The organism is Streptomyces sp. NPDC005811, assembly GCF_040630405.1.
Classification (GTDB): domain Bacteria; phylum Actinomycetota; class Actinomycetes; order Streptomycetales; family Streptomycetaceae; genus Streptomyces.
Map to the genome: position 1 here is coordinate 1 of NZ_JBEXXK010000033.1, position 56,721 is coordinate 56,721.

The window sequence follows — 56,721 nt, forward strand, 5'->3', positions numbered from 1 at the left end:
CGGCGCCCGCCCCGCGGGCGGGGCGGCCGGGGGGGCGGCGGCCGGCGGGGGGGGGGATGAGTACGCGGGCCGCGCCAGTTCGTGGGGGGAAGAAGGCGGGCCGGGGAGCGCAGGATTCTCCACGGCCCACCGGGTGATGGGTCCGGCCGGTGCCTCAGTGGCGGCGGTACGACGGACGCTGCATCCGGCGCCACCACATCAGCGCACCGCCGATGAGGAGGATGCCCGCGGCGCCGGCGCCCGCGGACGCGGCGATCAGCGGGGTGTTCTGCGAGGTGGTGGTGAGGCCGTCGCCGAGGGCGCTCTTGGTGTCGGCGCCGCTCTTCACGGTCTTGCCGCGCGACCCGGCGGTCGGCAGGGCGATGTACGGGAAGTAGTTCTCGAACTTCTTGTCGTTCTTGTCGACCGCGTCACCGAGGTCGTTCTTGGAGCCGACCAGCTCACCCTCGACGACCTGGAGCGAGGCGTCGATCACGTCGTCGGTGAGGCGGCGTCCGTTCGGGAAGCCCGCGTTGTCGCCGTCGAGCACGCCGAGCCGCTTGGGGCTCTTCGCCGGCTGGATGGAGGTGTTGAGGCGCAGTTCCTCGGACGGCGTCACGTACGGCGGCTGGTTGAGGCCCTTGACGCCCTTGAGGAACACGTCGACGAGGTCGTTGCGGGGCTCGGCCGGCGCCTTGATCTTGAAGATCGCCTCGATGAGCTTCGGCAGCTCGGGGTTGGTGACGTTCTTCAGGAACTGGCCGTCGTCCTTGGGCTTGGACGCGTTGAACTTGTCCTTGTCCTTGATCGGGTTGACGACCTCGTTGACCAGCGGGCTGCCGAGGCGCGAGACCTGCTCGTAGTAGCCCTGCGCGTTCTCGCGCTGGATCGTCGACCACATGCCGACGATCGGCTGCTTCTTCGACTCGGTGATCAGGTCGTTCGGCACCTGGAGGGCGATGGTGTTGACGTTGTAGCCCTTGAGGGTGTCCCGGCCGACCTCGGAGAGGTCACCGCCGTACAGCAGGTCGAACACGCGCAGGTCGGCGAAGAACGGGTCGTCGGCCTGTCCCGCGAACGTCTTGGAGCCGTTGGACACCTTGTAGATCGCCTGGTCGCGCAGCTTGGAGTACTTCGGCATCGAGGCCTTGCCCACGTTGGACGGCGCCACCGGCACATCGTCCGCGAGCTTGGTCTCGTGCTCGACCTTGCCGTCCTTCTCCTTGATCAGGGTCAGGTCGTAGGTCTGGGTGACGTTCAGGTCGGGGTCGTACAGGCTGTCGACCACACCGGTGTTGTAGAGGAACGACTTCCTGTTCTTCACGTTCGTCTTGAACGTGTAGCGGAAGACCAGGTCCTCCTTCGCGTCACCGTTGTTGTCGATGCGGATGTCGTACTGCGCGTCCTCGGCGAACTGGTAGAAGTTCGGACCGCCACCGGGCTCCTCGAACGGGATCACGTTCGCGATGATCGTCGTCGTGTCCGGGTGGTCCGGGCTGACGAACGCGTAGAAGTCGGTGTTGTCGTACTGCGGGGTCCCCGAGATGAGGGGAGCCTCACGGTGGCTGGAGGCGTTCGCCGTTCCGGGGGCCAGAACGGCGACGCCGGCGGCGGTGAGCCCCCCGGCGGCGAGCGCCCCACAAATGAGAGTCGCGACGCCCTTGCGCCCCGAGCCGCTGTTGGAGATAGCTGCAGTCATGCCGTCCTGCCGTCCGTCCTCTGTGCCAACTTGCCTGACGGACAGTGATACGGACCGGACGGCCGATCGGATTGGTCGAAAACAAAAAACTTTTTTTCGCTGCTCGACCCGCGTTTCGGCCGCTCGGATCCGTACCCCATCCGGAGGTGTGTCCGTTGCGAATGCCTGGTGTGACGGGACGGCCCGGGTGTGGCCGCGGAGAGGGGGACCGGATGGAGGCCGACGAGCTGCTGGTGCTCGTCGCAGGCGGGGATCACCGAGCATTCGAGCAGTTGTACGGGCTGGTGTCCGGGCCGGTGTTCGGACTCGTACGCCGGGTCGTGCGCGACCCGGCTCAGTCCGAGGAGGTCGCCCAGGAGGTGCTCCTGGAGGCCTGGCGCTCCGCCGCCCGCTACGACCCCGGCCGGGGCAGCGCGCTGTCCTGGATCCTCACGCTCGCCCACCGGCGCGCCGTCGACCGGGTGCGCAGCGCCCGCGCCGCCTCCGACCGCGAGCAGCGCGAGGGCCGGCGCTACCACGACCCGGCCTTCGACCAGGTGGCGGAGGAGGTGGAGGCAGGTCTGGAGCGCCAGTTGGTGCGCCGCTGCCTGGACCGGCTGACCAATCTCCAGCGGCAGTCCGTCACCCTCGCCTACTACGACGGCTACACGTACCGTGAGGTCGCCGAGCGGCTGAAGCTGCCGCTCGGCACAGTGAAGACCCGGATGCGCGACGGACTCACGCGGCTGAGGGACTGTCTGGGAGGCGCCGCGTGAGTGTGTTCGGAAAACTGTTCGGCCGGGGTGATCTGCACTCGCTGGCCGCGCCCTATGCCCTGGACGCCCTGGAGCAGGACGAGCGCCGCCGTTTCGAGAAGCATCTCGCCACGTGTGACCGCTGCGCCGCCGAGGTGCGCGAGCTGGCCGAGGACGCCGTCCGGCTCGCCTGGTCCCAGTCGGCGCGGCCGCCGGCCGCGATGCGCGACCGGGTGCTGGCCGCCGTACGCGCCACCCCGCAGGAGCCGGGGCGTGCGCCGGAGCGGGCGTACGAGCCTCAACTGCCCCCACATGTCTGGGGCACGCGGCCGGCGCCGGGACGCTCCCGTGCGCCCCGCGCGCGCCGACCGGTGTTCGTGCCGTTCGCCACGGCCACCGCCGCCGCGGCGCTCGTCGTCGCCTCGCTCTTCGCGGTCCAGGCGAACCGCACCCAGGACCAGCTGACCGCGGAGCGCGCCCAGGCACGTGAGATCGCCCACGTTCTGGCAGCTCCGGACGCCCGGGCGAACACGGGCAGGGACGCGAAGGGCCGCAGTATCGGAGTAATCGCTTCCGCATCCGAGGGTGAGGCGATCATCACCTTGAGCGGATACGGGCAGCCGGCCGGCGGGCAGGTGCATCAGCTCTGGCTCATGCGCCCCAATGTGCAACCGCGCTCCCTGGGGCTCTTCGACGGCGACACGCCCTTGGTCGCGACCGGTCTCGACAAGACCTCGACATCACTCGCTGTGACTGTGGAGCCCGACGGGGGCTCAGCTCAGCCCACCAGCCAGCCGATTGTCCAACTCACCCTGAAATCGGTTGGATTCGGAGAGTGATCGAAGAGGGTACGTCAACCCCCTTGCGGGGAAGGTGATTCCTGAGAGCTCGATACACGCGTGCCCGGACGGAGCGATAGGGTTACCCTGCCCGGGCCGGGTGGACTCGTACGGGTGGGGAGTGACATGGAACAGATAACGATGCGCAGCAGGGCGAGGGTCCCTGCGATCACCTGCGGGAGCAGCGCGACCAAAGCGCGGCTCGACCGCCATCTCTCGGTGCTGGCGGGCCCCGCCATACCGCAACGGGAGGCGGCCGAGGCGACCTCGCTCATGCTCGAACTGACCGCACGCGAACCCGCTCACGCACGCAACAGGACGGCCCGCGTCTCGCTGTTCGCACCCCTGCGACGGCTGCGCCGCTCCCTGTTCGGCGGACACAAGCACTGAGCCCCGCGCTCAGCGGACCACACCGTCCCGGCGCAGCGCTGCGATCTTCTCGTCCGTCATCCCCGCGGCACGCAGCAGCGTTTCGGTGTGCTCCCCGAGCGCGGGCACGTCCCCTCTCCCCGCCTCCGACCCGCCCGGCAGTGTGATCGGAGGCAGCGGCACCCGCAACGGCCCGACCGGCGAACCCACCTCCCGCCACCGCTCCCGCGTCGGTCAGGCGCGGGGGCGGGCGTAGCGCCGTACCGCGAGCGGTGCGAACGCCGCGATCAGCAGCGCGCACCAGAGCAGCGACCCGGCGACCGGATGCGCCACCGGCCAGGCGGCGCCCTCGGGCACGGGAGCGTTGCCGAACAGGTCCCGCAGGGCCGTGGTCACCGCGCTGAGCGGGTTCCACTCGGCGAGCGTGCGCAGCCAGCCCGGCAGATTGTCCGTCGGGATGTAGGCGTTCGACAGCAGCGGCAGCATGAACGTGGCGCTGCCGAGCTGGCCGGCCGCCTCCTCGCTGCGGGAGAGCAGCCCGAGGTAGATCCCGGCCCAGGTGCAGGCGAACCGGAACAGCAGCAGCAGCCCCACCGCGCCGACGGCCCCCGCCGCGGACCCCTCCACGCGCCAGCCGACCGCGAGCCCCACCAGCAGGAAGGGCACCGTCCCCACCGCGGTGACCAGCACATCGGCCGCCGCCTGCCCCAGCGGCACCGCGGCCCGGCTGATCGGCAGGGTGCGGAGCCGGTCCGTCACACCCCGGTGGACGTCCTGCGCCGCCTGGAACATCCCGGTCATGATCCCGTTGGCGGCGGTCGCCACCAGCAGGCCCGGCACCAGGAAGGAGCGGTACGCGGCGCCCGGCATCGCCAGCGCGCTGCCGAAGACGTACCCGAAGAACAGCAGCATCGTGATCGGCATGGTCTGGGTGAGGATCACGAGCGCCGGGTTGTTGCGCACCCGCAGCAGCTGCCGTCCCAGCATGGCCGTGCCGTCGTACGCCAGTGCGCTCATGCCGCCTGCTCCTTGCCGCCGAGGTCAACGAGGTCGCCGAGGTCACCGCTGTCGTCGATGTCGCTCCGTTCGCCGGTCAGGCGCAGGAACACGTCGTCGAGGGTGGGTGGTTTCAGGCTGGCGTCGAGCAACGGCACGCCCGCCGTGTCGAGTTCGCGGACCAGCCGGGGGAGGGTGAGCGTGCCGTCGCGGGTGACCGCGCCGACGGCGCCCCGGTCGTGGTCGAAGGACGGTTCGGCGCCGGTGAGCCGGTCGAGGACGGCGGCGGCCCGCGCCAGCTCCCCCCGGTCGGCGACGACCACCTCGGCGTAGGAGCCGACGAGCGCCTTGAGGTGGGCGGGGGAGCCGGTCTCGGCCACCCGGCCGCGCTCCATCAGCGCGATGTCGTCCGCGAGCCGGTCCGCCTCCTCCAGGTACTGGGTGGTCAGCAGGACCGTGGTGCCGTCCCGCTTCAGCTCGCGCACGGCGTCCCAGATGTCGTTGCGGGAGGCCGGGTCGAGGCCCGTCGTCGGCTCGTCCAGGAACAGCACCTCCGGACGGCGGATCAGACTCGCGGCGAGGTCGAGCCGGCGGCGCATCCCGCCGGAGTAGGCCGAGGCGGCGCGGTCGGCGGCCTCGGCGAGGCCGAAGCGGGCGAGGAGGTCGTCGGCGCGCGCGGCCGGGCCGCGCACCCGGTGCAGCCGGGCGAAGAGGCGCAGGTTCTGGCGGCCGGTGAGGTCCCCGTCGACCGACGCGTACTGCCCCGTGACGCCGATCGCGCGGCGTACGGCCGCCGCCTCCCGGACCAGGTCGCGGCCGGCGACCCGGGCCGACCCCGCGTCCGGGCGCAGCAGCGTGGTCAGCAGCCGTACCGCGGTCGTCTTGCCCGCCCCGTTCGGCCCGAGGATCCCGCAGACCGTCCCCCGTGGCACGGCCAGATCCAGGCCGCGCAGGGCCCGCACCTCGCCGAACCGCTTCTCCAGACCTTCACTAAGTACACCGTACGTAGTTGTCATGGGGTGACCATAGCGCACTACGTACGGTGTACGTAACTACGATGGGGGCGAGGTGATGATCGATGGCGGGCAAAGCGGCCGTACCCGAAGTGATCTGGGCCCGTCCCGAGCGGACGGGCCGGGGGCCGAGGCCCGCGTACACCCGTGCCGACATCGCCGCGGCGGCGGTGCGGATCGCCGACGAGGGCGGGCTCGACGCGGTCTCCATGCGGCATGTCGCCACCGCGCTGGGCTGCGGGACCATGTCGCTGTACAACTACGTCCCCCGCAAGGAGGACCTGTACGAGCTGATGGTGGACGCGGTCAGCGGCGAGCACGAGGAGTGGGAGCCGAGCGGGGACTGGCGGGCGGACATGCGCAGGGTCGCCGGCGACACCCGCGCGCTGATGCACCGGCACCCCTGGCTGCCGAGGCTGATGTCCCCCGTGTACGGCTTCAGTCCGCACGCGCTGCGCTATCTGGAGCACTGCCTGGCCTGCCTGGATCCGCTGGAGACGACGTACGGCGTGAAGATGCAGCTCGTCGGCATGATCAACGGTGTGGTGACGATGTACGTCGTCAACGAGCTGGCCACCGCCGAGCGGGCGCGGTCGCTGCCGTGGTCGGAGGAGCAGGAGAACGCGGTGCGGATCGGCTACCTGGGGAGTCAGGTGGCGAGCGGGGCGTATCCGCGGATGGCCGCGGCGTTCATGGAGGATCCGGGGCCGATCGATCTCGAGGCGGTCTTCGGGTTCGCGGTGGAGAGGGTGTTGGACGCGTTCGCTCCGCGGGGGTGAGGGGTCGTTCGCGGGTGCGGGTGCGTGGGGGCTGGTCGCGCCCACGCGGCGGAGCCGCATATCGATACAGCCCCGCGCCCCTGAAAGGTCGGCTTCGTCCGCTGTGTGCTGACAAGTCGGGGTGGGCAGGCTCCTTTCCGCGCGGAGTGAAGGGGGTGGGCGCTTGGAAGGTCTGGCGCCGGGGGATCCCGCTCGGGTCGGTCGGTACCAGCTCCTCGCGCGGCTCGGCGCGGGGGGCATGGGGCGGGTCTACTTGGCCCGGACGGACACGGACGAACGGGTTGCCCTGAAGGTCATCCAGCCCGAACTCGCCCAGGACCCCGCCTTCCGCAAGCGGTTCGCCCGTGAGGTGGAGGCCTCCCGGTCCGTCTCCGGGCCCTTCACCGCCGGGGTCGTGGACGCGGATCCGCACGGCAGTCCGCCCTGGCTGGCCACCGCCTACATCCCCGGGCCCTCGCTGACGGAGGCCGTGCGCGGCGGCGGGCCGTTCGGCGGACGGGCGGTGTGCGCGCTGGGGCTCGGGCTGGTGCAGGCGCTCGACGCCATCCACACGGCCGGTGTGGTCCACCGCGATCTCAAGCCGGGCAATGTGCTGCTGGCGTCCGACGGGCCCCGCGTCATCGACTTCGGCATCTCGAAGGTGAGCGACGCCAGCGCGCTGACCCACACCGGCACCACCATGGGCTCCCCGGGCTACATGGCACCGGAGCAGATCCGCGGCGAGGGCACCGGGACCGCCACCGACGTCTTCGCGCTCGGGGCCGTCCTCGTCTTCGCGTCCACCGGCACCGGTCCCTTCGGCGAGGCCCCGCCCGACGTGCTGCTGTACCGCATCGTCCATGAGCGGCCGCATCTGGAGGCGGTCCCGGACCGGCTGCTCGGCATCGTGGCCGCCTGTCTGGCCAAGGACGCGGCACGGCGGCCCGGCCTCGGCGAGGCCGCGGCCGCCCTCGGCGCGACGGCCCCGGTCCGCACCGGCGATCCACGGCACCTCCTGGTCCGGGGCGCGGAGACGGACCGCCGGCACCCGGACGCCGCCGGGGCGTCCACCCCACCCGGCCCCACCCACCCACCAACCACGACACCCGTCCCCGTCCCAGGCCCCGTCCGCGGCCCCGTCCCCGTCCCAGGCCCCGTCCGCGGCCCCGGGCCCGTCCCCGGCTCTGCCTCGGGCTCCGGTCCTGCCTCGGGCTCCGGTCCTGCCCTGGGCTCCGGTCCTGCCCTGGGCTCCGGTCCTGCCTCGGGCTCCGCTTCTGCCTCGGGCTCCGGTCTTGCCTCGGGCTCTGGCTCTGCCTCGGGCTCCGGTCCTGCCCCCGGCCCCGGGCCCGGCCTCGACTCCGGCCCCGGCTTTGGAACCGCCCCCACCCCCGAGCCCGCGTCCTCCTCCACCCCCACCCGTCGTCGCCTCCTCCTCGCCGCCGTCGGGGGCACCGCCTCCGTCGGGCTCGGGTTCGCCGGTTGGAAGCTGCTCGGCGACGGGCCCCCGGCGAAGGCGGGCACCCGGCTGTGGCGGTTTCCGGTCACCGGTGTGCTCGTCAACCACCCGAGTGCCGCCGGGGACCTGGTCTACGCGGCGAGCAACGACGGCACGCTGTACGCCGTCGACGTCGCGTCCGGGGCGCGCAGATGGTCGTACACGACCGGTGCCGCGCTGGGCTCGGCGCCCTGGGTGCTCGGTGGCGTGGTCTATCTCGGCAGCGACGACGGCGGGCTGTACGCGCTCGACGCCCGCTCGGGCGCCGGACGCTGGGCGTTCCGCACGGACGGGATCGTGCACTCGCCGGTGGTCGGCGGCGGGGTCGCCTACCTCGGCAGCGCGGACGGACACCTCTACGCCGTCGACGTCTCGGACGGGACCCGGCGGTGGCGGTTCAGGACCGGCCACGACACCCATTCGCCCACGGTCGCCGGGGACACCGTCTACGTGGGGTGCAGCGACACCTGCCTGTACGCCGTCGACGCGGCCACCGGGAAGCTGCGCTGGCGCTTCACCACGGCGGGCGCCGTCTCGTGGTTCCCGGTGGTGACGGGCGGGCTCGTGTACTTCGGGAGCACCGACCAGAACCTGTACGCCGTCCGGGTCGCGGACGGGACGGAGGTCTGGCGGGCGAAAGGGGTCTCCGCCCAGGCCGGACCGCTCGTGGCGCGGGGGGCCGTGTACTGCGGGAGCGGGCGGGAACTGCGGGCCTGGGACGCCCGGACCGGCGAGCGGCGCTGGTCGCTCGCCACCGACGGGGACGTCGGCGCGCCCGCCGTCGCCGACGGGGTCGTGTACGCGGGCAGCAGCGACCAGCGGCTGTACGCGGTCGACGCCGGCAGCGGTGCGCGGCGCTGGACGTTCACCGCCGGAGCGGAGGTGGGGCCGCCCACCGCCACCGCCGACGCCGTGTACTTCGGAGGCGCGGACAGCCGGCTCTACGCCGTACGCACCTGACGTTCCCCCGGCACGCTCCCACCGCGCTCCCGCACGCCCCCCGGTGGCCGGAACCGGCCGTCGGCGGTGCGTGTCCGAAGCGATGCGCGGCGTACGGCCGGGGTTCTTCACGGGGGAGGTGCGAGCCGGTGTCCAGGAGGGCGGAGACGGGGGCGCGGGAGTCGTACCGGCGCTGTGCCCGCCTCACCGGACCGCTGTCGGTGCCGGCGGACGGCGGCCCCGTGCAGGTGCGGTTCCGGAACGTCCTGAGCACCTCGCAGCGGATCGTCCTCACCGCCCTCGCGCTGCTCAGCGTGTGCAGCGCGCTCGTGCTCGCCGGATGGCTGCTGCTGCCCCGGCACGTGCCCGGCGGCGGCGCCCCGGCGCTCGGCGACTGGCGGCTGGTCCTCGCCCGGCTCGCCTTCTGCGTGGTCGTCACCATCGAACTCGTCAAGGCGGTGCAGGTCTTCGCCGTCTGGACGTTCGCCCGGCACGCCCGCGACCCCGTGCCGCTCACCCCGCCGATCGGCCTGCGGGTGGCGATGCTGACCACCATCGTCCCGGCCAAGGAGCCCCTCGACGTCGTGGAGCGCACCCTGCGGGCCATGCGCAGGGTCACCTACTACGGCGGCAGCGTCGACGTGTGGATCCTGGACGAGGGCGACGACCCCTCCGTACGCGCCCTCGCCGCGCGCCTCGGCGTCCACCACTTCACCCGCAAGGGCCGCCCCGAGTACCACCGGCCCTGGGGCATCTTCCGCACCCGGACCAAGGCCGGGAACCACAACGCGTGGCGCGCCGAGCACGAGCGCGGCTACGACGTGATCGCCCAGATGGACCCCGACCACGTCCCGCTGCCCTGCTTCCTGGAGCGCACGCTCGGCTACTTCCACGACCCCGACGTCGCGTTCGTCGTCGCGCCCCAGGTGTACGGGAACATGGACGACCACTGGATCGCGCACGGCGCCTCCGTCCAGCAGTACCTGTTCAGCGGGATCGTCGAGCGCGGCGGCAACGGCCTCGGCGCGCCGCTGCTGATCGGCACCAACCACCTCTACCGGGCGACGGCCTGGCGGAGCATCGGCGGCTACCAGGACTCGATCATCGAGGACCATCTGACCAGCATGCGCGTCCAGGGCACGGTCAACCCGGCCACCGGCCACCGCTGGAAGGGCGTCTACACCCCGGACGTGATCGCCGTCGGCGAGGGCCCCACCAGCTGGACCGACTACTTCAACCAGCAGAAGCGCTGGGCCTACGGCGTCTGGGAGATCAAGCTCAACCGCCGCCTCACCGAGGGCATCCGGCTGGACCGGCGCCAGCGGCTGCTCTACACCCTGGTCCAGTTCTACTACCCGAGCGTCGCCGCGACCCTCCTCCTCGGCACGCTCGCCACCGCCCTCGCCCTGCTGCTCGGGGTGATGACCGCCGGTCTCGAAGGGCCGACCTGGCTGGGCCTGTGGTCGGCCGGGACGGTCAGCTGGCTGTGGCTGTGGTGGTGGCTGCGCCGCTTCAACCTCGCCGAGCACGAGCGGCGCGAACTCGGCCTCCGGGGTTTCGCCCTGGCCCTGTTCGCCGGGCCCGTCTACGTGTCGGCCGCCCTCTCCGCGCTGCTGCGCCGCCCCCTCGGCTACGCGGTCACCGCCAAGGGCGAGCTGCGCAGCCCCGACTCACCGCGCACCTTCCGGCTCCATCTGCTCTGGGCGGCCCTCATGGCGGCCCCGCTGACGGCCAGTTACGTCCTCGGCCACACCAACCCGGCACCCCGGCTGTGGGCGCTGCTGGCGCTGCTGACGGGACTGCTGCCGCCGCTGCTCGCGGCCCGGGACGCCCGGTGAGGCCCACGGCGGCGCGGGCGCTCGCCGTGGTCCTCGCCCTGCTGCTCGGCGGGTACGTCTTCGTCGTGGCACCGCACCTCGCGGGCGAGCGGGACCGGCGCCGCACGGCCGCGATCGACGCGGCGCTGCCGCCCACCCACCCCGTCCGCCCGGGCCGCCCGGACCGCCGGGCCACCTTCCCCGCGCCGGGGAACGCCTTCGTCGGCATCATGACCGACGCGGGCGTCCACGACCTCACCGAGGCGGCCCGCTTCACCCGCGCCACCGGCCACCTCCCGCAGGTCTACGCGTTCTCCCTGGACTGGGCGCGCGACACCTTCGACGCCGGGCCCGTCGACGACGTCGCGCGGCGCGGCATGATGCCCCTGCTGGCCTGGGAACCCTGGGACCACCGCGCCGAACCCGACGAGGAGCGGCTGCGCGGCGTCCAGCCCCGCTACCGGCTCTCCCGGATCATCGACGGCGCCTTCGACCCGTACATCCGCGCCTGGGCGAAGGGCGTCGCCTCGCTCGGCTACCCGGTGGGGATCCGCTTCGCCCACGAGATGAACGGCTACTGGTACCCGTGGTGCGAGCAGGCCAACGGCAACCGGCCGGGCGAGTACGTGCGGGCCTGGCGGCATGTGCACCGCCTCTTCGAGCAGGCGGGCGCCGACAACGCGGTCTGGGTGTGGAGCCCCAACGTCCACTACGAGAACGCCACCCCGTTCGAGGAGCTCTACCCCGGGGACGCGTACGTGGACTGGGTGGGCCTGTCCGGCTACTACGGCACCGTGGGCCTGGAGAACTACCAGTCGTTCGACCGGATCTTCACCGCCTCGGAGCGGCGGCTGCGCCGGCTCACCGCCAAGCCCCTGGTGATCACCGAGGTGGGGGCCACGGACGCGGCCGGCCGCAAGGCGGAGTGGATCACCGACATGTTCCGCTCGCTGCCCCGCCATCCGGGGATCATCGGCGTGATCTGGTACGAGGCGGTCCGGGTGATCGACTGGCGGGTCACCACCTCCGCCGCGAGCGTCCGCGCCTTCGCGGCCGGGGTCGCGGCCCCGCGCTACCGCACCCCGTGGTCGCCGGACGCCGTACCGCGCGCCCGCCCCTGACTCACAGCAGCGCGAACTGCCCCTCGGGGCCTTCCTCCTGGTGGTCCAGCACGGACGCGGGGCGCCGGGCGGAGTCCGGGACGGGCAGCACACCGGCCGCCCGCAGCTCGCCGGCCGTGACCCGGTCCGTGACGGTCAGCTCCCGCCGCTGTGCGTGCACCTCCGCGAGCAGCGCCAACACCGTGATCAGCTCCAGCAGTTCGGAGGTCCACGGCTGCTGCCAGACCGTCGGACGGATCGCCGCCAGGGTGCCCGGCCCGGCACTCTCGTCGGTCCGGGCCGTGAACCACCGCTCCAGGACCCGGACCCCGGCGGCGGTCTCGACGTCCCAGGCCTCCGGCGGGACCGGCGAGATCCGGCCTTCGTCGAGATGGAGGGTCTCCTCCTCACGGTCGTAGAGGAGGGTCAGCGGACGGGCCGGGAGCGGGGCGCGGACATACGGGCGGCGGCCACCGGGCAGCTTGGGGCGCTCGCCGTCCCGGCGCAGCAGCCACAGCGCCCGCCGGCCGGACTCGACACCCCGGGCCCACACCTCGGGGTCCCGGGGGAGCGGGACGGTGAGATCGGGGCGGACGGCCGTCAGGGTCCAGGCCAGGAAGTCCACCGGATCGGGGGAGTGGCCCAGCTGCTCCAGGAGCCCGGGCGCCAGATTCGGCTCCGCGCCGCCCGGACGCCGGTACAGCGGACGGACCCGGCCGGGTCGCAGCAGGGGCAGCAGCGAGGTGGCGAGGAGCGGGGCCGCCGGCAGGTCGGGGGTCTCCACCACGAACACCTGCCGCTCGTCCGCCACCCGCCACAGTTCGGGGCGGGCCGCGTCGATCAGCCGGTGGTCGGGGATCAGCCACTGCTCGTCGAACGGGGCGGCCAGCACCCGTACGGGCTCCGCGCAGGGGCCGGACGCCCGGACCAGCCGTTCGGTGCCGCCGCCACCGCCCGGCAGCCGGCCGACCGCGGTGTGCAGGGTGCGCGAGCGCGTCGGCTCGAACAGGGCCTCGCGCTCGGGGCCTTCGGCCGTCACCAGCGCCTGCCAGCGGGCCTTCAGGGAAGCCGGGTCGGCGGCCGTCGGCCACCCCCGGCCGAGCCGCGGCGGTGCGACGGACCACGGCATGAGGTCCGCCAGCCGCGGAGCGTCGTCGTGCGTCACGCTGGGCATGGTACGGGGTGCTCAGGTCGCTTCGGGGGCCGAGTCGGGGGCCGGGTCGGGCGTAGGGTCGGGCGTCGCGTCGAGGGTGACCGTGAAGGAGAAACGGTCCCCCCGGTAGTGGATGACGGCCGCGTCGAGGACCCGTCCGTCGCCGTCGTAGGTGACGCCCGTGTAGTGCAGGATCGGGCTCAGCAGCGGCACCCGCAGCAGCCGCGCGGTCTCCGGGTCCGCGAGCCGGGCCTCGACGGTGTCCGTGATCCGCGCGATGTCCGCGCCCACGACGTCCCTGAGCACCTTGGTCATCGGCCAGCGCACCAGGTCGTCCGGGTCGATCCGGGCGGCGGTCTCGGGACGGACGTAGTTGCGGGCGTGGTTGGTCGGCTCGCCCGTCTTCTCGTCGCCGCGCAGCCGGTGGTACGTCGCCACCTCGGCCAGATCCGGGAAGTGCTCGGCGAGCTCGGCGGGCACCGGGGCCCGCCCGTGCCCGAGGAGCCGGGTCGCCATGCCGGACTGCTGGGCCACGATCGCGTCGACCGATCCCAGCAGCCGCACCGGCGCGCCCCGCCGCACGTCCGGCTCGATGAACGTGCCGCGCCGCCGGTGCCGGGTGATCAGCCCCTCGTCCTCCAGCTCCTTCAGCGCCTGCCGCATGGTGAGCACGCTCACCCCGTAGTGCTCGGCCAGCCGCTCCTCGGTGGGCAGCCGCAGCGGGTCGCGGGGCGAGCGGCCGAGTATCGAGGCGCGCAGCGACTGCGACACCTGGTACCAGAGCGGCAGCTTGCGGTTGAGGACGATCGAGTCCGGGGCGAAGGAGGTCACGGGCCATCCGTACCGGTCGGCTCGGGCCGGTGCAAGGGGCGGAAGTGGCGTTCGAGGCCGTTCCACACGTCGTCGTACCGCCGCTGGCGGTGGTCCGCGCCGGCCGCGTGCGGGGTGAGGGTGAGCGGCCACCGTGTCTCGAACATGAACGCGAGGCCGTCGTCGACCCGCTGCGGCCGCAGCTCGGCGGCGCTCGCCCGGTCGAAGGTCTCCCGGTCCGGGCCGTGCGCCGACATCATGTTGTGCAGCGAGCCGCCGCCCGGCACGAAGCCGCCTTTTCCGGCCGTCTTCGCGTCGTACGCGCCCTCGATCAGCCCCATGTACTCGCTCATCACGTTCCGGTGGAAGTACGGCGGCCGGAAGGTGTCCTCGCCCACCAGCCAGCGCGGCGCGAACACCACGAAGTCGACCCCGGCCAGACCCGGGGTGTCCGACGGGGACGTCAGCACCGTGAAGATCGACGGGTCCGGATGGTCGTACGAGATGGTCCCGATGACATTGAAACGGCGCAGGTCGTAGACGTACGGGACATGGGTGCCGTGCCAGGCGACCACATCGAGCGGCGAGTGGTCGTACGTCGCGCTCCAGAGGTTGCCGCAGAACTTGTCGACCACCTCCACCGGGCCCTCGACGTCCTCGTACGCGGCGACGGGCGCGCGGAAGTCGCGCGGGTTGGCCAGTCCGTTGGCGCCGATCGGACCGAGGTCGGGGAGGTGGAAGGGGGCGCCGTAGTTCTCGCAGACGTACCCGCGCGCGGAGGCGTCCAGCAGCTCCACGCGGAAGCGCACCCCGCGCGGGATCAGCGCCACATGCCCCGGCTCGGCGTGCAGCAGCCCGAACTCGGTGCGCAGCAGCAGCCCGCCCCGCTCGGGCACGATCAGCAGCTCGCCGTCGGAGTCGCCGAGGATCCGGTCCATGGAGGCGTTCGCGTGGTAGAGGTGCACGGCCATGCCGCTGCGCTGCGCGGCGTCGCCGTTGCCGCCCAGGGTCCACAGACCGGCGAGGAAGTCGGTGCCCTCGGCGGGCTCGGGCAGCGGGTCCCAGCGCAGCCGGTTGGGGTCGGCGACCGTCTCGGTGAACGGGCCGGTGCGCAGCTCACCGTTGCCGGCGCGGGTGAACTCCGGGTGCGCGGCCGAGGGGCGGATCCGGTACAGCCACGAGCGGCGGTTGCGGGCGCGCGGCTCGGTGAAGGCCGTACCGCTGAGCTGTTCCGCGTACAGGCCGAGCGGGGCGCGCTGCGGTGCGTTGCGGCCCTCGGGGAGCGCGCCCGGCACCGCCTCGGAGGCGTGCTCGTTGCCGAACCCCGAGAGGTAGGACAGTCCCTCGGCGGTCTTGCGTGCGTCCCCGCTGCTCATCGTCGCTCCCTTGCGTGGCGGTGCCGTGCCCTGCCGCTTCCGGCCGATTCCTATGTATCACCGTAGGATTGCGTTTTCGCGGGCGCAAGAGGTCCACCGCTCCTCCTCACTGAGGACGATCACACCCGGCCAGAACCAGACCCCAGGGGGATCCGCGTGTCGGACAGGTGCTCTAATCTCCCGGGCATGTCGTGGAAGCGCGCAGCCGCCGTCGCGCTCACGGTCTGTGTCCTGCCGCTGGCCGGAGCCGTGGGCTGCGGGTCCGGTGATGCCCGGGAACAGGGGACCGTGGTCTCGCCCTCACCCGTCGGCAAGGTCCTGGAGGACACGGACGACGACGGGCGCCACTACCGCGAGGTGGACAAGAAGGGGGCGCCCGGGGTGGGTGTCGAGGTCCAGCCCGACAGCGACGGCAGCTGGGACGTCCGGCTGCGGCTGACCGACTTCCGCCTCTCGCCGTCCGGCGCGCGCGCCAAGGCGGTCACCGGCCGCGGCACCGCCCGGCTCTCGGTCGACGGCCAGCCCGTGGCCGACCTGCGCACCCCGGCCTACCGCATCCCGGCCGGCTACCTCCCGCACGGCACCCACCAGGTCACCGCGCGGCTGTACGCCGACGACGGCACGGTCTGGGCCGTGGACGGCAAGCCCGTCGAGAGCACGGCCGACATCACGGTCTCGGAGCCGTCACCGTCGCCGTCGGCACCGTGACCGCACGGTGAGCGCACATTGAGTGCATCGGCCACCTTTCTCCGTACCGAGGGGCGAGGTTCCACCAGCCCCCGACGGAAAGGCATCATGAAGTCCGTGCCCCAAGCGACATCGCTCCGTCGTGCGCCGGTCCAGCGGCGCAGTGCCGAACGGCTGACCAGGATCCTGGACGCCTGCGCCGACCTGCTGGACGAGGTCGGCTACGACGCCCTGAGCACCCGCGCCGTCGCCCAGCGCGCCGGCGTGCCCATCGGCTCCGTCTACCGCTTCTTCGGCAACAAGCGGCAGATGGCCGACGCCCTCGCCCAGCGCAACCTGGAACGCTGGTCCGAACGTGTCACCGAGCGCCTGAAGGGGGCCCGGCACGGCGACTGGCGGGCCGCGATGGACGCGGTCCTCGACGAGTACCTGGCCATGAAGCGCACCGCGCCCGGCTTCTCCCTCGTCGACTTCGGCAACCAGATCCCGGTCGGAGCCCGCCAGGCCGAACCCAACCACCGCGTCGCCGACCGCCTCACCGACCTCCTCTCCGCCTACCTCGACCGCACCCCCGACGACGACCTGCGCCGCACCTTCCTCATCGCCGTCGAAACCGCCGACACCCTGGTCCAACTGGCCTTCCGCGTGGACCCGGAGGGCGACACGAAGGTGATCGCGGAGATGCGGGAGCTGCTGCGGGCTTATCTGGGGCGGGTGCTGGACTGAGCCGGCGCCACAACTGCCCTCCCGGCCGCACCCGTTGCTATGGTGATCGCACCTTTGGGTCGGGCGGAGGGGGGCGCTGTGGCTCGGGTCGTCTGCATCCACGGGATCGGACAGCAATGGGTGGGCGAGCGGGAACTGCACCGCTCCTGGCACCCCGCGATGGCCGACGGCCTGCTCCGCGCCGGTGCGTCAGCCACGCTTCACGCGGACGACGTCCACTGCGTCTTCTACGGCGACCTGTTCCGCCCGCAGGGCCGCACTCTCGCCGCCACCGACCCGCCCCTCGACGCCTCGGACGTGGCGGAGGGCTTCGAGACGGAGCTGCTGCTCGCGCTGTGGACGGAGGCGGCGCGCACGGATCCGGGGGTGATGCCGCCGGAGGCGCACACCCTCGCCCGCACGCCGCGGACGGTGCAGCGGGCACTCGACGCCCTCAGCCAGTCCCGGTTCTTCGCCTCCCTCGCCGTACGGGCGCTCGTCCTCGACCTGAAGCAGGTCCGCGCCTACCTGTACGAGCCCGAGGTGCGTGACGCCGTGCAGGAACGGGTGGCCGCCGTCGTCACCGACCGGACGGAGGTGCTCGTCGGCCACTCGCTGGGCAGCGTGGTCGCCTACGAGGCGCTGTGCGCGCACCCGGAGTGGCCGGTTCGCTCCCTCCTCACGGTCGGATCGCCGCTGGGCATCCGCGGGCTCGTCTTCGACCGGCTGCGGGTCGGCGTGAGCGGTAAGCCGGGCGACTGGCCGGGCTCCGTGCGGACCTGGACCAATCTCGCGGACGAGGGTGACGTCGTCGCGCTCGTGAAGGACCTGCGGCCGCTGTTCGGCGAGGCCGTGCACTGCCGGCTCGTGCACAACGGCTCCCGGGCGCACGACGCCACCCGGTACCTCACCACCGCGGAGGCGGGGCGGGCGATCGCCGATGGCTGCGCCCTCTCCTGACGTCGGCGGCCCCGAGGAGGAACCGCCCCGCCGCTACCTGATCACCGCGGCCGTCCCGCGCGTCCGTGGCAGGCCCGACCTCGACCGGCCCGAACTCGCCGACGACGTGAGCCGCATGGAGGATCTCTTCGTCGGTCTGCTCGGTCACGAACGGGCGGCCGTCACCGGCCCGGAACCCACCAGGGAACAACTCCTCAAGGCGCTGCGGGCGTTCGCGGTCTCCGAGGACCGGCGGCCGGACGACTACGTCGTCCTCTACTTCGCCGGCCACGGAGTGGTGTCCGAACAGAGCGGCCGTCACTACCTGCTCACCGCGGACAGCGACCACGACCTGCGGGGCACCGCGCTGCCCACGGAGGAACTGGTGGCACAGCTGTGGGAGGAGAGCGGGATCGAGCGGCTGTTGATCCTGCTGGACGCCTGCCACTCCGAGGCGGGCCTCGACGAGGCACTCACGGGCGCGCTCCGCGACCGTCGTCTGCGCCCCGCCACCGGCCGGACCCCGGGCAACGGCCTCGTCCTGCTCGCCTCCTCGCGCCGCAGACAGGAGACCGCGGTCGGCGCCCTGTCGGCGGCCTTCGACCGGGCCGTTCGCCGACAGGCGGCCTACGCGGGGCGTGTGCCCGGGCATCTGCGGCTCGACGACGTCCTGGACGCCGTCGCCCTCGACCCCGAGGTGCCCCGTTGGCAGGAACCCACCGTGTTCCTGGTCCAGGGCACCTCCGGTTTCCCCTCGTTCCTGCCCAACCCCCGCCACGTCGAGGGCGCACGGGACCGGCGCGTCGACGAGGCGGACGAACTGTTCGCCCGGCTCGCGCGCGGGCGCGAGGAACGCAAGGCCGAACTCACCGCCCACTTCGACCCCCGGGCCCGCGGCACCGACGTACCGGCCTCCGAGGTCGCGTACTTCACGGGCCGGCACGCCGCGCTGCGCGCGGTGAACGCCTGGCTCGCCCCGGGGCGCGCCGAGGAAAGGCTCTGCGTGGTCACCGGTGCTCCGGGCTCCGGGAAATCCGCGCTTCTCGGACTGCTGACGGTCCTGTCCGACCCGCAGCGCCGGGCCTCCCTGCCGCGCGACGGCCTGCCCAGGGAGGCGGTCCCCGCCCCCGGGGTCCTGCACGACTCCGTGTTCGCCGGCCACAAGTCGACCCGGCAGATCCTCGACCGGCTCGGTGCCGCGTCCGGCGTCGGTGCCGTCGACTCGCCCGCCGCCCTCGTGCGGATGCTGCAACGCCGGACGCAACCACTGGTCGTCGTCCTCGACGCCGTCGACGAGGCCGTCGACCCCCAGGGGGTCGTGGACGCCGTGCTGTCGCTCACCGATCCCGCCCTCGGACTGCCGTTGCGCCTGCTGCTCGGGGCCCGGCCGCACCTCGCCGACCGGTTCTCCGGGCGGGCCCTGCGGGTGGACCTCGACGCCGAGCGCTACGCCGACCCGGCCGCCGTCCGCGCCTATGCCCACAAGCTCCTCACCGCCCCCGGCTCCCCCTTCGCCGACCACCGGGCCGACCATGTCGACGCGGTCGCGGACGCCGTGGCGGAGGCCGCCGGCCACTCCTTCCTGGTCGCCCTGATCACCGCCCGCACCCTGCTCCACGAGGACCCGCCCGCCGACCCCTACGACCCCGTCTGGCGTGGTTCCCTGCCGACCAGGCCCGGCCAGGCGATGCAGCGTGACCTCGAGCAACGTCTGGGGGCGGACACCGCACGGGCCCGCGATCTGCTGGTGCCGCTGGCCTTCGCCCAAGGCGCCGGACTGCCCTGGGGCCCCGTGTGGCCGCGCCTCGCCACGGCGCTCGCGGACCGCGAGTACACCAGCGAGGACATCGTGTGGCTGCGCGAGGTGGCCGGTTCGTACCTGGTGGAGACGGAGGAGGACGACGACTCCGTCTACCGCGTGTACCACCGCGCGCTCATCGACCATCTGCGCGGGGGACGCGACGCCCGGTCCGTCCAGCGCGTCGTCACCCGGATCCTGCGGGACATCCCCCACCCGTACACCCGCCGCTACCTGGCCCGGCACGCCGCCGAGGGCGGGGTCCTGGACGATCTGGTGCAGGATGCCGGGTTCGTGCTCGCCGCACACCCCGGGCCGCTCCTGTCCGCGCTGACCGCTCTGCGCACCCCGGCCGGGCTCGCCGCCGGCCAGGCACTGCGGGACGTCGAGCCGCTGCTGCGCGAGCGCGATGGCGCGGTGCCGGAACCGGAGCTGCGCGCCCGGCTGCGACTGGCGGCGGTGTGCCGCCGGGCGGACATGCTGGCCGCGTCCTGCGACGTGGGCGACCCGCTGCCGTGGCGGGCCCGGTGGGCGGTATGGGATCCGAGGGAGGGAGAGTGGTCCCTCGCCGCTCTGCGCGACACGTCCGGAGTGACCCTCACTCATCCCCGGGGCGCGGTCACCCTGATCGAGCTGGGCGACGGACCCGAACCCGTTCTGCGGCAGCGCGCCCTCGGCTCGGGCCATACGCTCAGGGAGGTCCGGCTGCCCTTCGCCGTGTTCGAGCCGACGCTGACCGCGTTGCGCGGACTCGGCTTCTGGGCCGGGGTGCTGTCCGCCGACTTCGGCGACGTACGCGATGTCACCCGGCGCGTCCTCGGCGCCGACCTCACTCCGCGGCTGTCCTTCTCGGTGGTGGACCGTGTCTCGCGATGGGCCGACCGGACGCTGCGCCGCAGGCCGCGGCGCCGTGAGGTGCCCGAGGCGCGGCTGCTGCACACCTGGTCCCCCGGGAACGAGGTGCGCACCTACCGGCTGCCCGCGCACCCCACGCTCGACCGGGAGGGGCACGCGCGCGGTCTCGTACCGGCCGAGGAGGTCACGGCGGTCAGGACGTCGGACGGTGTCCGGTACGCGGCGCTCCGCTTCGCCGGAGGACAGGTCGTGGTCCATGTGCTGTCCGAGGCCACCGACCTGCCGGAGGTGCCCCGTCGGCGCTGGCGCCAGATCCACCCGACGGACCTGGCGCTCTACCACCGACTGCGCGGCCAGCTCGCGGCCTCCGTGTCGGCCACCCTGGGGCCCGAGGTACCGGGACCGGGACGCCATGTGCGTCTGCCCACGGTCACGCGCTGCGCCGTCCCCGCCGAGGCGCCGCCCGGCGCGCTGCTGCTCGGGCACGCCGACGGCAGTGTGACGCTCTACGGGGCGGACCGGCAGACGGTACGGCGGCTCGCCCCCGGCCACGAGGGGGCCGTGACCGAGCTGGAGGTGATCCGGCCGGTCCGCGGCGGCCCCCTGCTCGTCTCGGCGGGCCGGGACGGCTCGGTCCGGCTGACCGCGCTGGACACCGGGGAACCGGTGCGGACCCTGCACCGGGGGACGGCGGCCGTGACCGGACTCGCGGTGCACCGCCTGGACGACGACGGCCAGGGGCTCGCCGCGATCGCCACCCGGGACGGCCTGCTGCACCGCGTCGACGTCCAGAGCGGCCGTCCGGTCGGCCGCCCGATCCGTATCGGAGGCGCGGGCGGCACCATGCTGACCACCCTCGATCTGCCCGGCACACCCGGTGTCCTGGCCCGGACGGCGGGACGGCCGGGCGCCCAGGCATACGCCGTCGACACCGGAAAACGCCTCGGCGTCCCCACCGCACGACAGGAGACCAGCGCTCTGTGCACGGTGGCCGGCACGGTGTGGGTCGGCGGAGCGGCCGGGGCGATCCACTGCTGGCCCACCGGACATGCCGCGAACACCACACGCACCGACGCGCACGACGAGCGGATCCTCGCGCTCGGTGCGGTCCGCGGTCCCGGTGGCGTGGCCGCGGTGATCAGCGTGGGCCAGGACCACGTCATCCGCTGCTGGCTGGCGGAGAGCTCGCCGCACGAACTGTGGCAGCGGCCCGTCCCCCGGCCGTACCCGTGGGAGGTTCCGCTGTTCGGGGCCGCCACGACGGGCCGCACGGCGGACGGCCGGGACCTGGTGGTCACGGGGGAGTACGGCGGGTCGGTCCGGGTTCTCGTCCTGCGTGACGGCCTTCCCGTCACCGAGCAGGAGTTCACCGTGCCCGACCTGGTCACCGCGGTGTGCACGGGTCGGGTGCGCGGCCGGGACGTGGTCGTGGTCGGCACCGATGCCGGACGGGTGTCGTGCTGGGACGTTTCGGCTGCCCGCTGGTACGCGCGGGGGCCCGCGCCGGACCGGCCACGGTGGACGACCGCGCTCGCCCTCGCGCCCGACGGTTCGGGCCGTCTCGGCGTGGGCGCCGACGACGGGACCGTGGCCGAGTGGTCGCTCCCCGCCTGCCGCCCCCTCGCACCGCCCCGTGCCGCCCACAGCGTGCGGGTCCGTGCCCTGGCCCATGTGCCGGGCCCGGACGGCCCCGTCCTGGTCAGCGCGGGGGACGACGGTCGGCTCGTGTGTGGTCCGGGCGGGCCGTCCACCGAGCTGCCCCGGCCGGTCGGTGCGATGACCGCGGCGAGCGGCGGGGTGCTGTGCGGGGACGACCGGGGCGACGTGTTCCTGATGCGGGTCGTCGACGGTGCCTGGCGGGTGGTCCGCTCCCTGGAAGGAGTCCGCCGGGTCTCGGCGGTCGCCGTCGTCGCGCACGACGGCCGGGTCGATGTGGTGGCGGGCGGGCCCGAGGGCGAGATCCTGGTCCGCGATGCACGTGACGGGGAGGCCCAGGGGCGCCTGCGGCCGATCTCCGACGGCGGAGTGGCGGCGCTCACCGCCGAGGACGGGTCCGTGCCCCTCCTTCGCTCACGCAGCGTCCACGGTGTCGTCGAGGCGTGGGACTTCGCCGCTCCCGGGCGGCCCTGGCTCGGGGTGTCCGACCTGGCGTACCGGGAACGGCCCGGGGTGTGGGAGGTGCGGCTGGGGGAACGGCGCGTGGCGGTGTCCTGGTCGGACCTCTCCATGCGGATGGAGACCAGGACCCGGCCGTGGCGGACGCTGCGGGACCTCCTGTGGATGCTGCTGCGGGAGGCTCTGCCGGGAGGCGCCCGGAAACCCTCGGCCTTGGGTATGCGCTTCGAGGACCTGGACGAAGGACGGGTCCTTCGGACGGAGGTGCACGGCTGGGCTGTGCGCCTGGTCCTGGCCCGCAACGGTCCGGCGGGCCCCGAGCTGTTCGTGGTGAGCGACCACGTGGTGCGCATGTACGCGATCGACCCGGCCGACCTCGGCAGTGCGGAACCGCTGGGTATCCGCCTGGCGCCGTTCGACATCCGCCATCTGGCCGTCCTCCCCGACCGCAGGTGCGTCGTCGCCGGAGACCGGCCCGGGGAGCTGGCGGTGCTCGGTCCCGAACTGCTCTCGCAGGCACTGCCGCTGACCCTTCCGTCCACCGTGACCGGCCTCGCCACGGGTCCCGACGGAACCCTGGCGGTCGCCACGCGGGGCGGCCTGGTCGTCATCGACCGGCCTCCGCCTCGAGGCGGCGCTTTCCTCTGACGAGTCGACGTACCCCTCGCCGAGTGGCATACCGCTCGGTATGCTCGGCGGCACGAAGGCAACGCCGCCGCTTCCGGGAGGACCCGTGTCCCGCACCGCCCTGCGAATCTGCCCCCTGTGCGAGGCCACCTGCGGGCTGACGCTCACCATCGAGGGGAGCAAGGTCACCGGTGCCCGCGGTGACCGTGAGGACGTGTTCAGCAAGGGGTTCATCTGCCCCAAGGGCGCCAGTTTCGGGGCCGTGGACGGGGATCCCGACCGGCTGCGCGGCCCCCTCGTCCGCCGGGACGGCGAGCTGCGCGAGGCCACCTGGGCGGAGGCCTTCGACGCCGTCGCCGCCGGAATCCGCCCGGTCGTCGAGCGGTACGGGCCGCACTCCGTCGGGGTCGTCCTCGGCAACCCCAACGTCCACACCGTGGCCGGCGCCCTCTACCCGACCGTGCTGCTCGCCGGGCTCGGCACCCGCAGCGTCTTCACCGCCTCCACGGTCGACCAGATGCCCAAGCACGTCTCCAGCGGGCTGCTCTACGGTGACGCCCTCGCCATCCCCGTGCCCGATCTCGACCGCACGGACCATCTGCTTCTCATCGGCGCCAACCCCCTGGAGTCCAACGGGAGTCTGTGCACCGCCCCCGACTTCCCCGGCAAGCTCAAGGCGCTCAAGGCCCGCGGCGGCACCCTCACCGTCATCGACCCGCGCCGCACCCGCACCGCCAAGCTCGCCGACCGGCACATCGAGATCAGGCCCGGCACCGACGCCCTGCTGCTCGCGGCGATGACGTACGTGCTCTTCGAGGAAGACCTCGTGGACCTGGGGGAGTTGGCCCCGCATGTCGAAGGGGTCGACGAAGTCAGGGACTCCGTACGGGAGTTCGCCCCCGAGGCGGTCGCCCTCGCGTGTGACGTCGAGGCCGGGGTCATCCGGACCCTCGCCCGGGAACTCGCCGCCGCCCCCACCGCCTCCGTCTACGGCCGCATCGGCAGCTGCACGGTCCCCTTCGGCACCCTCGGCAGCTGGCTCGTCGACGTCCTCAACATCCTCACCGGCAATCTGGACCGGCCCGGCGGCGCCCTCTTCCCGCTGGCCGCGACCGACCGGACGCCCCGCCCGGCCGGCCCCGGACGCGGCTTCCAGCTCGGCCGCTGGCACTCCCGCGTCAGCCGCCACCCCGAGGCGAAGGGCGAACTGCCGCTCTCCGCGCTCGCCGAGGAGATCGACACCGCCACCGAGGAAGGGGAGCCGATCCGCGCGCTCGTCGCGGTGGCCGCGAACCCGGTGCTGTCCGCCCCGGACGGGGACCGCCTCGACAAGGCGCTCGGCGCGCTCGACTTCATGGTCAGCGTCGACCCGTACCTCAACGAGACCTCGCGCCACGCCGACGTCGTGCTGCCGCCGCCCCCGCCCGCCCAGAGCCCGCACCACGACTTCGCGCTCAACGCCCTCGCCGTGCGCAACCAGGTCCGCTACTCGCCCCCGGCCGTCCCGCTGGAGCCCGGCCGGATGGCCGAGAGCGAGATCCTCTCCCGGCTGATCCTGGCCGCCACCGGCATGCACGGCGCAGACCCGTCCGCCGTGGACGACCTGGTCATCGGCCAGACCCTCGGCAAGGCCGTCACCGAGGCCCACTCGCCCGTGCACGGCCGCGACCCGCAGGAGCTCGCCGGGCTGCTCACCGGCGGGACCGGCCCCGAACGCCGGCTCGACCTGATGCTCCGCCTCGGCCCCTACGGCGACGGCTTCGGCGCCGACCCCGAGGGACTGACCCTCGCCCGCCTCCTGGCGCACCCGCACGGCATCGACCTCGGCCCGCTGCGCCCGCGCCTGCCGCAGGGCCTCAGGACCAGGAGCGGCCGGATCGAGCTGCTGCCCCGGCCGATCGCCGGCGACCTCCCCCGGCTCACCGCCGCCCTGCGCGAGCGGCCCGACGGACTTCTTCTCGTGGGCCGCCGCCATCTGCGCTCCAACAACAGCTGGATGCACAACGTCCCCGCCCTCACCGGCGGCACCAACCGCTGCACCCTGCACATCCACCCCGAGGACGCCGAGCGGCTGGGCGTACGGGACGGGGCACCCGTGCGCGTGAAGGGCGCCGGGGGAGAGGTGACCGCCCCGGCCGAGGTCACCGAGGGTGTGCGCCGGGGCGTGGTGAGCCTGCCGCACGGCTGGGGCCACGACCGGCCGGGCACCCGGCTCAGCCACGCCGCGACGGACCCCGGCGTCAACGTCAACCAGCTCCTCGACGGCAGCCTGCTGGACCCGCTGTCGGGCAACGCGGTCCTCAACGGTGTGCCCGTGGAGGTCGCCGCGCTCGTCGCAACGCCGTGACCTGGAATATTGCGCTTATTGCTCGCACGTCAACGTCTTGTTAACGCCGATTGAACGGACCTAACGTCAACGCACCGCCGACCCCCAGGTGGGATGTTCAAGGGCGAACGTTAGGTATCCATTCATGTTGACCATCCTCGGCTTCGCCATGATCGCGACCTTCCTGGTCCTGATCATGATGAAGAAGATGTCGCCGATCGCGGCGCTCGTGCTGATCCCGGCGCTGTTCTGCGTCTTCGTCGGAAAGGGCGCCCAGCTCGGTGACTACGTCATCGAAGGCGTCGGCAGCCTCGCCCCGACGGCGGCGATGCTCATGTTCGCGATCGTCTACTTCGGTGTGATGATCGATGTCGGCCTCTTCGACCCGATCGTCCGGGGCATCCTGAAGTTCTGCAAGGCCGACCCGCTGCGCATCGTCCTCGGCACGGCACTGCTCGCCGCGATCGTCTCCCTCGACGGCGACGGCTCCACCACCTTCATGATCACCGTCTCGGCGATGTACCCGCTGTACAAGCGCCTGAAGATGAGCCTGGTCGTGATGACCGGTGTGGCCGCCATGGCCAACGGCGTGATGAACACACTGCCCTGGGGCGGCCCGACCGCCCGCGCCGCGACCGCGCTGAAGCTCGACGCGAGCGACATCTTCGTGCCGATGATCCCGGCGCTGGCCGTGGGCCTCCTCTTCGTCTTCGTCCTCGCGTACGTCCTCGGCCGCCGCGAGCGCAAGCGGCTCGGTGTGCTGACGCTGGACGAGGCGCTGGAGCCCCAGGAGGCCGAGACCGTCCTGGTGGGCGCCGGCGCCGGCAACGGCACCGAGGCGAAGGCCACCGGCGGCGGCACGTCCCTGCCCGAGGAGCCGGAGGACGAGGGCTTCCAGGGCCTCGACCCGAACCGGGCCACCCTGCGGCCCAGGCTGTACTGGTTCAACGCGCTGCTCACCGTCACCCTGCTGACCGCCATGATCATGGAGTGGCTGCCGATCCCGGTGCTGTTCCTGCTCGGCGCCGCGGCCGCGCTCACCGTCAACTTCCCGCACATCCCCGACCAGAAGGCCCGGCTCGCCGCCCACGCCGACAACGTCCTCAACGTCTCCGGCATGGTCTTCGCCGCCGCCGTCTTCACCGGCGTCCTCCAGGGCACCGGCATGGTCGACCACATGGCGAAGTGGATGGTCGACGTCATCCCTGACGGCATGGGTCCCCACATGGCCCTCGTCACCGGCCTGCTGAGCCTTCCGCTCACCTACTTCATGTCCAACGACGGCTTCTACTTCGGCGTCCTGCCGGTCCTCGCCGAGGCCGGTGCCGCGCACGGGGTCACGCCGCTGGAGATGGCCCGCGCCTCGCTCGTCGGCCAGCCCCTGCACATGTCGAGCCCGCTCGTCCCGGCCGTCTACGTCCTGGTCGGCATGGCGAAGGTCGAGTTCGGCGACCACACCCGCTTCGTGGTCAAGTGGGCCGCCCTCACCTGTCTGGTGATCCTCGGGGCGGGCCTGCTGTTCGGCATCATCTGACCCGCTCCCGCTCTCCGAAGTACCCAGTACAGGAGGACCTCGTGAAGCCCGGCAGGAACCGCGGCTGGCTGCTCCGTCTCGTCATCGCCTTCTCCTTCGCGCAGGGGGCGGTGTCGATGGCGCGGCCCGCCGTCTCCTACCGGGCCCTCGCGCTGGGCGCCGACGAACGGGCCGTCGGCGTCATCGCGGGCGTCTACGCCCTGTTGCCGCTCTTCGCCGCCGTACCGCTCGGCCGCCGCACGGACCACGGCCGCTGCGCCCCGCTGCTGCCGGTGGGCGTGGTCCTCATCTCCGGCGGCTGCGCCCTGAGCGGCCTCGCGGGTTCCCTGTGGGCGATGGCCCTGTGGAGCGGGGTGATGGGCCTCGGTCACCTGTGCTTCGTCATCGGTTCCCAGTCGCTCGTCGCCCGCCAGTCCGCCCCGCACGAACAGGACCGCAACTTCGGCCACTTCACGATCGGCGCCTCGCTCGGCCAACTGGTCGGCCCGATCGCGGCGGGCGCCCTGATCGCCCGCGACGACATGGCGTACACCAGCGCGCTCGCCCTGCTCGTCGCGGGCGCGGGCTGCGCGGTCGCGTTCACCTCCCTCTGGCGCATCGAACACCGCGACACGGCGTCCTCGTCCCGTACGGCGGGCGGCGACCGCGTCCCCGTCGGCCGCATCCTGCGCGCCCGGGGGGTCCCGGCCGGCATCTTCGTCAGCCTCGCCGTGCTCTCCGCGACCGACATCCTCACCGCCTACCTCCCGGTGGTCGGCGAGCACCGGGGCATCGCGCCGTCCGTGATCGGCGTCCTGCTGAGCGTCCGCGCGGCGGCCACCATCGCCTGCCGGCTGGTCCTCACCCCGTTGCTGCGGCTGCTCGGCCGGGCGTCGCTGCTCTCCGTGACCTGTCTGCTGGCGGCGCTGCTGTGCGCGGGGATCGCGCTGCCGGTGCCGGTCCGGGCGCTCGGGGTGATCCTCGCCGTTCTGGGCTTCTGTCTCGGGGTGGGGCAGCCGCTGTCCATGACGACGGTCGTGCAGGCCGCGCCCGACGGGGCCCGCTCGACGGCTCTCGCGCTGCGGCTCACCGGCAACCGCCTCGGCCAGGTCGCCGCGCCCGCCACGGCGGGTCTGGTCGCCGGGGTCGCGGGGGTGGCGGCGCCCTTCGTGATGCTGGGCGCGCTGCTGCTGGTGTCCGCGGGAGTGGCCCTGCGCTCCCCGGCGAAGCCCGTCGAGCCGCGCCGCTCCGGCTCCGGCCCCGCGGTGGGCCGTAAGAGGGAAGTAAAGGGCCAGGTCGACGGCGTGTAGGGCGAGGCTCCCGTGGTTCGGCGCGCACATGTGACAAAGAGTCAGAAGAAGAGTGATTTGTATGAAAATCATCTGACTCGGAGGAGCCCGCATGCACGTCACGCCCCGCCCCCGCCGCGCCGGCGCCCGGATCGCCGCCCTCGCGGCCCTCACCGTCGCGGGGAGCGCCCTGGCCGGGGGGCACGCGTTCGCCGCCACCAACGGGGACGTCAAGATCCAGGCGGTCGAACCGCCCGCCACGGGGCCGGAGAACGACCCGCACGTCTGCCTGTTCTACATCGCGGCCTTCAACTTCGACAGCAACGAGACCGCCAACTGGATCATCGAGGGCCAGCCGCCGACCGCCGATCTCCAGGGAACCAGCGGCCAGATCACGGTCGGGACCGACGGCACGGGGCGGAGCGAGGACATCTCGCTCGCCGACGGCCACTACAAGCTCACCTTCTCGACCGTCGAGGGCGACGGCGGCCCGGGCAAGCAGAAGGTCTTCTGGGTCGACTGCGCGACCGGCTCGCCGAGCCCGAGCGGAAGCCCGAGCACCAGCCCCAGCGGAAGCCCGAGCGGCAGCCCGAGCGCCAGCCCCAGCACCAGCCCGAGCGAGACGGAGACCGGCTACCCGACCGGCTACCCCACCGGTGACCCGGGCGGCCCGCACGGCTACCCCGGCGGCCCCCACGGCGGTCCCCCCGCCGGTGGCGGCGGGCTCGCGCGGGACGCCGCGTTCGGGCCGGTGGCCGGTGCGGCGGCCGTAGGCGTGGCCGCGGTCGGCGGAGTGGTCTGGTTCCGGCTCCGTCGCCGTCCGCATGGCGCCGCGTAGACGGAGGCGCAGGCGCAGGCCCTGGTACCGGACGCGCGCCTACCGCCTGACCCGGACGGTCGTCCTGACCGCCACGCTGGTCACGGGATGCGTGCACTGGACCCAGGACGAGGAACCCCCGGGCCCGGCGGCGGCCGGTCCGGGGGGCTCCGCCCGGGTCGCCGGGGCACCCGGCGACCCCGCCGACGGCCGGGGCCCGCTCGCCACGCCCCGTCCCCAGGACGGCGACTCCCGCCCCCGGGGCGCGCCGTCCCCCGGCGCGCCCCGCGACCCCCTCCCGGCGGCCGTCCCCCGGCCCCTCCCGCAGTCCCGGGCCGTCCGCCTCCTCATCCCCTACCTCAGCGTGGACGCCCCGGTCATGGACCTGCGGCTCGACGACCGGAGCCGGCTGCCCGCGCCCGCCGAGCACGACGCCCACCGTGTCGGCTGGTTCGCGGACGGTCCGGGGCCGGGCGGGCGGGGGACCGCCGTCGCCGTCGGGCATCTCGACACCGACAGCGGTCCGGCCGTCTTCGCGGGCCTGTCGGAGCTGAGGAGGGGCAGGCTGATCGAGGTCCGCCGGGCCGACGGCCGTACCGCCGTCTACGCCGTCGACGCCCTGCGCAAGTACGAGAAGGCGCACTTCCCCAACGGGGAGGTGTACGGCGACCGCGGCCGCCCCGAGCTGCGGCTGATCACCTGCGGCGGCACCTTCCACCGCAGGACCGGCTATGACGGCAACCTCGTCGTCTTCGCCCACTTCACCCGCGTCATCGAGCCGGACCCCCGCCCCCGCTGACCTGAACCCGACCGTCCGGTTTCTCACCGGTCGGACCAGGACGCCCGATCCGGGTAATTCTCTTCCCCCGGGCGTGCACAGTCCGTTAGCTTCCGTGACTCACCACATCAGTGAGCCCCCGGGGACACTTCCATGACACGCGCCATATCCCTGCACGACGTCAGCAAGGTCCACACCGGAGGGGTCCGGGCCGTGGACCGGCTGTCGCTGGACATCGAGCCCGGCGAGTTCCTGGTCCTCCTCGGGCCCTCGGGCTGCGGGAAGTCCACCGTGCTCAGAATGATCGCCGGCCTGGAACAGCTCACGGAGGGAGAGCTGCTCCTCGACGGCGTCCGTGCCAACGACCTCGCGCCCTCCGAGCGGAACATCGCGATGGTCTTCCAGAACTTCGCCCTCTACCCGAACATGACCGGCCGCGACAACATCGGCTTCCCGCTGCGCATCGAGACCCCCCGCGCCGACCCGGGCCCGCGGATCGAGGCCACCGCCCGGATGCTCGGCATCGAGGACCTCCTCGACCGCTTCCCGGCCCAGCTCTCCGGCGGCGAACGCCAGCGCGTCGCCATGGGCCGGGCCATCGCCCGCCACCCCTCCGCCTTCCTGATGGACGAACCGCTGTCCAACCTGGACGCCAAACTCCGCAACCACCTGCGCGCCGAGATGTCCAAGCTGACCCGGGAACTGGGCGTCACCACGGTCTACGTCACCCACGACCAGGCCGAGGCCATGTCGCTCGGCGACCGCGTCGCCGTCCTGCGCGGCGGAGTCCTCCAGCAGGTGGACACCCCGCGCGCGGTCTACGCCCTGCCCCGCAACGTCTTCGTCGCCGCCTTCATCGGCACCCCGCGCATCAACCTCCTGCGCGGGGTGGTCCGCGCCCCGCTCGACGGGGCGATGACGGTCGGCCTCGGCAAACAGGCCCTGCGGCTGCCCGAGCCGCTCTGCCTGGACCACCGGCTGCTGCGGGTGCAGCAGGGCCGTGAGGTGATCGTCGGACTGCGCTCGGAGGCCGTGCGGATCGCCACCCTTGCCGAGGCCCGCCCCGAGGAGACCCACATCACCGGGCTCGTGGAGCATGTGGAGTTTCAGGGCCACGAGGTCCTCGTCCACTTCAACACCGGCTCCAGCCCCGCCCTCGTCCCCGAGCTGGAGGCACCCCGCCCGGTCCCGCGCCCGAACCGGCGCCGCCCCCGCGAGGGCGGGGTGCTGGGGCGGCTGCGGGGGCGCGCGGGCGGTCTGCGGGCCGGACCGGTGGGCGTCCTGGACGAGCCGACGGAACAGGACCGGCCGTCCGGTACTCCGCAGGTGCGTGTCCCGGGCGACCTCGTGGTCCGCACCACCCCCGACTTCGACCTCCGCTACGGCATGCAGGTCCCCCTCCTGGTGGACACCGCCCATCTCTTCGTCTTCGACCAGCACGGCGAGCGCATCTGTCCGGCCCCGGCGCGGCTGCCCGACCTGGAGGAGTGAGCAGGCGCACGTCCGTGCGGTGACGCGGCCGTCCCGGCGGCCCCTGGTGCCGGAAAACTAACGACGCTAGTTTAGGGCGCGGACGACCACCACCGCCGGGAGGAACGCGATGAAGGCACACGACGGCATCTATCTCGACGGCGCCTGGCGCCCCGCCGCCGGCCGGGAGGTGATCGAGGTCGTCGACCCGGCCGACGAGCAGGTGATCGCCCGGGTCCCGGCCGGTGACGCCGAGGACGTCGACGCCGCCGTACGGGCCGCGCGCGCCGCGCTCCCCGGCTGGGCGGCCACCCCGCCCGCCGAGCGCGCCGCCCGGCTGGGCGCGCTCCGGGACGTGCTGGCGCGCCGCAAGGCCGAGATCGCCGAGACCGTCACCGCCGAACTCGGCTCGCCGCCCGCCTTCTCGCACGCGGTCCACGCGGGCCTGCCGATCACGGTCGCGGGCTCCTACGCCGAGCTCGCCGCCACCCACTCCTTCGAGGAGAAGGTCGGCAACTCCACCGTCCTGCACGAGCCGATCGGCGTGGTCGGCGCCATCACGCCCTGGAACTACCCGCTGCACCAGATCGTCGCCAAGGTCGCCCCGGCCCTGGCCGCCGGCTGCACGGTGGTCCTCAAGCCCGCCGAGGACACCCCGCTCACCGCCCAGCTCTTCGCCGAGGCCGTCCACGAGACCGGCGTCCCGGCCGGGGTGTTCAACCTCGTCACCGGCCTCGGCCCGGTCGCGGGCCAGGCCCTCGCCGAGCACCCCGGCGTCGACCTGGTCTCCTTCACCGGCTCCACGGCCGTCGGCCGGCAGATCGCCGCCACGGCCGGCGCCGCGATCAAGAAGGTGGCCCTGGAACTCGGCGGCAAGTCCGCCAACGTCATCCTGCCGAGCGCCGACCTCGCCAGGGCGGTCAACGCCGGCGTGGCCAACGTGATGGCCAACTCCGGCCAGACGTGCAGCGCCTGGACCCGCATGCTGGTCCACCGCGACCGCTACGAGGAGGCCGTCGAACTGGCGGCGACCGCCGCCGCCAAGTACGCCGACCGCATCGGCCCGCTGGTGAACGCCAAGCAGCAGGCACGGGTACGGGGTTACATCGAGAAGGGCCTCGCCGAGGGCGCCCGGCTGGTCGCGGGCGGTCCCGAGTCGCCGCGCGAGCGCGGCTGCTTCGTCGCACCGACCGTCTTCGCCGACGTCACCCCCGAGATGACGATCGCCCAGGAGGAGATCTTCGGCCCGGTCCTGTCGATCCTGCGCTACGAGGACGAGGAGGACGCCCTGCGGATCGCCAACGGCACGGTCTACGGCCTGGCCGGCGCGGTCTGGGCGGGGGAGGAGCGCGAGGCGGTCGCCTTCGCCCGGCGCATGGACACCGGGCAGGTCGACATCAACGGGGGCCGCTTCAACCCCCGCGCGCCGTTCGGCGGCTACAAGCAGTCGGGCGTCGGCCGGGAACTCGGCGCGCACGGTCTCGCCGAGTACCTCCAGACCAAGTCCCTTCAGTTCTGAGGAGGTTGCCGCCATGGTCCGTGCCGCCGTGCTCCCCGCCGTGGGTGCCCCGCTGGAGATCGCCGACATCGACCTCCCGGAGCCCGGCCCCGGCCAGGTCCGGGTGCGTCTCGCCGCCGCCGGGGTCTGCCACTCCGATCTGTCCCTGTCCGACGGCACCATGCGGGTGCCCGTCCCCGCGGTCCTCGGCCATGAGGGCGCGGGCACGGTCGTGTCCGTGGGCGAGGGGGTCGCCGGGGTGGCGCCCGGCGACCGCGTCGTCCTCAACTGGGCCCCGTCCTGCGGGAGCTGCCACGCCTGCGGGCTCGGCGAGGTCTGGCTGTGCGCCAACGCCCTGAACGGCTCGGCGGACGTGTACGCCCGCACAGCCGACGGCACCGATCTCCATCCCGGCCTGAACGTCGCCGCGTTCGCCGAGGAGACCGTCGTCGCCGCCTCCTGCGTCCTGCCGCTGCCCGACGGCGTCCCCCTGGTCGACGCGGCCCTCCTCGGCTGCGCGGTCCTCACCGGGTACGGCGCGATCCACCACGCGGCACGCGTACGCCCCGGTGAGACCGTCGCCGTCTTCGGGGTGGGCGGGGTGGGCCTGGCCACCCTCCAGGCCGCCCGGATCGCCGGCGCCTCCACCGTCGTCGCCGTGGACGTCTCCCCGGAGAAGGAGGAGCTGGCACGGGCGGCGGGCGCCACCGCGTACGTGGTCGCCTCCGAACAGACGGCCCGCGAGATCCGCGGCCTCACCGGCAAACAGGGCGTCGACGTGGCGGTGGAGTGCGTGGGCCGCGCCGTCACCATCCGTACGGCGTGGGAGTCCACCCGGCGCGGCGGCCGCACCACGGTCGTCGGTATCGGCGGCAAGGACCAGCAGGTCACCTTCAACGCCCTGGAACTCTTCCACTGGGGCAGGACCCTGTCCGGCTGCGTCTACGGCAACGCGAACCCGGCCGAGGACCTGCCCGTCCTCGCCGACCACGTCCGCGCGGGCCGCCTCGACCTCTCTGCGCTGGTCACCGACCACATCGCCCTCGACGGCATCCCGGCGGCCTTCGAGAACATGCTCGCGGGCAAGGGCGGCCGGTCCCTGGTGGTCTTCTAGGCCTCCCGGGGAGCACCGCCGGTCCTTTTCCGACTCTTTCCCCTCTCTTTGGCCGGGCCCGGTTGCGGGCCCGGCCGAAACGCCCCGTGTGCAAGCCGTTGACCGCATACCGTCCGGTCAGTATGTTCCCCGGAACGTCCCCACCGCACCCCTTGGAGTGTGCACGTATGGACACGTTCCCCACCGCTCACCCGACCTCCACCGCGGCCCCGGCGACCACCCATCGCCGCCGCGTCGCCACCGCCGCCGCCCTCGCCTCGGCCGTCGAGTGGTACGACTACTTCGTCTTCGGCATCGCCGCCGCCCTCGTCCTCGGCGATCTCTACTTCCCGGCCGGCAGCTCCACCGCCGGGGTCCTCGCCGCCTTCGCCACCTTCGGCGTCGGCTTCCTCGCCCGCCCGCTCGGCGGCATCGTCGCGGGCCAGCTCGGCGACAAGCGCGGACGCAAGCCCATGCTGGTCCTCGCCCTCACCCTGATGGGCGTGGCCACCACCGCCATCGGCCTCCTCCCCACCTACGACACCATCGGCGTCGCCGCGCCGGTCCTGCTGGTCCTCCTCCGGGTCGTCCAGGGCGTCGCGGTCGGCGCCCAGTGGGGCGGCGCGATGCTGCTCGCCACCGAGTACGCCCCCGAGGGCAAGCGGGGCGTCTACGGCAGCGTCGTCCAACTCGGCGTCCCCATCGGCGTGGTGACCGCCAACACCGCCTTCCTCCTCGCCGGCGCCCTCACCACCGACACCGCCTTCGCCGCCTGGGGCTGGCGCGTCCCCTTCGTCGTCGGCCTGTTCGTCCTCGTCCTCGCCCGCTACATCCACACCCGCGTCGAGGAGACCCCTGAATTCCGTGCCGCAGAACGGGCGTTGAACGAGCAGGAGAAGTCCGAGCAGAGCTCCCCGCTGCGCGCGGTCCTGCGCGACCATCTCGGCACGGTCCTGCTGGCGGGCGGCTCCTTCGCCGTCAACACCGCGGCCTTCTACATCCTCATCACCGGCGTCCTCGACTACACCACCCGTGAACTCGGCATGGACCGCGGACCCGTCCTCGCCGTCTCCCTCGGCGTCAGCCTCACCCAGCTCGCCCTGATCCCGGTCTCCGCGGCCCTCTCCGACCGTCTCGGCCGCATCCGGATCTACGCCTTCGGCGCGGCCGGCATCGCCCTGTGGGCCGTACCGCTGTTCCTGCTGATCGACACCGGCTCCCTGCTGTGGCTCGCCGTGGGCACCTTCGTCGCCAGCTGCTTCCTCAGCATCATGTACGGCCCCCAGGCCGCCCTGTTCGCCGAACTGTTCACCCCCGAGATGCGCTACACCGGGGCCTCCCTGGGCTACCAGATCGCCGCCGTCGCGGGCGGCGGCCTGGCCCCCTTCGTCATGGTCCTGCTGCTGGAGGCGACGGGCACCTCGCTCGCGGTCTCCGCCTACATCGTCGCCCTCGCCGTGCTCGCGCTGATCTCCATCAAGGTCCTCGCGGGCCGGGCCCGTTCACGCTGACACGTCCTCCCGCCCGGGCCGCGGCTCCACCGCCGCGGCCCGCCGGCCCCCCGACCGCGACACCGCCACACCCGCCAGGCACAGCGCCCCGCCCGCCAGCGTCAGCAGCCCCGGCACCTCGCCCAGCGCCAACCACGACATCAGCACCACCAGCGCGGGCACGGCGTACGTCGTCGCCCCCATCCGCCCGGCCGTCGTGCGGGCCAGCGCGTACGCCCAGGTGGTGAAGGCCAGCGCGGTCGGGACGACCCCCAGATAGACCATGTCGAGCGTCGCGGACAGCGGAGCGTCCGCCGCGTCCCGGACCAGCTGCCCGGCGAACGGCAGACACAGCACCGCCCCCACCGCGCACCCGGCCGCCGTCACCTGGAGCGCGCTCGCCTGCCCGAGCGCCGGCTTCTGCGCCACCACCCCGCCCGCGTACGCCACCGCCGCCGCCAGACACAGCACCACCCCGAGCAGCGAGGACCCGCCGCCACCCGACATCGACAGCCCGACGGTCACCGCCCCCGCGAAGGACACCGCCATCCCCGCCAGCAGCCTCGGCGGCAGGGCGTCCCCGAGCAGCCGTGCGCCCAGCAGCGCGATGAGCAGCGGGCCGATGTTCACGACCAGGGCCGCCGTCCCCGCGTCCACCTGCTGCTCGCCCCAGTTCAGGACCACCATGTACACGCCGAACCAGAGCACGCCCGAGACCGTGATGCCCGGCCAGGCGGCCTTCGGCGGCCACCCCTCACGCCGTACGGCACACAGGACCCCCAGCACCAGCGCACCGGACAGCAGCCGGCCCAGCGCCAGCGCGCCCGGGGAGTACGCGCCCCCGGCGCTGCGGATCGCCACGAAGGCGGACGCCCAGGCGAGAACGGTGAAGCCGGCCGCACCCGCGGCGAGCAGCTCCGGACGACGTGCGGTGTTCATCATGCTCCCGAGGCTAGAGACGTACGGGGGACGGAGCTCGCGGCATTCGGACGGGGAGGTTCGGGTTCCCGCGCCGCTCAGCGCAACGCGCTCCGCCGGATGTCCAGCAGTTCCGCCAGGGCGCGCTCGCCCCGCGCGGTCACCCGGACCGCCCGCTCGGAGCCGATCCGCTCGCACCAGCCCGCGTCGAGGGCGTGCCGGCACAGGGCCGCGCCCGCGACACCGGCGAGGTGCGGACGGCGCTCGGTCCAGTCGAGACAGGCCCGGGCCAGCGGACGGCGGCCCGCCCGGTCCAGCGGGATGCCGGCGCCGGCGAACCAGCGCAGCCCCGCGTCGGTCAGCGCGAAGCCGGTGTCCTGGCGCAGCAGCCCGCGCGCGGTGAGCGCGTCGGTGACCGCGATGCCGAGGCGTCCGGCGAGATGGTCGTAGCAGGTGCGGCCGCGCGCCATCGCCGAGCCGGCGTTCGCCGCCCGCAGCGTCCGGGGGCGCACGGCCGGGTCCGGGGCGACCTGGGCGGCCAGGTCCTCCACGAGCTGGGCCACACGGGCGTCGGCGAGACGGACGTAACGGTGTCTGCCCTGCCGTTCCTCGGTCAGGAGTCCGCCGTGGACCAGCTTGCCCAGGTGCTCGCTGAGGGTGGAGGGCGCCACTTCGGCGTGTCGGGCCAGTTCGCCCGCGGTCCAGGCCCTGCCGTCGAGCAGGGCGAGCAGACAGGTGGCGCGCGTCTCGTCGGCGACGAGTGCGGCGAGGGCGGCCAGGCCGGGTGCCCTCGCGTCCCTGGTGGTCATGTCGTCCAGGATGGGGGACGGACTGTTCGGTGCGGGCCGAAGTGTCGCGGGTGAGGTCAGGACAGGTGACGGTGTTGCGACGCCAGGCCGTCCAGCAATGCCGTCAGGCCCGTCTCGAACGCCCGTTCGTCGATCTTCTCCTGCTGTTCGGCCAGGAGGTGGGCCTGGCCCAGGTGGGGGTAGTCGGCGGGGTCGTAGGCCTCGGCGTCGTCCACGAAGCCGGCGGCGAACGAGCCCAGCGCCGAGCCCATGATGAAGTAGCGCATCAGGGCCCCGATGGAGGTGGCCTGGGCGGGCGGCCAGCCGGCCGCGACCATCGCGCCGTAGACGGCGTCGGCGACCCGGAGCCCGGCCGGGCGGCGGCCGGGGCCCTGGGCGAGGACCGGGACGATGTTCGGGTGGTCGCGCAGGGCGGCGCGGTAGGAGACCGCCCAGTCGTGCAGCGCGGTCCGCCACTCGCGGCCGTCCTCGAACATCGACAGGTCGATCTGGGCGCTCACCGAGTCGGCGACGGCCTCCAGGATCTCGTCCTTGGTGCGGAAGTGGTTGTAGAGCGAGGGCCCGCTGACCCCGAGTTCGGCGGCGAGCCGGCGGGTGGAGACGGCCGCCAGGCCCTCCGCGTCCACCAGCGTCCGTGCGGTCTCGACGATCCGGTCGGTGCTGAGGAGGGGCTTGCGCGGTCGGGCCATGGCGCACATAGTAGGGCTGCGATCGGAAACTAGCAGTGCTAATTTAAATGTCCGGCTTTCAAGTGAGGTGATCTCGTGGTGCATCTGGGGCTCGACGACGAGCAGGAGGCCGTACGGCGACTGGCCCGGGACTTCGTCGAGCGTGAGATCACCCCGCACGTCGTCGCCTGGGACCGCGCCGAGGAGGTGGACCGGGGCATCGTGAAGAAGCTCGGCGAGGTCGGCTTCCTGGGGCTGACGATCGACGAGGAGTACGGCGGATCCGGCGGCGGCCATCTGGCGTACTGCCTGGTCACGGAGGAGCTGGGGCGCGGTGACTCGTCCGTGCGCGGGATCGTCTCCGTGTCGCTCGGGCTGGTCGCGAAGACGATCGCGTCCTTCGGGAGCGAGGAGCAGAAGCGGAGCTGGCTGCCCGGACTGACCTCCGGCGCGCTCATCGGCTGCTTCGGCCTCACCGAGCCCGGCACCGGCTCGGACGCCGGCAACCTCGCCACCCGGGCGGTCCGGGAGGGCGACGAGTTCGTGATCAACGGCAGCAAGATGTTCATCACCAACGGCACCTGGGCCGACGTCGTCCTGCTGTTCGCCCGCTCCACGGACGCCCCCGGCCACCGGGGCGTCTCCGCCTTCCTGGTCCCCGCCGACACCCCCGGCCTCACCCGCCGCACCGTCCACGGCAAGCTCGGTCTGCGCGGCCAGGCCACCGCCGAGCTGGTCCTGGAGGACGTCCGGGTGCCCGCGTCCGCCCTGCTCGGCGCGGAGGGCAAGGGCTTCTCGGTCGCCATGTCCGCCCTCGCCAAGGGCCGGATGTCGGTCGCGGCGGGCTGTGTCGGCATCGCCCAGGCCGCGCTGGACGCGGCCGTGCGGTACGCGGGCGAGCGCGAGCAGTTCGGCAGGTCCATCGCCCATCACCAGCTGATCCAGGAGCTGATCAGCGACATCGCCGTGGACGTCGACGCGGCCCGGCTGCTGACCTGGCGGGTCGCCGATCTGATCGACCGCGGGCTGCCGTTCGCCGTCGAGTCCTCCAAGGCCAAGCTCTTCGCCTCCGAGGCCGCCGTGCGTGCCGCCAACAACGCCCTCCAGGTCTTCGGCGGCTACGGCTACATCGACGAGTACCCGGCGGGCAAGCTGCTGCGCGACGCCCGGGTGATGACCCTGTACGAGGGCACCAGCCAGATCCAGAAGCTGGTCATCGGGCGGGCGCTGACGGGCGTGTCGGCGTTCTGAGTATCCGTCTGAGTACCCGTACGGATGTGGTGCGCGCCACATCGTCGGGATGCTGTCGCCCATGAGTGACACACCGGTCAAACAACAGAACACGGCCGCGTTCTACGGGCAGGCCGTCGCGTCCTTCGCCGTCGCCATGGCGGCCACGGCCATCGGGATCTACCGGATGAACGCCGACGCCTGGGTGCGCGCGTTCCTGGCCGTCGCGGTCCTGTACCTGGTGACCTCCTCCTTCACCCTGGCCAAGGTGATCCGTGACCGGCAGGAGGCGGGGGCGATCGTCAGCCGCGTCGACCAGGCCCGGCTGGAGAAGCTGCTCGCCGAGCACGACCCCTTCGAGAAGATCTGAGCGCGCTACGGGATCCGAACGGGATCCGAGGGTTTCCCCTTGGCTGAGCGGCCACTCTAAGCGGCCGCTCACCTTCGGCGGTATGGTGGGGCGACTGTACCGAGAGGGGCGAGCGAGGGATGAGTACGGCTCAGGAGACGGCCGGCGGCGAGATCGAGCCGTGGGACGAGGTCACCCCTGACGCGGCCCGGCGACTGCTCGTCGCCGCCGTGGAGGCCTTCGCGGAACGCGGCTACCACGCGACGACGACCCGTGACATCGCGGGACGCGCGGGCATGAGCCCGGCCGCCCTGTACATCCACTACAAGACCAAGGAAGAGCTGCTGCACCGCATCAGCCGGATCGGCCACGACCGCGCGCTGGACATCCTGCGCACGGCGGCGGCCGGTGAGGGCAGCGCGACCCGGCGGCTCGCGGAGGCCGTGAGCTCCTTCGTCCGCTGGCACGCGGGGCGGCGCACCACGGCCCGGGTCGTCCAGTACGAACTCGACGCCCTCGGTCCCGAGGCCCGCGCCGAGATCCTCGGGCTGCGCCGGCAGGTCGACGCCGAGGTGCGCGGGATCATCGAGGACGGGGTGACGGCGGGGGAGTTCCAGGTCATCGACGTGCACGGCACCACGCTCGCCGTGCTCTCCCTGTGCATCGACGTGGCCCGCTGGTTCAACGTCGACGGTCCCCGCACACCCGAGGAGGTCGGCGCGCTCTACGCCGACCTCGTGCTGCGGATGGTGGGCGCGGCGGAGTAGGGGCCGCGCCCCTCGGGGGCGGTGAGGCTAGAGGTAGTAGCGGGAGACGGACTCCGCGACGCACACCGGCTTGTCCCCGCCCTCGCGCTCCACGCTGAAGGCGACGGTGACCTGGACGCCGCCGGTGACGTCCTCGACGCCGGTGATCGTCGCCGTGGCGCGCAGCCGGGAGCCGACCGGGACGGGCGAGGGGAAACGCACCTTGTTCGTCCCGTAGTTGACACCCATCTTCACGTTCTCGACGGTGATCAGCTGCGGCCCGAACAGCGGCAGCAGGGACAGCGTCAGATAGCCGTGGGCGATCGTCGTCCTGAACGGGCCCGCCGCGGCCTTCTCCGGGTCGATGTGGATCCACTGGTGGTCGCCGGTGGCGTCGGCGAAGAGATCGATCCGCTTCTGGTCGATCTCCAGCCAGTCGGTGTACCCCAGCTGCTCGCCCACCGCCGCCCTCAGTTCCTCGGCGGACGTGAAGATCCTCGGCTCTGCCATGTCGTCTCGGGCCCTCTCGCGCGGTCTCATCTGCTAAGCGACTGCTTAGCATGGTAGCGGACGGGGGCGGTAGGGTTCGAGGGGTGCCCCAGATTCCCGAGAAGATCCACGAGCTCACGGTCGGGCAGCTCGCCGCACGCAGCGGTGCCGCCGTCTCCGCGCTGCACTTCTACGAGTCCAAGGGGCTGATCACCAGCCGCCGCACCGCGGGCAACCAGCGCCGCTACCACCGCGACACGCTCCGCCGGGTCGCCTTCGTGCGCGCCGCCCAGCGGGTCGGGATCCCCCTCGCCACGATCCGCGAGGCGCTGCTCGAACTCCCCGAGGAGCGCACGCCCACCCGCGAGGACTGGGCGCGGCTCTCCGAGCGGTGGCGGGCGGAACTGGACCGGCGCATCCAGCAGCTCAACCGCCTCCGCGACCACCTCACCGACTGCATCGGCTGCGGCTGCCTCTCCCTGGACACCTGCGTGCTGTCCAACCCGGACGACGTCTTCGGCGACCGCCTCACGGGGTCGCGCCTGCTGGGCGAACGCCGCAAGTAGAGGGGTGGGGACGGTCCCGTCCCCTCACTCGTACTCCGTCCCGCCCTTCCGGGTCAGGTACGCCCCGCTCACCGCCTTGGCGATCGCCCGGCCGCCCGTCACCGGGCTGTACCGCTCGGTCGCGGGGCGGATCACCACGCCCTCCCGCAGATGCAGCCCGCGTCCGGACACGGTCTCCCGGCCGGTCGCGATCCCGAGGACGGCATCGCTGTCGTACGGCCCCTCGAACAGCCGTGGCACCAGCGGGAGTTCGCCCTCCAGCAGCCCCGTCACCTCCGCCGTGTCCAGCCACCGCACCACGCCGCCGACCTCCGCGGACACGTCGAACACCGCGTACCCGAGGGTCTCGCGCCGTCCGTCCGCGCCGTACGTCAGGTCCTGCACCCCCGCGCCGAACACCTCCCCGAAGACACCGACCCGCCGCGCGCCGAGCCGCTCGGCGATCCGGGCCGCCGCCTCGGCGACGCCGTGTCCGCGCACCGCCCGCCAGTACAGGTTCCGCGGATCCTCCATCAGCGCCAGCGACTTCGCGCCGAAGCCCTTGGAGGACACGTACACCCGCTCGTCGCCGGCGACATACGTCAGCAGGCAGGCCGAGCCGTGCAGCTTCTCGGTGAGGACCACGGGCTCGCCGGGCTCGAAGATGCCGGGGTAGCGCTGGATGTTCTCGATGTCGACCCACGGCAGCAGATCCGCCGCCGCCTCGACGTCCCCGCTCATGGTCGGCGGGATCGGCGGCACCCACTTCACGATGCCCAGCCGCTCCGCGAAGTCGGTGCCCTCCGAGGCCGCCCGCAGCAGATCGACCTCCGCCAGCGCGCCGGGCCGGCACACGATCCCCTGCGAGAGCTCCCCCCGCAGCCGCACCGCCTTCACCCGGTCCGACCTGCCGCCCGCCAGACGTCCGGTCAGCCCCAGCTCCTCGACCAGCGCCTGCGGCAGCACCGCCTGCTCGGGGATGTAGAGGGCCGCCTCACCGGTGCGGTACGCGCCCTTGGCGACGACGGCCCGGTACAGGCCGACCTGGGCCAGTTCGAGGGCGTCGGCGTTCGGGTGCTCGTGCACGGTCAGGACTTCGGCGGTGACGCGCAGCGTCGACATCGAGGGGCTCCTTGGGTTCGTCAGTTCGGTTTCATCGCCGCCAACTCTCCTTGCGGGAATAGGGATGGAGCCAGTCGATTAGGGACTGGTAACGTCGCGCTCTTCGGCCGGCGGCCGCGCCCTCGCGCAGCCGTCGCGCACGGAGTCCCGGCAGGACGACCCCCCATGCCCTCCACGGCCCTCGCCGCCGCCCTCGCGGACATCGACACGGTCTTCAACGGTTTCGCCAGCCCGCACGAGACCGGCTGCGCACTCTGTCACCTGCCCGAGGAGACCACCTACCTGCGCACCCCGTACACACGTGTTCCCCCGGACGTTCTGCGGATGTACGTCTTCGAGGGCCCCGGCCACTTCGACGACCACGCCGCATCCATGCGTCGCCTGCTGCCCCAGACCGCGCACGCCATCGCCGACGGCACTCTGGACGGCATCGGCTGGGGCGTCCCCGGCCTTGCCCGGGTCGCCTGGCGCACCTGGCCGGCCGAACAGGCGGCGGCGATAGAGGCGTTCGTGCTCGCCTGGTGGCAGGACACCCTTGCCACGCCCACTCCGCCGTACCCGGTCGCGTACACGTTCGAGACCTGCGCCCTGATCCTCGACAGCCTCGCCCCGCTCCTCGAGCGCTGGGAGCCCGGCCCGGTCGCCGACGCGCACCTCGCGGACTGCGCCGCGCGATGGGAGTCCGAACTGGTCTTCGACGAGTTGCCGTTCTCCTGGTGGGTCCCGGACGACGAGCCCGCCGTCCTCGCCGCGCTCCAGGCCTGGCTCGCCGCACGCGCTCCCGCCTGCCTGCGCACGGCGGGTCGGCCCGATCTCGCGCTCCGCGCCGAACTCCTGGCCCTGCCCCACGACGCACGCTGGGCGCACCCGTACTGGTACGCCCCCTCCGCCGCCGACTGAGCCCCGGGCGCCGACCGGCATCGGGTACCCGAAGGGGGTGCGGCATCCCCGGCGCACCCCCGGTTGTGCTCTTGTGCTCGTGCTCCCGTGCTCTCAGGGGGACCTCAGGCCGACACCGACACCAGCAGCCGTCCGCGCCGCGCGTACGCCAGCGCCTCGGGGGTGAGGACGGGCCGCGGCACGAGGATGCCGCAGTCCGTGCAGACCGGACCCGACGACGGTTCGTGGTCCAGGTCGTACTTCCACTGGAGGCGTTCGCCCCCGCAGACCGGGCAGGAGTGGCCCGGTTCGCGCTCCAGCGCGCTGATCAGCCGGCGGAGCACCTCGGCCAGCGGCGCGCGGGGGTGGACCCGCGGGTCGTCGCACCACGCCACGCCGAAGCCGCCCCAGGTGAGCCGGTGCCAGTCGTCGACACTGCCCGGCCTGCGCAGCCCGTCGTGCTTCTCCTTCTTGCGGCGCTCGGCGAACTCGACCTGGTAGGCCAGCCAGACCGCCCGCGCCTCCTCCAGCTCGTCCAACGCGGCCACGAGCCGCGCCGGGTCGGGGGAGCGGTCCTCGGGTCCGAACCCGGCCCGGGAGCTCAGATGGTCCCAGGTCGCCCTGTGCCCGTAGGGAGCGAACCGCTCAAGGCACTTGCGGAGCGAGTAACGCCGCAGTGCCAGATCGCACCGAGCGTCTCGCGCCTGTCTCGCCAGACTCCGGAAACCCGCCATCGCCTTGCACCTCCGTCACATCTGCACCTGTACTTCGGTCACTTCGGCGTCGTCGTACGGACGTCGTCGAATAGACGTATCGACATGCGATTCGGCTCCCTCCGATCTTCATCGCCCCCCACCTGCCGAAAACTTGACGCATGTTCATCTTCAATCCCGGGGATACCGCCGGTAACCTTCCGCCGATTCCCCCGCGTCGCTAGGAGCAGCCGATGCCACGGCGAACCCCCCGCTTCACTCTCGACAGACTGAGAACTCCCGGCAGATTCCCCGGGTTCCTGAAGACCGCATCCGTATGCGCCCTCATTGCCGGTCTTTTGTCGCCCCTTGCCCAGACGGCCGCCGCCGCGGCCGACGTCACCGCGGCGAACGACTACTGCGGCGGCCAGTGTTCCGACATCCTGCCGCCCGGCGAGAACGGCAACGCCACCCTCGCGCAGATCCTGCTCAACCAGGCCTTCGGCACCCAGCCCGACCACGCCGAGGACCAGCTCGGCCCCTACGCCAACCTGGCCAAGGGCTACTCCGGCCTCACCAACGCCACGATCAACACCTTCTTCAACGACGCGTCGTTCGGTGTCGCTTCCGATCAAGTCGCCTCCACCCTGAGTCCGGCCGGCCGCAGCGATGTGACGATCGTCCGCGACAAGAAGACGGGCGTTCCGCACATCACCGGTACCACCAGATACGGCACCGAGTTCGGCGCCGGGTATGCCGCCGCCCAGGACCGGCTGTGGCTCATGGACGTCTTCCGCCACGTCGGCCGCGGCCAGCTCACCACCTTCGCCGGCGGCGCCCCCTCCAACCAGGGGCTCGAGCAGCAGTTCTGGCGCAACGCTCCGTACACCGAGGCGGACCTCCAGGCCCAGATCGACAACGCCGTCGCGAACAACGGCACCCGCGGCCAACAGGCCCTGACGGACGCGAACGCCTACCTCGACGGCATCAACGCCTACATCGACGCCTCCGACAGCGGTCGCTACTTCCCCGGTGAGTACGTCCTGACCGGCCACAAGGACTCAATCACCAACGCCGGCACCATCGACCACTTCAAGATCACCGACCTGGTGGCGCTGGCCTCGGTGATCGGCGCCCTCTTCGGCTCCGGCGGCGGCGGCGAGGTCAACAACGCCATCTCGCTGCTGGAGGCGCAGGAGAAGTACGGCGTGACCGAGGGCACCAAGGCCTGGGAGGCGTTCCGCGAGCGCAACGACCCCGAGGCCGTCCTCACCGTCCACAACGGCGAGAGCTTCCCGTACGGCGCCAAGCCCGACACCGCGCAGGGCCAGGCGCTGCCGGACTCCGGAACGGTCGGCACCCAGCCGCTGGTCTACGACGCCACCGGCACCGGCGCCGACCAGAGCGCCTCCGCGACCGCCGCGGCGGCCACCGCGACCGCCCTCAGCTCGGCCCGGCGCGGGATGTCCAACGCCCTCGTCGTGAGCGGCAAGTACACCGCGAGCGGCCACCCGATCGCCGTCTTCGGCCCGCAGACCGGCTACTTCGCCCCGCAGCTGCTCATGCTCCAGGAGATCCAGGGCCCGGGCATCAGCGCCCGCGGCGCCTCCTTCGCGGGGCTGAGCATGTACGTCGAACTGGGCCGCGGCCAGGACTACGCGTGGTCCGCCACGACCTCCGGCCAGGACATCATCGACTCCTACGCGGTCGAACTGTGCCAGGACGACTACCACTACCTGTACCACGGCACCTGCACGGCCATGGACGTCGTCGAGCAGAAGAACTCCTGGAAGCCGACCACCGCCGACAGCACCGCGGCGGGCTCGTACACGATGCGGGTGTACCGCACCAAGTACGGCCCCGTGGAGTACCGGGCGACCGTCGGCGGCAAGAAGGTCGCCTACACCACCCTGCGCTCGTCGTTCATGCACGAGGCCGACTCCATCATCGGCTTCCAGATGCTGAACGACCCGGACTACGTCAAGAGCCCGCAGACGTTCCAGAGCGCGGTGCAGCACATCAACTACACCTTCAACTGGTTCTACGCCGACTCCACGCACACCGCGTACTACAACAGCGGTGACAACCCGGTGCGCGCGACCGGCGTCGACTCCGAGTTCCCGGTGTGGGCGCAGGCGGCGTACGAGTGGAAGAACTGGGTGCCGGCCACCAACACGGCCACCTACACCACGGCCGCCGAGCACCCCAACTCCATCGACCAGGACTACTACATCTCCTGGAACAACAAACAGGCGCTGAACTACACCACGGCCTCCTGGGGCGACGGCTCCGTGCACCGCGGCAACCTCCTGGAGAGCCGGGTCAAGGCGCTGGTCGCGGCCGGCGGGGTCACCCGGGCGTCCCTGGTGAAGGCGATGGCGGACGCCTCCCTCGCCGATCTGCGCGCCGAGGACGTGCTGCCCAACCTGCTGAAGGTGATCAACAGCTCCACGGTCACCGACTCCACGGCCGCGGCGGCGGTCACCAAGCTCCAGACCTGGCTGACCGCGGGCGGCAAGCGCACCGAGACCTCGGCTGGCTCGAAGACGTACGCCAACGCCGACGCGATCCGCATCCTGGACGCCTGGTGGCCGCTGCTGGTGCAGGGCGAGTTCCAACCCGGTCTCGGCACCGACCTGTACACCGCGTTCACCGCCAACCTGCCGATCGACGAGTCCCCGTCGGCCGCCCACGGCCCGACCGGGGCGCACGCCGGAAGCTCCTTCCAGTACGGCTGGTGGAGCTATGTCGACAAGGACATCCGGGCCGTGCTCGGCCAGACGGTGCAGGGCGGGCTGACGCAGAAGTACTGCGGCGGCGGCACGCTCAGCGGCTGCCGGGACGTCCTGATCAGCACCCTGAAGACGGCGGCCGGCAAGACCGCGGCCCAGGTCTACCCGGGTGACACCCTGTGCTCGGCGGGCGACCAGTGGTGCGCCGACTCGATCGTCCAGCGCACCCTGGGCGGCATCAAGCACTACAACATCAGCTGGCAGAACCGGCCCACCTTCCAGCAGGTGGTCGAGTTCACGTCCCACCGGTAAGCGGTACGACGGCCGGTCCACTACGGCCGGTCACGACGGCGGGTCGCGTCCTAGGTGATGCGGCCCGCCGCCAGCACCACCCGCGCCAGCTCGGGGTGCACGATGTCACTGTGCGCCCCGGCCGGCGCCCCGCCCCGCCGGACCACCTCGGCCGCGTCGACGTTCACGCACCCCGAGGTCGGCAGCCCGCCGGGGGCCAGCACCTCGGCGAGCCGGTACGCGCGCGTGTCCGGCACCGACTGCACCCCGTCATGGCCCATGGCGCCCCACTTGGCACCCAGCACCTCCCCGATCAGCCCCCGGTCGTCGTCGGCCATCCGGGAGGCCAGCGGGTACATCGTGCTCAGCGCCTGGTCGAACCGCGAGTAGCAGCACACGAGCGGGCCGTCGATCCGGTTCTGATGCCCCTGGAGCACCCCTTGCGCGGCGAACGCGTAGTGCGAGAACGCGCCCTGGAGCAGCGTCACCGACTTCACGGTGCGCACCCCCTCCGGCAGCCCGCGCAGCGCGAACGACACCAGCCGTCCGCCGAAGCTGTGCCCCACCAGATGCACCCGCACCCCGGGGGCCGCCTCGGCCAGCCGTCCGATCAGCGGTCCGAGCCCGCGTTCGCCGACCGTCCCCGCGCGCCGTTTCATCGCGTAGTACGTCGCCTGCCGGAGCAGCTCCTTCGCCCCGTCCCAGGGGTTGGGCAGCGCGAAGCCGCGGACCCCGCCGTCGCCGTCGAGGCCGGCCAGGGCCTCCGCGAAGGCGGTGCAGGCCGTCGCCGTCGACCCGGTGAACATCTCCGGCTCGTCCTGCGGCACGCCCTCGGCGAGCGTGTCGGCGGCGAACGGCGCCTGCGGGCCCGGCGGGACCGCGTCCACCAGCTCCCGCACCAGCCGGCCGAACTCCTCCAGCTCGCTCGCCTCCGGCGGCCGCTGCACCAGCAGCCGCGCGATGCTCTCAACGACCGTGGCCCGGCCGGGGAAGGTCTCCAGGAGCGCGTGCCGGGTGCCGTCGTCCAGGCCCGGGGTCGCGATCGCCGTCGCGGTGTGCGGGAAGTTCGGGATCGGCTCGTCGCAGAAGCGCATCGACGGCCAGACCACGCCCGCGTAGCCGATCCTCGCGGCGGGCGGGGCGAGGGCGGGGATCGGGGCGAAGAAGCCGCTGTAGAGGCGGGTGGCGGCGTCGCGGTCGTTGTTCCAGCCGTGCGAGAACAGGATCAGGTCGCGGATCTTCCGCTGTTTCACGCCGGTCAGCAGGCGGTCGCGCTGTGCGGTGTCCGTGTCGCCGTCCGCGTCGAAGGTCAGTTCCCAGTACGGGCTCACGCTCATCGTCGGCTGTGCCATGTGGCTCCGCTCCCGTCCCCCGGGGTTGTGCGATGTGCGGCGTATCGTCCTGCTAACCGGTGAACTTGGCCATACGTCATGGGTTGTGTTTCGGGTGCGGGTTCGTTGTGGCTTGTCGCGCAGTTCCCCGCGCCCCTTTCGGGGCGCCTTCAGCGGGCCCTTTCCTGCTACATACCGACCGGTTAGTCTGGGCTCTGCTGAGCCGTGTCGCGTCGTGTCGAAGGAGACCGATGGTGGTTGCCGTGCAGGGTGCTGGAGTCGTCGTCACCGGGGCCGGAGGCGGGATCGGGGCCGCGCTGGCCCGGCGGTTCGCCGCCGAGGGGGCCAGAGTCGTCGTCAACGACCTGGACGCGGGCCGGGCACGCGCCGTCGCCGACGAGATCGGCGGGACCGCCGTGCCCGGGGACGCCTCGGCGATCGTCGGCCCCGCCCGGGAGGCGCTCGGCGGCACCGTCGACGTCTACTGCGCCAACGCCGGGGTCGCCTCCGGCGGTTCCGAGGCGGCCGGCGAGTCCGTGTGGGCGCAGGCCTGGGACGTCAACGTGATGGCCCATGTGCGGGCGGCCGAGGCGCTGCTGCCGGACTGGCTGGAGCGGGGCGGCGGGCGGTTCGTCTCCACCGTCTCCGCCGCCGGACTGCTCACGATGATCGGCGCCGCGCCGTACAGCGTCACCAAGCACGGCGCCTACGCCTTCGCCGAGTGGCTCTCGCTCACCTACCGCCACCGTGGCATCAAGGTCCACGCGATCTGTCCGCAGGGGGTGCGCACCGACATGCTGGACGCCACCGGCAGCGCGGGCGACCTGGTGCTCAAGCCGACCGCGATCGAGCCCGAGGACGTGGCGGACGCCCTGTTCAAGGGCATCGAGGAGGACCGGTTCCTGATCCTGCCGCACCCCGAGGTGGCCGCCTTCTACCAGGCGCGCGCCGCCGACCCCGACCGCTGGCTGGGCAACATGAACCATCTCCAGCAGAAGTGGGAGGCCGCCGGATGACCGCCTCCCACTACGCGGCCAAGCCCTGGGTGGCCCTGCTCGACGATGTCCAGCGGGCCCCGATCGACCCCGCCGACTCCCTGGTGGAGGCGCTGCGCCGGTCCGTCGCCGAGGCCCCGGACCGCACCGCCCTCGCCTACTTCGACGGACGGCTCACCTACCGCGAGCTGGACGAGCTCAGCGACTCCGTCGCCGGGCACCTCGCCGCGCGCGGCCTGGAGCGCGGCGACCGGGTGGCGGTCCTGCTCCAGAACTCCCCGGCCTTCGTCCTCGCCCTGTTCGGCGCCTGGAAGGCGGGCGCGGTCGTCGTCCCGGTCAACCCCATGTACAAGGCGGGGGAGGTCGCCCACGTCCTGCGGGACGGCGAGGTGGCCGCGCTGGTCTGCTCCGACCGGGCCTGGGAGTCGTATCTGCGCGAGACGGCGGCCGGCTCGCCGGTGCGGATCGTGCTCACCGCCTGCGAGCTGGACTTCCAGACCCGCGGCGACGCGCGCGTGCTGACCTTCGAGCGGCTGCCCGAGGCCCCGGACGCCGACGACCTCACCGCCGTCGCCCGCGCCGGGCACCGCGCGCCCGAGGTCCCCGACCTCGCCCCCGCCGGCATCGCCCTGATCAGCTACACGTCGGGCACCAGCGGCACCCCCAAGGGCGCGACCAACACGCACGGCAACATCATGGCCAACGCCGAGCGGCAGAGCAGGGGACTCCATCTGCCCGAGGCGCCCGTCTACTACGCCCTCGCGCCCCTGTTCCACATCACCGGCATGGTCTGCCAGCTCGGCGCCTGTCTGAACAGCGCGGGCACCCTGGTGCTGACGTACCGCTTCGAGGCCGGCGTCGTGCTGGAGGCGTTCGCCGAGCACCGGCCGCACTACACCGTCGGCCCCTCCACGGCCTTCATGGCGCTCGCCGCCCACCCGGCCGCGACCCGCGAGCACTTCTCCTCCTTCGTGAACATCTCCTCCGGCGGCGCCCCCGTGCCGCCGGCCCTGGTGGAGAGGTTCCGGGCGGGCTTCGGGCCGTACATCCGCAACGGCTACGGGCTCACCGAGTGCACCGCGCCCTGCGCCTCCGTCCCGCCCCAGCACGAGGCGCCCGTCGACCCGGCCTCCGGCACCCTCGCCGTGGGCCTGCCGGGCCCCGACACCGTCGTCCGCATCCTCGACGACCGCGGCGAGGAGGTGCCTTTCGGGGAACAGGGCGAGATCGTCGTCCGGGGGCCGCAGGTCGTCCCCGGCTACTGGCGGCGGCCCGACGCGACCGCCGAGACCTTCCCCGACGGGGAACTGCGCACCGGCGACATCGGGTTCATGGACGAGCAGGGCTGGCTGTACGTCGTCGACCGCAAGAAGGACATGATCAACGCGTCCGGCTTCAAGGTCTGGCCGCGTGAGGTCGAGGACGTGCTGTACACCCATCCCGCCGTGCGCGAGGCCGCCGTCGTCGGCGTGCCCGACGGCTACCGCGGCGAGACCGTCAAGGCGTACATCAGCCTGCGTCCCGGCACGGACGCGGATGCCGATACGCTCGCGGCTTACTGCAAGGACAGACTGGCGGCCTACAAATACCCCCGCCAGGTGGAGATCCTGCCCGACCTGCCGAAGACGGCGAGTGGGAAGATCCTCCGTCGGGAACTGCGTTCCCGCACGCACGACCGGTAGAACGAGAAGGAAGGCAGGTGGCGGCAGTGCCCAGGACGACGGACGGCTCGGAGGCCCCTGTTCCGCAACGGCTCCTCGCCGCCGCCACCCGGCTCTTCGCCGAGCAGGGCTACGACCGGACCTCCGTGCAGGAGATCGTCGAGGCGGCCGGGGTCACCAAGGGAGCGCTGTACCACTACTTCGGCTCCAAGGACGATCTGCTGCACGAGGTGTACGCGCGCGTGCTCCGCGTCCAGCAGGAGCGCCTCGACGCCTTCGCGGACGCCGACGAGCCGATCGAGAAGCGGCTGCGGGGCGCGGCGGCCGACGTCGTCGTCACCACGATCGAGAACCTCGACGACGCGATGATCTTCTTCCGCTCGATGCACCATCTGAGCCCCGAGAAGAACAAGCAGGTCCGCGCCGAGCGCCGGCGCTACCACGAACGCTTCCGCGCGCTCGTCGAGGAGGGCCAGGAGGCCGGCGTGTTCTCCACGGCGACCCCGGCCGACCTGGTGGTGGACTACCACTTCGGCTCCGTCCACCACCTGTCCACCTGGTACCGCCCGGACGGCCCGATGGGCGCCCAGGAGGTCGCCGACCACCTGGCGGACCTGCTGCTGAGAGCGCTGCGACCGTAAGGCGCAGGAGGTACGGGTAAGGGGCGGCCGCCGTGGCGACCGCCCCTTACCGCGTGCCCTACAGGTACTTCTTCAGCTCACGCCGTGCCAGCGACCGCTGGTGCACCTCGTCCGGGCCGTCCGCGATCATCAGCGTGCGCGCCCCGGCGTACAGCTCGGCCAGCGGGAAGTCCTGGCTGACCCCGCCCGCGCCGTGCAGCTGGATCGCCCGGTCGATGATGTCGACGACCGCGCGGGGCGTCGCGATCTTGATGGCCTGGATCTCCGTGTGGGCGCCCCGGTTGCCGACCGTGTCCATCATCCAGGCGGTCTTCAGCACGAGCAGCCGCAGCTGCTCGACCGTCACGCGCGCGTCCGCGATCCAGTTGTGCACCACACCCTGCTGACCGAGGGCCTTGCCGAACGCCGTCCGGGACACCGCTCGCCGGCACATCAGCTCGATCGCCCGCTCCGCCATGCCGATCAGCCGCATGCAGTGGTGGATCCGGCCCGGACCGAGCCGCGCCTGGGCGATCGCGAAGCCGCCGCCCTCCTCGCCGATCAGGTTCGTCACCGGCACCCGCGCGTCGTCGAAGATCACCTCGGCATGACCGCCGTGGTAGTGGTCCTCGTACCCGAACACCTGCATGGCCCGCTTGACCGTGACGCCCGGGGTGTCGCGCGGCACGAGCACCATCGACTGCTGCCGGCGGATGTCCGCGCCCTCGGGGTCCGTCTTGCCCATCACGATGAAGATCTTGCAGTCCGGGTTCATCGCGCCGGAGATGTACCACTTGCGGCCGTTGATGACGTACTCTCCCCCACTCTCGGCTCCGCTCGAGCGGGAGGTGCCCCCATCCTCCCGCCGGATGAGCGTGGTGATGTTGGTGGCGTCGGAGGAGGCCACCTCCGGCTCGGTCATCGCGAACGCCGAGCGGATCTCGCCCGCCAGCAGCGGCTCCAGCCACTGCTTCCGCTGCTGCTCGTCGCCGAACTGCGTGAGCACCTCCATGTTCCCGGTGTCGGGAGCGGCGCAGTTCAGGGCGGTGGGCGCGAGCTGCGGGGAGCGGCCGGTGATCTCGGCGAGCGGCGCGTACTGGAGGTTGGTGAGCCCCGCGCCGTACTCGGAGTCGGGCAGGAAGAGGTTCCACAGGCCCTGCCTGCGCGCCTCCTCCTTCAGCTCCTCGACCACGGCCGGCGTGTCCCAGGGGGACGCCAGCGCGGCCCGCTGCTCCTCCGCGACCGCCTCGGCCGGGTAGACGTACTCGTCCATGAAGGCGAGCAGCTTCCCGCGCAGTTCCTCGGTGCGCGCGTCGAACGCGAAGTCCATGGCGGTCAGCCTTCCTGGAGAGTGGTCAGTCCGTGCTCGATGAAGACGGGGACGAGCTCCCCGATCCGGTCGAAGCCGCGCCCGACCGTCTGCCCCAGCGTGTACCGGTAGTGGATGCCCTCCAGGATCACGGCGAGCTTGAACCAGGCGAACGCCGTGTACCAGGAGACGGCCGAGACGTCGCGCCCCGAGCGCGCCGCGTACCGCTCGATCAGCTCCGCCGGTGACGGGTGACCGGCGGCCGCCGCGGTCGTGGAGATGGGGGAGTCCGGCAGCCGGAGCGGCACGCTGTACATCACCAGCAGGCCCAGGTCGGTCAGCGGGTCGCCGAGCGTGGACATCTCCCAGTCGAGGACCGCCCTGATCCGGTCGTCGTCGCCGATCAGGACGTTGTCCAGCCGGTAGTCGCCGTGCACCACGGCCGGGGCGGGGGAGGAGGGCAGGGCGCGCCCGAGCGCCGCGTGCAGCTCGTCGATCCCGGCCAGGTCGCGGCTGCGGGAGGCGTCCAGCTGCTTGCCCCAGCGGCGCAGCTGGCGGTCCAGGAAGCCCTCGGGGCGTCCGAAGTCGGCCAGACCCACCTCGGCCGGGTCGACCGCGTGCAGCTCCACCAGCGTGTCCACGAGCGACAGCACCGCGCCCCGGGTGCGCTCCGCGCCGATCGGGGCCAGCTCGGCTGCCGTGCGGTACGGGGTGCCCTCGACGAACTCCATGACGTAGAAGGGCGAGCCGAGGACCTCTTCGTCCTCGCACAGGAGCACCGGACGCGGCACCGGCACGTCCGTCGGGTGCAGGGCGCTGATCACCCGGTGCTCCCGCTTCATGTCGTGCGCCGTGGCCAGCACATGGCCGAGCGGGGGCCGCCGTACGACCCACTTGCCCGTGCCGTCGCCGATCTCGTACGTGAGGTTCGACCGTCCGCCCTCGATCAGCCGGCCGGTGAGGGGCCCGGCGACCAGACCGGGGCGCTCGCGCTCCAGCAGGGCGCGCAGCCGGTCGAGGTCGAGACCTGGCGGGTGGTCGGGGCTCATGACATCGCTCCTACGGACGGGTGAAGGCTACCCGCCCATCATGCCGACCGGTCGGTATGTAGTCCAGTGGTGGCGCGCGACGTGATCGGGCCCACCCTAGGCCGACGGCCGCCCGGGCAGAAGCGGGACGGGCCGTGGCGGGCGAATTCCGGTCGCCCTTCCGGTCGCCCCGGCCGTCTCTTCCCCTGGGTATCCCGGTTGCGCGGTGTGCGATCACCCCCGAGGGTCGGTGACATGAAGGGCATCAGCTACAGCCGCTACGGCGGTCCCGAGGTCCTCGAGTACGGCGAGGTCCGCGACCCCAAGGTCGGCCCCGACGCGGTGCTGGTCAGGGTCCGGGCGGCGGCCGTGAACCCCGTCGACTGGAAGTGCCGCGAGGGTTACGTGGACCCCGTGCTCGACGCCGTCTTCCCGGTGGTGCCCGGCTGGGACGTCGCCGGTGTGGTCGTCCGGCCGGGGGTCGCCGTCTCCGAGTTCACGGCCGGGGACGAGGTCGTCGGATACGTCCGCGAGGACTTCCTCTCCCGCGGGACGTTCGCCGAGTTCGTCGCCGCCCCCGTGCGCACGCTCGCCCGCAAGCCCCACAACCTGAGCTGGGAGGAGGCGGCCGGACTGCCCCTGACGGGCCTCACCGCCCTCCAGGTGCTGACCCGGGTGCTGAAGGTCCGACGCGGCGAGACGGTCCTCGTCCACGCGGCCGCGGGCGGCGTCGGCTCGATCGCCGTCCAGCTCGCCCGGCACGTCGGCGCGCGGGTGATCGGCACGGCGAGCGAGGCCAACCACGACTTCGTGCGCTCGCTCGGCGGCGAACCGGTCACCTACGGCGAGGGTCTCGCCGAACGGATGCGCGGGCTGGCCCCCGAGGGGGTCGACGCGGTGTTCGACACCGTCGGCGGCGACACGCTGAAGGTCTCCGCCCAACTGCTGGCCCCGGAGGGCCGTCTGGCGTCGATCGCCGACGGCGAGGTCGTCGGCTACGGGGGCGTCTACTACTTCGTACGGCCCGACGCCGAGGACCTCACCCGGCTGGCGGAGCTGGTCGAACAGGGCGTGGTCTCGGTGCATGTCAGCGAGACGTTCCCGCTGGAGCGGGCGGCGGACGCCCACCGGCTGAGCCAGGAGGGCCGCACCCGCGGCAAGATCGTGGTGACGGTGCCGTGGGACGACGAGGGCGACGACGAGCACGCCGGTTGATCCGACGCCCGACGCCGGGGCCTGTCGTTCGGATCAGGTCGGCTGGGCCGACGTCGCGTCTCGGCCGACCCGAGCGGGGTGTGGTGCGTGCGGCTGCGAGGCGGAGGAGGGCGGCGACGCGATGGGGGTTCCTCCCGCGCGAGCGCAGCCGAGCGTGGGGGAGTCGGGGGCCGACGACAACGCGGCTGGGGGTCCCCCCTCTGGGGGAGTGCGTGCCACACTCCGCTAGGCGCGGCATGATCCAAACGACAGGCCCTAGACCACCAGCGCCGCCGCGCACGCTGCCGTCGCCACCGCGCACAGCACCGCGAGGGCGGCCTGTCGCGGGGCGAGTGCGGGCGGCGCCGGGGCCGCCGCCAGGGCGCGGATCCGGCGGTGGGCGAGCAGCAGGAACGCCAGCCACAGCGCGCAGACCAGGGCGCAGGCGACGATCCCGGCCGCCGCGGCGCCGCCGTGCAGCGCGGTCTTCACGGCGAGCACGGCGGCGACGGTGCTCGACAGGGTCGTCCGCCGCCAGGCCAGCCGCGTCCGCTCCGGCTGGAGCCCCGGATCCCGGTCCGCAGCCCCGCCCGCCCCGCTCATCCGGCCCAGCCGAGCAGCACCACGACCACCATCGCCACCGCCACCAGCGCGACGACCACGCTCAGCAGCGCCGGGAAGCGGGACGCCGGCAGATCCTCGCCCCGGCGCATCGCCCGCTCGCAGCGCATCCAGTGGTTCACCGCGCGCAGCGAGCACAGCACGCCCGCCGCCAGCAGCGCCAGCGCGAGACCGACCCGCCAGCCCCAGCGCAGGTCCGGCAGGAACTGGTCCACCGCGAAGCCCCCGCCGATCAGCGCGAGCGCGGTCCGCAGCCATGCCAGGAAGGTGCGCTCGTTGGCCAGCGAGAACCGGTAGTCCGGGGTGCTGCCCTCCTCTCGCACCTGTTCGGGTGCGAACCACAGCCGGACGTTCCGTACGAAGGCGATCACGCCCAGGACCCTACCCGGCGGCTCTCGCGGGGGCGTTGTCAGTGCCTCCCGTTACGGTTTCGGGCATGGACCTCCTGGACCACCCCACGGCACTGGCCGGGTACGCGACGCCCGGGCACGGCATCGCCCCCGCCGAGCACCTCCTCGGCCTGCCCGGGTTCTGGCCCGCGTACTACGGCCCGGTCTGGGACGCCTTCGCGGACGATCCGGAGCCCTTCGGCGCGGACCACGCGGACGTGGACGCGGCGGCCGAGGCGCTGTACGAGGCGACGGACGTGTGGCCGGCGTACCGGATACCGCTGCCGCGGGGGCGGACGGTATGGGTGGTGCACCGCAACGCCCCTGACGACTCCGGCACGGACTACCTGCTCACGGACCCCGCCCGGCCCCGCGAGCGGGAGCTGGCGGCCATCGAGGGCCACTTCCGGGGCCCGGGGCTGTCCTGGCCGGACCTGGTCGCCCTGGCCCACGCGGCACCGGCGGACGCCGAGGGGGTCGGCGACCCGGACCGTCGGCTGCTCCTGCTGCTGCCCGCGTACGGCGACGCCGAGACGCCCGTCGAGGAGGCCCTGGAGCGGATAGCCGCCGCGCTGGTCGCCGTCGGCGTGGCTCCGCGGGCGGCCCCCGCCGCGGCCGGGCGGTTCCTCGACCACCCCTTCTGGGAGAGCCCGTACTGGCCGGGACCGGGCGGCAGCCCGCTCACCGGCGGCAACGGCGCGCCCCCGCCGCCGCGCTCCGCCCTGGTCAGCGCGCCGCCCGGTACTCCCTGAGCCGCTCGTACGCCGCGAACCCGTCCGGCACCCACTCCCACTCCGGCAGCCGCCGTTCGACCTCCTCCTCGGGCAGGAAGGCGTGCCAGGCGACCTCCTCCACCTGAGGGCTGACCGGCAGCTCGCAGCGGACCTCGTAGACCGCCGACCACCAGCTCCCGCGGGCGCCGCCGTCGTAGAGGAACTTGAACAGGAACTCCGGGCGGGGGAGCCCGCTCACGCCGAGCTCCTCCTCGGCCTCGCGCAGGGCGGCCTCGTCGTAGGCCTCGCCCGC

At 72.9% G+C, this 56,721-nt stretch carries 49 protein-coding genes and 1 pseudogene (1 of these 50 only partly in view); 31 read left to right on the forward strand and 19 right to left on the reverse strand.

From position 1 onward, the window contains the following. Positions 1–154: 154 nt before the first annotated feature. Positions 155–1,678 (reverse strand): DUF4331 domain-containing protein, encoded by a 1,524-nt coding sequence (locus ABZ490_RS30965; RefSeq protein WP_358997180.1) that lies wholly within the window; start codon positions 1,676–1,678, stop codon positions 155–157. 212 nt (positions 1,679–1,890) lie between these two features. On the opposite strand from ABZ490_RS30965, the gene ABZ490_RS30970 reads away from it, so the two are divergent. The 3 genes from ABZ490_RS30970 (at position 1,891) to ABZ490_RS30980 (ending at position 3,641) form a co-directional block, all read left to right on the forward strand. Continuing rightward, complete coding sequence (locus ABZ490_RS30970; RefSeq protein ID WP_055631884.1) at positions 1,891–2,433, forward strand: sigma-70 family RNA polymerase sigma factor; 543 nt, start codon at positions 1,891–1,893, stop codon at positions 2,431–2,433. Continuing rightward, positions 2,430–3,251 (forward strand): anti-sigma factor, encoded by an 822-nt coding sequence (locus tag ABZ490_RS30975; protein WP_358997183.1) that lies wholly within the window; start codon positions 2,430–2,432, stop codon positions 3,249–3,251. The genes ABZ490_RS30970 and ABZ490_RS30975 overlap by 4 nt, the downstream gene beginning before the upstream one ends. 126 nt (positions 3,252–3,377) lie before the next feature. Next, positions 3,378–3,641, forward strand: coding sequence for a hypothetical protein (locus ABZ490_RS30980; protein WP_358997186.1), 264 nt, complete (start codon positions 3,378–3,380; stop codon positions 3,639–3,641). 9 nt (positions 3,642–3,650) lie between these two features. Here the strand turns inward: ABZ490_RS30980 and ABZ490_RS30985 are convergent. The 3 genes and pseudogenes from ABZ490_RS30985 to ABZ490_RS30995 all read right to left on the reverse strand — a co-directional run. Continuing rightward, positions 3,651–3,848 (reverse strand): annotated as a pseudogene (locus ABZ490_RS30985) (CoA transferase); the annotation flags it as partial. A gap of 6 nt (positions 3,849–3,854) precedes the next feature. Next, positions 3,855–4,637 (reverse strand): ABC transporter permease, encoded by a 783-nt coding sequence (locus tag ABZ490_RS30990; protein ID WP_358997188.1) that lies wholly within the window; start codon positions 4,635–4,637, stop codon positions 3,855–3,857. Next, positions 4,634–5,632, reverse strand: a complete 999-nt coding sequence (locus tag ABZ490_RS30995; RefSeq protein WP_358997190.1) for an ATP-binding cassette domain-containing protein — start codon at positions 5,630–5,632, stop codon at positions 4,634–4,636. The genes ABZ490_RS30990 and ABZ490_RS30995 overlap by 4 nt, the downstream gene beginning before the upstream one ends. 62 nt (positions 5,633–5,694) lie before the next feature. Between ABZ490_RS30995 and ABZ490_RS31000 the strand changes: the two genes are divergently transcribed. The 4 genes from ABZ490_RS31000 (at position 5,695) to ABZ490_RS31015 (ending at position 11,759) form a co-directional block, all read left to right on the forward strand. Next, positions 5,695–6,408 (forward strand): TetR/AcrR family transcriptional regulator, encoded by a 714-nt coding sequence (locus tag ABZ490_RS31000; RefSeq protein ID WP_358997193.1) that lies wholly within the window; start codon positions 5,695–5,697, stop codon positions 6,406–6,408. Positions 6,409–6,529: 121 nt separating this feature from the next. Next, complete coding sequence (locus tag ABZ490_RS31005) at positions 6,530–8,842, forward strand: serine/threonine-protein kinase (RefSeq protein WP_358997196.1); 2,313 nt, start codon at positions 6,530–6,532, stop codon at positions 8,840–8,842. A gap of 128 nt (positions 8,843–8,970) precedes the next feature. Continuing rightward, positions 8,971–10,659: a glycosyltransferase gene (locus ABZ490_RS31010; RefSeq protein WP_358997199.1), complete on the forward strand. Its 1,689-nt coding sequence runs from the start codon at positions 8,971–8,973 to the stop codon at positions 10,657–10,659. Further along, entirely contained in the window at positions 10,656–11,759 is a 1,104-nt protein-coding gene (locus ABZ490_RS31015; RefSeq protein WP_358997202.1) for a glycosyl hydrolase, read from the forward strand. The genes ABZ490_RS31010 and ABZ490_RS31015 overlap by 4 nt, the downstream gene beginning before the upstream one ends. A gap of 1 nt (position 11,760) precedes the next feature. Here ABZ490_RS31015 and ABZ490_RS31020 read toward each other — a convergent pair whose 3' ends face one another. The 3 genes from ABZ490_RS31020 to hmgA are packed head-to-tail and all read right to left on the reverse strand — an operon-like array spanning position 11,761 to position 15,077. Next, the gene (locus tag ABZ490_RS31020; protein WP_358997205.1) at positions 11,761–12,912 is read right to left on the reverse strand and encodes a type ISP restriction/modification enzyme; all 1,152 of its coding nucleotides are present in this window, start codon (positions 12,910–12,912) and stop codon (positions 11,761–11,763) included. A 12-nt stretch (positions 12,913–12,924) separates the two neighbouring features. Beyond that, positions 12,925–13,722, reverse strand: a complete 798-nt coding sequence (locus ABZ490_RS31025; RefSeq protein WP_358997208.1) for a GntR family transcriptional regulator — start codon at positions 13,720–13,722, stop codon at positions 12,925–12,927. After that, positions 13,719–15,077: a homogentisate 1,2-dioxygenase gene (gene hmgA / locus ABZ490_RS31030; protein WP_358997210.1), complete on the reverse strand. Its 1,359-nt coding sequence runs from the start codon at positions 15,075–15,077 to the stop codon at positions 13,719–13,721. Before hmgA ends, ABZ490_RS31025 begins: the two co-directional genes overlap by 4 nt. 186 nt (positions 15,078–15,263) lie before the next feature. Between hmgA and ABZ490_RS31035 the strand changes: the two genes are divergently transcribed. The 13 genes from ABZ490_RS31035 (at position 15,264) to ABZ490_RS31095 (ending at position 35,098) form a co-directional block, all read left to right on the forward strand. Further along, positions 15,264–15,785: a hypothetical protein gene (locus ABZ490_RS31035; protein ID WP_358997213.1), complete on the forward strand. Its 522-nt coding sequence runs from the start codon at positions 15,264–15,266 to the stop codon at positions 15,783–15,785. 87 nt (positions 15,786–15,872) lie between these two features. Continuing rightward, positions 15,873–16,490 (forward strand): TetR/AcrR family transcriptional regulator, encoded by a 618-nt coding sequence (locus ABZ490_RS31040; protein WP_358997215.1) that lies wholly within the window; start codon positions 15,873–15,875, stop codon positions 16,488–16,490. A 78-nt stretch (positions 16,491–16,568) separates the two neighbouring features. Next, complete coding sequence (locus ABZ490_RS31045) at positions 16,569–17,429, forward strand: hypothetical protein (RefSeq protein WP_358997218.1); 861 nt, start codon at positions 16,569–16,571, stop codon at positions 17,427–17,429. Further along, a complete protein-coding gene (locus ABZ490_RS31050) occupies positions 17,410–22,824 on the forward strand; it encodes a caspase family protein (protein ID WP_358997221.1) in 5,415 nt (1,804 codons plus the stop codon). The genes ABZ490_RS31045 and ABZ490_RS31050 overlap by 20 nt, the downstream gene beginning before the upstream one ends. Positions 22,825–22,909: 85 nt before the next feature. Next, the gene (locus tag ABZ490_RS31055) at positions 22,910–25,150 is read left to right on the forward strand and encodes a molybdopterin oxidoreductase family protein (protein ID WP_358997224.1); all 2,241 of its coding nucleotides are present in this window, start codon (positions 22,910–22,912) and stop codon (positions 25,148–25,150) included. A gap of 124 nt (positions 25,151–25,274) precedes the next feature. Next, positions 25,275–26,663, forward strand: coding sequence for a citrate:proton symporter (locus tag ABZ490_RS31060; RefSeq protein WP_358997227.1), 1,389 nt, complete (start codon positions 25,275–25,277; stop codon positions 26,661–26,663). 41 nt (positions 26,664–26,704) lie between these two features. Beyond that, the gene (locus tag ABZ490_RS31065) at positions 26,705–27,952 is read left to right on the forward strand and encodes an MFS transporter (protein WP_358997230.1); all 1,248 of its coding nucleotides are present in this window, start codon (positions 26,705–26,707) and stop codon (positions 27,950–27,952) included. Between the two features lie 91 nt (positions 27,953–28,043). Then, positions 28,044–28,769 carry a hypothetical protein gene (locus tag ABZ490_RS31070; protein ID WP_358997233.1) on the forward strand — a complete coding sequence of 242 codons (726 nt, stop codon included), beginning with the start codon at positions 28,044–28,046 and terminating at the stop codon, positions 28,767–28,769. Continuing rightward, positions 28,756–29,547 (forward strand): class F sortase, encoded by a 792-nt coding sequence (locus ABZ490_RS31075; protein ID WP_358997236.1) that lies wholly within the window; start codon positions 28,756–28,758, stop codon positions 29,545–29,547. Before ABZ490_RS31070 ends, ABZ490_RS31075 begins: the two co-directional genes overlap by 14 nt. 132 nt (positions 29,548–29,679) lie before the next feature. Next, on the forward strand, positions 29,680–31,017 hold the full coding sequence (locus ABZ490_RS31080) for an ABC transporter ATP-binding protein (RefSeq protein WP_358997239.1): 1,338 nt from the start codon (positions 29,680–29,682) through the stop codon (positions 31,015–31,017). Positions 31,018–31,126: 109 nt separating this feature from the next. Continuing rightward, positions 31,127–32,515, forward strand: coding sequence for an aldehyde dehydrogenase family protein (locus ABZ490_RS31085; RefSeq protein ID WP_358997242.1), 1,389 nt, complete (start codon positions 31,127–31,129; stop codon positions 32,513–32,515). A 13-nt stretch (positions 32,516–32,528) separates the two neighbouring features. Next, a complete protein-coding gene (locus ABZ490_RS31090; protein WP_358997245.1) occupies positions 32,529–33,608 on the forward strand; it encodes a Zn-dependent alcohol dehydrogenase in 1,080 nt (359 codons plus the stop codon). Between the two features lie 167 nt (positions 33,609–33,775). After that, the gene (locus tag ABZ490_RS31095) at positions 33,776–35,098 is read left to right on the forward strand and encodes an MFS transporter (RefSeq protein ID WP_358997247.1); all 1,323 of its coding nucleotides are present in this window, start codon (positions 33,776–33,778) and stop codon (positions 35,096–35,098) included. On the opposite strand, the gene ABZ490_RS31100 is transcribed toward ABZ490_RS31095, so the two are convergent. From ABZ490_RS31100 to ABZ490_RS31110, 3 genes are all read right to left on the reverse strand, one after another. After that, positions 35,090–36,016 (reverse strand): DMT family transporter, encoded by a 927-nt coding sequence (locus ABZ490_RS31100; protein WP_358997463.1) that lies wholly within the window; start codon positions 36,014–36,016, stop codon positions 35,090–35,092. The two genes, ABZ490_RS31095 and ABZ490_RS31100, sit on opposite strands and share 9 nt — an antisense overlap. A gap of 77 nt (positions 36,017–36,093) precedes the next feature. Further along, positions 36,094–36,804, reverse strand: coding sequence for a helix-turn-helix domain-containing protein (locus ABZ490_RS31105; RefSeq protein ID WP_358997250.1), 711 nt, complete (start codon positions 36,802–36,804; stop codon positions 36,094–36,096). A 56-nt stretch (positions 36,805–36,860) separates the two neighbouring features. After that, entirely contained in the window at positions 36,861–37,502 is a 642-nt protein-coding gene (locus ABZ490_RS31110) for a TetR/AcrR family transcriptional regulator (RefSeq protein WP_358997253.1), read from the reverse strand. A 69-nt stretch (positions 37,503–37,571) separates the two neighbouring features. Between ABZ490_RS31110 and ABZ490_RS31115 the strand changes: the two genes are divergently transcribed. The 3 genes from ABZ490_RS31115 to ABZ490_RS31125 all read left to right on the forward strand — a co-directional run bounded on the left by ABZ490_RS31115 (position 37,572) and on the right by ABZ490_RS31125 (position 39,818). After that, positions 37,572–38,723: an acyl-CoA dehydrogenase family protein gene (locus ABZ490_RS31115; RefSeq protein ID WP_358997466.1), complete on the forward strand. Its 1,152-nt coding sequence runs from the start codon at positions 37,572–37,574 to the stop codon at positions 38,721–38,723. Between the two features lie 61 nt (positions 38,724–38,784). Further along, complete coding sequence (locus ABZ490_RS31120) at positions 38,785–39,072, forward strand: YiaA/YiaB family inner membrane protein (protein WP_358997256.1); 288 nt, start codon at positions 38,785–38,787, stop codon at positions 39,070–39,072. Positions 39,073–39,191: 119 nt separating this feature from the next. Next, positions 39,192–39,818, forward strand: coding sequence for a TetR/AcrR family transcriptional regulator (locus ABZ490_RS31125; protein ID WP_358997258.1), 627 nt, complete (start codon positions 39,192–39,194; stop codon positions 39,816–39,818). 27 nt (positions 39,819–39,845) lie between these two features. Here the strand turns inward: ABZ490_RS31125 and ABZ490_RS31130 are convergent, their stop codons facing one another. Then, positions 39,846–40,307, reverse strand: a complete 462-nt coding sequence (locus ABZ490_RS31130) for a MaoC family dehydratase (protein WP_358997261.1) — start codon at positions 40,305–40,307, stop codon at positions 39,846–39,848. An 83-nt stretch (positions 40,308–40,390) separates the two neighbouring features. Here ABZ490_RS31130 and soxR point away from each other — a divergent pair, with 83 nt between their 5' ends. Beyond that, positions 40,391–40,852, forward strand: a complete 462-nt coding sequence (soxR, locus tag ABZ490_RS31135) for a redox-sensitive transcriptional activator SoxR (RefSeq protein WP_358997264.1) — start codon at positions 40,391–40,393, stop codon at positions 40,850–40,852. Positions 40,853–40,876: 24 nt separating this feature from the next. Here soxR and ABZ490_RS31140 read toward each other — a convergent pair whose 3' ends face one another. Next, a complete protein-coding gene (locus ABZ490_RS31140; protein ID WP_358997267.1) occupies positions 40,877–41,953 on the reverse strand; it encodes an RNA ligase (ATP) in 1,077 nt (358 codons plus the stop codon). Positions 41,954–42,118: 165 nt separating this feature from the next. On the opposite strand from ABZ490_RS31140, the gene ABZ490_RS31145 reads away from it, so the two are divergent. After that, positions 42,119–42,853 (forward strand): hypothetical protein, encoded by a 735-nt coding sequence (locus ABZ490_RS31145; RefSeq protein ID WP_358997270.1) that lies wholly within the window; start codon positions 42,119–42,121, stop codon positions 42,851–42,853. Between the two features lie 104 nt (positions 42,854–42,957). On the opposite strand, the gene ABZ490_RS31150 is transcribed toward ABZ490_RS31145, so the two are convergent. Next, complete coding sequence (locus ABZ490_RS31150; RefSeq protein ID WP_358997272.1) at positions 42,958–43,566, reverse strand: hypothetical protein; 609 nt, start codon at positions 43,564–43,566, stop codon at positions 42,958–42,960. Between the two features lie 212 nt (positions 43,567–43,778). Between ABZ490_RS31150 and ABZ490_RS31155 the strand changes: the two genes are divergently transcribed. Beyond that, positions 43,779–46,568 carry a penicillin acylase family protein gene (locus ABZ490_RS31155; protein ID WP_358997274.1) on the forward strand — a complete coding sequence of 930 codons (2,790 nt, stop codon included), beginning with the start codon at positions 43,779–43,781 and terminating at the stop codon, positions 46,566–46,568. A 50-nt stretch (positions 46,569–46,618) separates the two neighbouring features. Here ABZ490_RS31155 and ABZ490_RS31160 read toward each other — a convergent pair whose 3' ends face one another. Continuing rightward, entirely contained in the window at positions 46,619–47,899 is a 1,281-nt protein-coding gene (locus tag ABZ490_RS31160) for a serine-threonine protein kinase (protein ID WP_358997277.1), read from the reverse strand. Positions 47,900–48,129: 230 nt separating this feature from the next. On the opposite strand from ABZ490_RS31160, the gene ABZ490_RS31165 reads away from it, so the two are divergent. From ABZ490_RS31165 to ABZ490_RS31175, 3 genes are read left to right on the forward strand one after another with little or no spacing between them, the layout of a single operon-like run. Then, on the forward strand, positions 48,130–48,894 hold the full coding sequence (locus ABZ490_RS31165) for an SDR family oxidoreductase (RefSeq protein WP_358997280.1): 765 nt from the start codon (positions 48,130–48,132) through the stop codon (positions 48,892–48,894). Further along, on the forward strand, positions 48,891–50,555 hold the full coding sequence (locus tag ABZ490_RS31170; RefSeq protein WP_358997283.1) for an AMP-binding protein: 1,665 nt from the start codon (positions 48,891–48,893) through the stop codon (positions 50,553–50,555). The genes ABZ490_RS31165 and ABZ490_RS31170 overlap by 4 nt, the downstream gene beginning before the upstream one ends. 26 nt (positions 50,556–50,581) lie before the next feature. Then, entirely contained in the window at positions 50,582–51,175 is a 594-nt protein-coding gene (locus tag ABZ490_RS31175; RefSeq protein WP_067250669.1) for a TetR/AcrR family transcriptional regulator, read from the forward strand. A gap of 58 nt (positions 51,176–51,233) precedes the next feature. Here the strand turns inward: ABZ490_RS31175 and ABZ490_RS31180 are convergent, their stop codons facing one another. Both ABZ490_RS31180 and ABZ490_RS31185 read right to left on the reverse strand, forming a co-directional pair. Continuing rightward, positions 51,234–52,484 carry an acyl-CoA dehydrogenase family protein gene (locus ABZ490_RS31180; RefSeq protein WP_358997286.1) on the reverse strand — a complete coding sequence of 417 codons (1,251 nt, stop codon included), beginning with the start codon at positions 52,482–52,484 and terminating at the stop codon, positions 51,234–51,236. A gap of 5 nt (positions 52,485–52,489) precedes the next feature. Beyond that, positions 52,490–53,512: a phosphotransferase family protein gene (locus ABZ490_RS31185; RefSeq protein WP_358997289.1), complete on the reverse strand. Its 1,023-nt coding sequence runs from the start codon at positions 53,510–53,512 to the stop codon at positions 52,490–52,492. A gap of 234 nt (positions 53,513–53,746) precedes the next feature. Between ABZ490_RS31185 and ABZ490_RS31190 the strand changes: the two genes are divergently transcribed. After that, the gene (locus ABZ490_RS31190) at positions 53,747–54,706 is read left to right on the forward strand and encodes an NADP-dependent oxidoreductase (protein WP_358997292.1); all 960 of its coding nucleotides are present in this window, start codon (positions 53,747–53,749) and stop codon (positions 54,704–54,706) included. 255 nt (positions 54,707–54,961) lie between these two features. Here the strand turns inward: ABZ490_RS31190 and ABZ490_RS31195 are convergent, their stop codons facing one another. Continuing rightward, a complete protein-coding gene (locus ABZ490_RS31195) occupies positions 54,962–55,288 on the reverse strand; it encodes a DUF202 domain-containing protein (protein ID WP_358997295.1) in 327 nt (108 codons plus the stop codon). Beyond that, complete coding sequence (locus ABZ490_RS31200) at positions 55,285–55,677, reverse strand: DUF202 domain-containing protein (protein WP_133913533.1); 393 nt, start codon at positions 55,675–55,677, stop codon at positions 55,285–55,287. Before ABZ490_RS31200 ends, ABZ490_RS31195 begins: the two co-directional genes overlap by 4 nt. Positions 55,678–55,742: 65 nt before the next feature. On the opposite strand from ABZ490_RS31200, the gene ABZ490_RS31205 reads away from it, so the two are divergent. Continuing rightward, the gene (locus ABZ490_RS31205; RefSeq protein ID WP_358997298.1) at positions 55,743–56,447 is read left to right on the forward strand and encodes a hypothetical protein; all 705 of its coding nucleotides are present in this window, start codon (positions 55,743–55,745) and stop codon (positions 56,445–56,447) included. Here ABZ490_RS31205 and ABZ490_RS31210 read toward each other — a convergent pair. Then, positions 56,422–56,721, reverse strand: partial view of an NUDIX domain-containing protein gene (locus ABZ490_RS31210; RefSeq protein WP_358997301.1) — the 3' portion only. The gene runs 216 nt beyond the window's last position; only the last 300 of its 516 coding nucleotides appear in the window; its start codon lies off the right edge, out of view; it ends in the stop codon at positions 56,422–56,424. The genes ABZ490_RS31205 and ABZ490_RS31210 overlap by 26 nt on opposite strands.

Coding starts and splice junctions, on each gene's coding strand:
- ABZ490_RS31105 (WP_358997250.1), bottom strand. CDS start 36,804: ATGACCACCAGGGACGCGAGGGCACCCGGCCTGGCCGCCCTCGCCGCA.
- ABZ490_RS31130 (WP_358997261.1), bottom strand. CDS start 40,307: ATGGCAGAGCCGAGGATCTTCACGTCCGCCGAGGAACTGAGGGCGGCG.
- ABZ490_RS31100 (WP_358997463.1), bottom strand. CDS start 36,016: ATGAACACCGCACGTCGTCCGGAGCTGCTCGCCGCGGGTGCGGCCGGC.
- ABZ490_RS31185 (WP_358997289.1), bottom strand. CDS start 53,512: ATGAGCCCCGACCACCCGCCAGGTCTCGACCTCGACCGGCTGCGCGCC.
- ABZ490_RS31110 (WP_358997253.1), bottom strand. CDS start 37,502: ATGTGCGCCATGGCCCGACCGCGCAAGCCCCTCCTCAGCACCGACCGG.
- ABZ490_RS30995 (WP_358997190.1), bottom strand. CDS start 5,632: ATGACAACTACGTACGGTGTACTTAGTGAAGGTCTGGAGAAGCGGTTC.
- ABZ490_RS31020 (WP_358997205.1), bottom strand. CDS start 12,912: ATGCCCAGCGTGACGCACGACGACGCTCCGCGGCTGGCGGACCTCATG.
- ABZ490_RS30990 (WP_358997188.1), bottom strand. CDS start 4,637: ATGAGCGCACTGGCGTACGACGGCACGGCCATGCTGGGACGGCAGCTG.
- hmgA (WP_358997210.1), bottom strand. CDS start 15,077: ATGAGCAGCGGGGACGCACGCAAGACCGCCGAGGGACTGTCCTACCTC.
- ABZ490_RS31190 (WP_358997292.1), top strand. CDS start 53,747: ATGAAGGGCATCAGCTACAGCCGCTACGGCGGTCCCGAGGTCCTCGAG.
- ABZ490_RS31050 (WP_358997221.1), top strand. CDS start 17,410: ATGGCTGCGCCCTCTCCTGACGTCGGCGGCCCCGAGGAGGAACCGCCC.
- ABZ490_RS31125 (WP_358997258.1), top strand. CDS start 39,192: ATGAGTACGGCTCAGGAGACGGCCGGCGGCGAGATCGAGCCGTGGGAC.
- ABZ490_RS31170 (WP_358997283.1), top strand. CDS start 48,891: ATGACCGCCTCCCACTACGCGGCCAAGCCCTGGGTGGCCCTGCTCGAC.
- ABZ490_RS31155 (WP_358997274.1), top strand. CDS start 43,779: ATGCCACGGCGAACCCCCCGCTTCACTCTCGACAGACTGAGAACTCCC.
- ABZ490_RS31085 (WP_358997242.1), top strand. CDS start 31,127: ATGAAGGCACACGACGGCATCTATCTCGACGGCGCCTGGCGCCCCGCC.
- ABZ490_RS31205 (WP_358997298.1), top strand. CDS start 55,743: ATGGACCTCCTGGACCACCCCACGGCACTGGCCGGGTACGCGACGCCC.
- ABZ490_RS31090 (WP_358997245.1), top strand. CDS start 32,529: ATGGTCCGTGCCGCCGTGCTCCCCGCCGTGGGTGCCCCGCTGGAGATC.
- ABZ490_RS31000 (WP_358997193.1), top strand. CDS start 5,695: ATGGCGGGCAAAGCGGCCGTACCCGAAGTGATCTGGGCCCGTCCCGAG.
- ABZ490_RS31120 (WP_358997256.1), top strand. CDS start 38,785: ATGAGTGACACACCGGTCAAACAACAGAACACGGCCGCGTTCTACGGG.
- ABZ490_RS31150 (WP_358997272.1), bottom strand. CDS start 43,566: ATGGCGGGTTTCCGGAGTCTGGCGAGACAGGCGCGAGACGCTCGGTGC.
- ABZ490_RS31080 (WP_358997239.1), top strand. CDS start 29,680: ATGACACGCGCCATATCCCTGCACGACGTCAGCAAGGTCCACACCGGA.
- ABZ490_RS31195 (WP_358997295.1), bottom strand. CDS start 55,288: ATGAGCGGGGCGGGCGGGGCTGCGGACCGGGATCCGGGGCTCCAGCCG.
- ABZ490_RS31165 (WP_358997280.1), top strand. CDS start 48,130: ATGGTGGTTGCCGTGCAGGGTGCTGGAGTCGTCGTCACCGGGGCCGGA.
- ABZ490_RS31035 (WP_358997213.1), top strand. CDS start 15,264: ATGTCGTGGAAGCGCGCAGCCGCCGTCGCGCTCACGGTCTGTGTCCTG.
- ABZ490_RS31180 (WP_358997286.1), bottom strand. CDS start 52,484: ATGGACTTCGCGTTCGACGCGCGCACCGAGGAACTGCGCGGGAAGCTG.
- ABZ490_RS31140 (WP_358997267.1), bottom strand. CDS start 41,953: ATGTCGACGCTGCGCGTCACCGCCGAAGTCCTGACCGTGCACGAGCAC.
- ABZ490_RS31075 (WP_358997236.1), top strand. CDS start 28,756: ATGGCGCCGCGTAGACGGAGGCGCAGGCGCAGGCCCTGGTACCGGACG.
- ABZ490_RS30965 (WP_358997180.1), bottom strand. CDS start 1,678: ATGACTGCAGCTATCTCCAACAGCGGCTCGGGGCGCAAGGGCGTCGCG.
- ABZ490_RS31060 (WP_358997227.1), top strand. CDS start 25,275: ATGTTGACCATCCTCGGCTTCGCCATGATCGCGACCTTCCTGGTCCTG.
- ABZ490_RS31145 (WP_358997270.1), top strand. CDS start 42,119: ATGCCCTCCACGGCCCTCGCCGCCGCCCTCGCGGACATCGACACGGTC.
- ABZ490_RS31095 (WP_358997247.1), top strand. CDS start 33,776: ATGGACACGTTCCCCACCGCTCACCCGACCTCCACCGCGGCCCCGGCG.
- ABZ490_RS31160 (WP_358997277.1), bottom strand. CDS start 47,899: ATGGCACAGCCGACGATGAGCGTGAGCCCGTACTGGGAACTGACCTTC.
- ABZ490_RS31040 (WP_358997215.1), top strand. CDS start 15,873: ATGAAGTCCGTGCCCCAAGCGACATCGCTCCGTCGTGCGCCGGTCCAG.
- ABZ490_RS30980 (WP_358997186.1), top strand. CDS start 3,378: ATGGAACAGATAACGATGCGCAGCAGGGCGAGGGTCCCTGCGATCACC.
- ABZ490_RS31070 (WP_358997233.1), top strand. CDS start 28,044: ATGCACGTCACGCCCCGCCCCCGCCGCGCCGGCGCCCGGATCGCCGCC.
- ABZ490_RS30970 (WP_055631884.1), top strand. CDS start 1,891: ATGGAGGCCGACGAGCTGCTGGTGCTCGTCGCAGGCGGGGATCACCGA.